The following is a 40991-nucleotide window of genomic DNA, read 5'->3' as shown; positions in this document are numbered from 1 at the left end:
GAGCACTGGAGGAAGCGTTGTCCGGGTCCGAAGGTGGCGTAGTCCTGGGCGAGTACCGTCCCGGTCAGTGCCCGGTGGGGGGTGAGGATGGCTTTCGGCCGGCCCGTGGATCCGGAGGTGTACATGATCGACGCCCCGTCCTCCGCAACCCCGCCCGAGACGGGATTCGTGACCGGACGGTTGTCCACGGACAGGGAGTCCAGATCGACCGTGTCCGCGAGCCGGCCGCGCGTCGGCCCATGGGCCAGCACGGTGACCGGTTCCGCGTCCCCGGCGATGAGGGCGAGGCGTTCGTCGGGGAAGTCGGGGTCGAGGACCGCGTAGGTCGCGCCGGTCTTGGTGACCGCGAGCAGTGCGGTGGCGAAGGTGATTCCCCGCTCGACCAGCACACCCACCGTCCGCCCCCGGCGTGCTCCGTGACGGTCCATCAGATAGTGCGCCAGTCGGTTGGCCCGTTCGTTCAGCTCCCCGTAGGACAGCCGCTCGTCCTCGAAGACCAGGGCCGTCGCGTCCGGGTCCCGTTCCACCTGCCCCTCGAAACGACCCCCGAGCGTGACCCCGTCCACCGGCCGCACCGTGTCGTTCCACCCGTGGAGCACCAACTCCCGCTCACACGCCGACATCACCTCCACCTCACCGACCAGCACCCCGGGGCCCGAGGTCATCGAGGAGACGATCTGATGGAAGGTCCGCTCGTACGCCGAGAGATCGACGCTCTCCCGGTACGCCTCGTCGATCGTGAAGTCGACCCGCAGCCCCCCGTCGGGACCGCGGCTGACCGTGAGCGAGAGATCCTCGGCGGTTCCCCCGGTCGAGAGCAGATGTCCCACGGCCGGTATCCCGGCGAACGACGACTGCTCCCCGGCGACCACGATGTTGACCACCGGACCGAACCGTCGCCGCCCGTTCCCCGGCCACCCCAGGTCACGCATCAGATCGGCCGAGTCGTACCGCTGGTGCCACTGCGCGCGCAGGGTCCCCGCCGCCACCCGTGCGGCGAACTCCTCGCACGTCTGCGCGTCGTCGACCCGGCAGCGCAGCGGAATGACGTTGGCCATCATGCCCGGCACGCTCATGCCGTCCTTGCCCAGCCGCCCCGACACCGGCAGGCTCAGCAGGACGTCCGGGTCGCCGGTCCACAGCCTGCGGTGCAGGACCGCCGCCGCCAGCACCGCCTGCTGCCAGGAGATCCCCGCGCGTGCGCCGAACGCGACGAGCCGCCCGAAGCCCTCCTCGTCCACCGACGACGTCTGCCGGCTGATCCGGTGCGTGAGCGCCCCGGACGCTCCCGGGCCCGCCGGATACTCGGCGCCGGCCATGACGTTCTTCCAGTACACGGCGTCCCTGGCGCGCGCCTTCGAGGTCGCGTACGCGTCCTGTTCCGCCAGCAGCCGTTCGAACGAGCCGTACGGGGTTCCCGGTCCGCCGGCCCCGGCCAGGGACGCGTACAGCTCGGCGGCCCTGCGTCGCATCAGGGTCGCGCTGTAGCCGTCGTTGACCAGATGGTGCGCACGGTTGTACCAGAAGTAGCGGTCGGGGCCCACCGCGAAGAGCATGTGGTGGAAGAGCGGGCCCCGTTCGAGGTCGGGCACGGTACCCAGGTCGTCGAGCATCCGCCGTCGCGCGGCTGCCACGGGATCCGGTTCCGAGCCGACGTCGATCAGCTCCACGGCGAAGTCCGGCGCGTCGCCGAAGTGCTGCCGGGGCACACCGTCCACTTCGCTGAAGGTGATGCGCGCGGTCTCGTCCTCGGCCACCAGGGCCGTCACCGCCGCCTTGAGGAGTTCCGGGTCGGCCGGTCCGTTGATCTCCAGATAACCCCCCATGTTGAAGACGGGGTTGAGCGGATCCATCCGCTGCGCGTACCACACCCCCGACTGCGCCTCGTTGAGCGGACGTCCGCCGTTCACCGGATCAGACATGGCTTCCCCTTGTACGTTGTTCCGTTGGCGGACGCGTGATGGGTACGTCTTCGCGTGGCCGGGCGCGTGACCGCGTCGGCGCGGTCCTGATACCGCGCCGGGCATCCCGGACGAGCCCGGGCCCGGGTCCTCAGACGCCGGCCACTGCCTCGCGGCGCTGGATGATGTCCAGAATGTCCTGGACGCTCTCGACGTCGATCATCTCGCTGTCGTCGAGCGTGAGGAAGAAGCGCTTCTCCACCTGGACGAGGATCTCCACGAGCGAGAGGGAGTCGATTCCCAGGTCCTCCTCCAGCCGGTCCCCGGCGGCGATGTCCGCCCGGACCTCCGGCAGGACGTAGACGACGATCTCCCGCACTCTCTCCAGTGCCGTTTCCATGTTTCTCCCTCGGTGATGGCGGGCCGATGCCGCGCCGGGTGGGTGGGTGGTGACGGTTCTTCGGTACGTCAGGAGCCCGTGGGCCGGGATCCCGTGGGGGTCTCAGATGCTGTCGGCGGGGGCGACAGGGGGCAGGTCCGGCCAGATCAGCGTGGCCGCGGCCCAGGTGACGCCGCCGCCGAACGCGGCGAGCAGGACCTTGTCGCCGGCCTTCAGCTCCCCGGAGCCCATGGCGTCCATGAGCGCGAGCGGAATCGAGGCGGCGGAGGTGTTGGCCACCCGGTCGACGTTGATCACGGCCCGGTCCTCGGGCAGACCGATCTCCTTCGCGGTCGCCGCGAGGATCCGGCGGTTGGCCTGGTGCGCGACGAGCCGGTCGACGTCCTCGACCGACCAGCCGGTCTTCGCGAGCACGTCGAGAGACGCCTCGGCCATCCGGGCGATCGCGTGCCGGTAGACGAGCCGCCCCTGCATCCCCAGATAGCTCTGCTCCGGGCCGACCGGCGAGAGCGGCGAACGCTGACGCGAACCACCCGCCGGTGTCAGCAGGATGTCCAGCAGATCGCCGTCACTCCCGAGCGTCTGGGCCAGCAGGCTGCCCGGCTCGTCGGCGGTCCCGGCGCGTACCACCACGGCTCCCGCGCCGTCGCCGAAGATCGGCGCGGTGATCCGGTCGTCGTGGTCCACGATGGTGGAGATGGCGTCCGCGCCGATGATCAGGCCGGTGCCGTAGACACCGGAGGCCAGCATGCCCGCCCCGGCCGACAGCCCGTAGACGAAGCCGGAACAGGCGGCGTTCAGGTCGAAGGCGGCGATCCCGCCCAGTCCCAGCCGGGAGGCGACGGCGGGCGCGGTGGAGGGGAAGGTGTGGTCGGGCGTGCAGGTCGCGAGGATGAGGAAGTCGACCGCGGGGTTCCCGGCCGCGTCGAGCGCGCGCCGTCCCGCCTCCACGGCCAGGTCCGAGGTGGCGCCCTCCGGGTCGACGAGGTGGCGCTGCTCGATCCCCGTCCGTTCCCTGATCCAGTCCGGTGTGACACCCAGTCTCTCCGCCACCTCCTCGTTCTTCACGACGCGGGCGGGCAGGGACGCGCCGATTCCCGTGATGACGGCGGTCCTGGTGCCTGGGGCACTGTGCGTTTCCGGGGACATGGGTCCTCCTTGAGTGCGCGTGTGGTCGGCCCGGCGGGATTCCGTCACTCTCCGAGGCCCGTTGCTTTCCTCATCGAACACCTGGCACGAAACGGCCTGCGGCAGTTGTTCCGGCATTCGCGGAGCAGAACGGCCCGCCGGGACAACCGCCTCCGGGCCCCGGTTCACCGGTAGCCCGCGACCGTCGCCACCCGCGCGGCGGCCGGCTGGAAGGCGCGCACCAGGTGGAACACCTGGAAGCGGGAGCGGCCCAGCTGATAGCTGGGGCGGGCCGTGCCGCTCAGCAGCAGGTCGCGCACCATGCGGCCGCACTCCGGCAGGGTCCGCCCGGTCAGCACCGCGACATCGGCCAGCTCGAACTCGCCGTCCGCGCCGTCCCGTTCCCCGTCGCACAGCCGGGCGAGCAGCGCCCTGCCGTCCGCAGGCAACCGGGACACCCGGCGCCGCAGCGCCTCCTGGAACCTGGCCCCCTCGTCGTCCCCCGACAGATGGACCAGCAGGCTCGCCAGGTCGTCCGCCAGGCACTGCCGCAGGGTCGCCAGGTCGTAGACGACCAGCCAGGAAGCCGCCGCCCGCAGCGCGGATGGCAGACCGTCGAGCCTGCGGCACACATCGGCGACCGCGGGGACGTCGTCCTGCGTCAGCGCGTACTCCGGCCTGGTGCGCCGCAGCTGGTCGAGGAAGAGACGTACGGCCGGTATCCGCCCCAGCGAGTCGGGCGTGTACTCCTGCGCGCGGTCCGGAGCCTCCAACGGGCCCAGCAGGAAGGTGCGTTCACCCGCGAGCCCGTACGGCCCCTCCGAGGTCACCAGAATCCGCAGCTCCGGGCAGTCGCGCAGCAGCCGGTCGATCCCGTCGGTGTCCGGACGGTCCGCGAGCGCGCCGTCCACCACCAGGAGCGCGGGCCGGTCCGCGACGAGTTCGGCGAGCGCCGTGACATCGGCGTACGGGTCGGTCCCCTCCGTCGTGCCCGCCACCGGGGGCCGCGCTCCGGGCGGACCGAACAGCGTCCCGGCGCACGCCGCGACCAGCGCGGCCAGACCCTCGGGTCCGCTCTGCTGCCGGTACGCGACGGGCGGGCCCGCGAAGGCCGCCCACAGCACGGGGAACCCGCTGCCGCTGTGCAGCCGGGCGGCCACCTCCAGCGCGAGCCGGGTCTTGCCCACCCCGCTCAGGCCCATCACATTGACCAGGCGCTCGGTTCCGGAGGCGAGTTCGGCGGTGAGGGCTGCGGCCTCGGACTCCCGGCCCATCAGGGTGTCCAGCGCGGCCGGCGGCACCATGGGAGTGGCGTCGTAACCCGCCTTCAGCGCCCAGCCGTTCTGCCCCTGGCGGGCGGCTGCCTCCAGATCGGCACGGGCCCGCGGGCCCAGCCGCAGCCCGTCGGCGATCAGCCGGACGGTGGCGTGCCGCGGCCGGGTGGCCCTGCCCTGCTCCAGATCGCGGATGGCCCGCACACTGATGGTCGAGAGATCCGCCAGCTCGCGCTGCGTCAGACCGACCCGGTCGCGGTGCCCGCGCACCAGCCTGCCGAACAGCCCGGTGTCATCGGCCGCTTCACCGTCTCTGTCCGCCCTGGCGCTCACCGTCTTGGCGCTCGTCGTCACGTTCCACACTCCTCGCGTCGGGACCTGGGTCCGGGCGACGGGTGTTCCCTCGTTGTCTCCGCCCCCGGACCGGAACTCCCCACCCATCGTCCGAATCCGGCTATCGGCGCGGCATCGCCGGAACAACGGTCGGAGGCTCTCCCACGACGCGTGGGGCGCAAATGAAACCGAGGGTGAAAGGATGACGGTCACAGGTGATAGCGGCGGGTTAAAGACCGCGATAGTCCCGAGTTTCCACCTCTCCCTAAGTTCGGTGTCATCGAAGAGCGGAACCGAGGGAAGGAACCCCCGAGATGAGCGTCAACACAGTCCTCAAGAGCCTCGTCATCACCGCCGTCATCGGCGGCACGGTCCTGATCGGCGGCACCGCCGCCCACGCCGCCGAGAGCGGCGCGCCCCTCGCGACCGTCACCCTGTCCCCGGCCTCCGTGTCCGTCCCCACGGACGGCAACGACCCCTGGGACGTCCCCGGGCCGGGCAACGACCCGTGGGACAGAGCCCCCAAGACGAACAACCCCTGGGACAGCGCCCCGATGTCGAACAACCCCTGGGACAGCACGCCGAAGACGAACAACCCCTGGGACTGACCCCACAGGGACCCCGGACAGCCCGGACAGCCCGGCCGGTCGACGGACGCACCGGTCGGAAGGCGGCAGCGCCGCCCGGAGACGGGCAGCGGCCCCGAGTGCCCCACTCGCAGGAAATAGCCGCCGGTCACCCGCGACGGACCCGTCGCGGAAGCGCCGCCCCGCTCGTCCCTACGGCAGCCGCGCGATGTCGCGCCGTACGATCTCCGCACCACCGTGATCCATGATCTGTTCCCGCACCGCGAGTGCGCGGACGAAGAAGCCCCGGGCCTCCTCGAAACGCCCCTGGCCGGCCTTCAACTCACCGAGATTACGCAGCAGATGGCCTTCGCCGATCAGATCCCCACTGCCGCGCACCATCTCCAGCACACCGGTCAGCGTCCGCTCCGCCTCGTCGTGCTCACCCCGCTGGAACAGCACTTGACCAACCCGCCGCAGCGCACGCGCCTCACCGCCGGTGTACCCCACCGACCGGTAGATCCCGAGCGCCTCCTCCAACTGGGCGTGCGCGGCGGCCGTATGACCGCGCCTCATCCAGATGTGCGCGCTCTGCGTCAGGACGCTCGCCCTGCCGACGATGTCACCGACCAGCCCGAAGTCGTGGATCGAGCGGTCGTACAGCGCCAGCGCCCGCTCGTCGTCACCCGCTTGCCGTTCCAGAAGGGCCAGGTCCCGCCGGCACAGTGCCAGTCCGCCCCGGTCGCCCAGTTCGTCGAAGATCGCCAGCGCCTGCTCCAGCGAGTCCCGGGACTCCTCCGGCCGGCCACTACTGAGATAGAGAGTGCCCAGCGAGCTGAGCAGAGCCGCGGTGCCGCGTCTGTTGCCGGATCTTCGAACCGCCGCGAGCGCCGCCCGGTGCGTCGTCTCCCAGTGGTCCAGATACCCACGGGCCTCGAAGAGCGTCACCAAGGTGGTCGCGAGATCCCAGCACAGCTCGTCCAGCCCTTCCCTCGCCGCGTGTTCCACCGCGTTGCACAGATTCTCCTGTTCCCGGTCCAGCCAGTCGAGCGGGTCGGCGAGCAGCTCCTCCACATAGTCGGCCGGCGGCACCCACCGCGCGGCCGAACCGTGCAGCACGGTGTAGTCGCCGCCGTAGATCTTGCGGTGGGCGCGCTCCGCCAGCGCGAGCCAGCCGCCCAGCATCCGTTCCGTCGCGCTCTGCCGCACGGACTGGCTGTCGGTGACGGCGAGCTGTTCACGCGCGTAGACCTTGATGATTTCGTGGAACCGGTAACGGAACTCACCGGTGCTCTCGACCGAGACGACGTCGAGCATCTGCACGTCGACCAGGGACTCCATCAGGTCCGACGGCTGCGCGCGGTGGTCGTCCAGCAGCGCCCCCGCGAGCCAGCCCGGCAGCGTCGGCCCCTGCGCCAGACTGAGCAGGCGCAGCAGATGCCGGTCGGTGGGGTCGAGTCCGTCGAACGTCAGCGACAGACTGGTCCGGATGGTCATCTCGCCGTAGGCCAGCTCGTCGAGCCGGTGGCGTTCGTTCGCCAGGCGGTTGACCATCGACGCGAGCGACCAGTGCGGACGGGCCGCCAGCCGCGCGGCGACGATCCGCAGCGCCAGCGGCAGACCGCCCACCGTACGGATCAGCGCCCGCGCCGCCTCCTGCTCGTCGGACACCCGGTCGGGGCCGAGGATCAGACCCATCAGCTCCAGGGCCCGGCCCTCGTCCAGGATCTTCAGTTCGATACGGCGCGCGCCGGGCAGGGCCGTCATCCGGGACCTGCTGGTCACCAGCACGGCGCAGTTGTCGCTGCCGGGCAGCAGCGGGCGGACCTGGCTCTCGTCGTAGGCGTCGTCCAGCACGACCAGCACCCGGCGGGTGGCCATCAGCGTGCGGTACATCTCGGCGCGTTCGTCGAGGGAGGCGGGGATCACCGGGCCGGGAATGCCCAGCGCCCGCAGGAAACGGCCGAGCGCGTCGGCGGGCGCGACCGGTTCGGCCCCCGCGCCCCGCAGGTCGCAGTAGAGCTGCCCGTCGGAGAAGACCTCCCCGCTCAGCCGGTGCGCGATGTGGGTGGCCGTGGTGCTCTTGCCGATACCGGGCTTGCCGATCATGACGACCACCCCGACCGCGCGCCGGCCGGCGCTCCCGGTCAGTACGGCCTCGACCGTCTCGATCAGCGCCTGGTCACCGACGAAGTCCGCTGTGTCCGTGGGGAGTTGGTGCGGAAGTTCGTCACGGTGCCCCGGCTCGGCGGTGTTCGGTACGGGAGCGACCGGTTCGAGGGCGTGCTGCGCCGGGGCGGGCGGTCCGGCGTGCAGCGCGCTGTCCCCGGCGAGGATCGCCGTCTCCAGCAGGCGCAGTTCCTCGCCGGGCAGCAGCCCCAGCTCCTCGATCAGCAGATCGCGGCCCGCGCGGTAGATGTCCAGCGCCTCGGCCTGCCGGCCGGACCGGTGCAGTGCGAGCATCAGCTGGCCGCGGAGCCGTTCCCGCAGCGGGTTCTCGTGCAGCAACCGCCCTAATTCGCCGACCAGTTGGTGATGGCGGCCGAGGTCGAGCTCCAGCTGGATGTAGGTCTCGACGGCGTTGAGCCGGTCCTCGTCGAGCTGGAGCGCCTTCGCGCGCAACGCGTCGCTGGTGACACCGCCGAGGCACTGGCCGCGCCAGAGTGCCACCGCCGAGCGCAGCAGTTCTGCGGCCTCCCCGATCCTGCCCTCCTTGACCAGCACCCTGGCCTCCGCCGCACGGCGGTTGAACAGCCGCAGATCCAGCATCTCGTCGGCGGCGCGCAGCAGATAGCCCGGCGGCCTCGTGGTGATCGGGGCGTCGATACCCGCCTCCGCGAGCCCCTTGCGCAGCCGGGACACGCAGATCTGCACCTGGGTGCGCGCGGTGTCGGGCGGCTCCTCGTCCCAGATCAGGTCGACGAGGTAGTCGGTGCTCACCACCCGGTTGGCCTCCAGGAGCAGCGCCGCGAGGATCACCTCCTGGCGGCCAGGAGGTATCCGTACGGGACCCACGGGGCCCCGCACCTCCAGCGGGCCGAGGATCAGGAAGGCAAGCTGTGCCGAGCTGGTCCGTTCCACTGCCGACGACTCGATCATGCGTCTCCAAGCTCGGACACATCTGCGACGTTTGGGCACAGTGTCAACGACCGTAAAACCGGTTGTCCATGGGGTGTGGATGGCTATCTTGGATATCCGTGTGTCTGGAAAGTAAATTCCGCGAACCGGGGAGTGCCGGCCGCGCCCCGCCACTCGGCGTATGAGCTGTGTGTTCGTCAAGTCCTGCCGATGTGCGGCGTGTTGCCCGACCGTCGGACGACTGACGGCAGATCAGATCAGGACGGCTGTCCGCCTGGTGTGTTTCCTGGGGCGGGTGTTGTCTGTGACTGTTTGCCCGATCCTGCGCGTGGCCGATGTCTTACGCCCGCGGGTGGCCATCTGAATCGCACTCCGTTCCGATTCCGTTCACAGTAATAGCGCGGTGATAGTCCCCAGTAGTGACACTCGAAGAAGGTGTCGGAGCGAACCACGCATCGGGGCACGGATGCCTCGGCGCGAGTGAGAGGAGTAGCCGTATGAGCGGCCTGTTTCCGAGGCGGTCGCCACAGAGTGCCGCCTCCATGGCGGCCGGAATCGATCATGTGCGGCTGTCCTATCACTACCGCGACACCGGGGACATCGATGCGTTCGGATCACTGCTGCATGAGGACGTACAGGTCAAGCGGCCGGACGCACCCTTCGGGCACGGCCGCGACGAGGTCATACGGCTGCACACCCGCATGGCCGGGGGCAGGGAGCACCACCACATCTACAAGATCGTGGCCGACGGCGACTGCGTGGTGGTGACGGGGAGTTACACGGGGGCCGCCGACGGCGAGGGGGCGAACGGGGCCCACGCGGGCCCGCTGGAGTTCGCCGACGTCTTCACCCTCACCGACGACGGCATGCTGCTCGGCTACCGGCGGTTCTACTTCGTCGCGCCGGGCTGAGGGGAAGTCACCGCGCCCGCCGGTCCGTCGGGGTTGCTGTCGATCCACTCCTGGAGCTGGTCCGGCGTGACCGCCGGGTCGGCGATGAGCGCGTTCAGCTTGTCCGAGGCGTGGACGGTGGTGCTCACGGCGGGGCAGCGTCCGCACGCCGCCCGGCCGGTCTGCTGCCACCACTGGCAGCGCGCGCGCAAGTGGCAGCGGGGGAGGGGCTGTTCGTCGGCGGCGGGCAGCGTACGGACCTTGTCGATGAGCGTGCAGTCGTTGTTGAGGCGGTGGGCGCAACTGCTGACGCAGTGCGAGGCGAAGCGCAGGACGCGGCTCGGCTCGATCCCGTCCGGGATCATCGGCAGGACGTCCCTGGCCGGAGCCGGTGTCGCGAGGTAGGCCAGGGTGCCGTCCGACTGGGAGCGGACGCCGAGAACGACGGCCTCGGGCGCGAGCGCCTGTCCGCTGGGGCACCACGTGGTGGGTGCGGGTTCGGCAGCAGTTGCGACGTCGGGCGTGTTCTCGGTGTCCATGACTCTCCTCGGGGCGACGGTGTCAGCAGGCGGCGGTCGTGGCCGTGCCGGGCTTCGACTGGAGGGCCGGGCGGCCCACCGGGTCGCCGTTGAGGGCGACGGCCCCCTGGGCGGCCTCCAGGGCGACCGCCTGGGCCAGGTGCTCATGGAGTTCGGCGGTGCTCGTGATCCGCTCGGCGGCGGCCGGCGCCGGGGCGGCGACCGCGGCGGTGGTGCCGACGGTCAGCAGCCCTGCGGTCAGGAGCGCGGCGGCGGCTGCCCGGTGTGTCTGGGGCAAAGGAGACATGAAGGGATCCCTTCGGGTGGACTGATGGAGCGCGTAGTGCGTTCCCGAAAGGACGCTAGGGGCGTGGAGAGCGTGCGACCGGCAGTCGCGGTGCCGGGTGGGGCGGCGGTTTCCGGTCAATGTCGCGAGCGCCGCCGTACGCGCCCGACCAGCCGTTCGGCGGGCGTCGATGAGGGTGTTCGCGCCACGGGCCGAGGATCGGCGGCGGTGGGCCGGGGCCGCCCGCGTACGGGCACCGTCGCCGGCGCGACGCCCGGGCGGGTCCGGGTCCGGGTCCGGGTCCGGGGCCGGGTCGGCGTCCGGCTCCCGCGTGCCGGCCGGGGGGCCGTCGCCGCACCGCCGTTCGCGCGGCGGACCGTTTCCGGCGCCGCGCCGGGAACGACCGCTCAACCCCGGTGGGCCGGCCGGGGCAGACGGAGCGCCGAGACCAGGAAGAAGATCCCTCCGAGGGCGGCGTAGCCCGCGAGGGCGGTCAGTGAGGGGTTGTCCCGGGTCGCGCCGCGGACGAAGCTCGCGCCGGCCAGCACCGAGATGCCGCCGCTGGCGATCATGGCCCACTGCCCGCGCATCGGCCGGCGCCTGACGCCCACGAGGAGCTGGACCAGCCCGGAGAGGACCGCCCACACGCCCCAGACGCGCAGCACGTCGGCGACGCCCGAGGTGCCGGCGACCGCGATCCCGGCGGCGGCGAGAGAGCTGACGGCGATATTGGCGTACAGGCCCCCGACCGGCCCCCCGGTCCGCGCCGACCTCGCGTCGACGACGGCCGCGGCCACGTCGAAGGCCGGATAGGCGAACAGCAACAGCCGTGCCCCGAGGGTGAGTTCCGGGCCGGACACCAGCAGGAGCGCCGCCCACGCGGCTGCGAAGACGAAGCGCGCGACATACAGACGGCGCAGCGCGGTCGTGGCGCCGATGTGCTCGGCGGAGGCGATGGATGCCATGGGGTTCTCCAGTGGGTGCTTAAGGAGAGAGAACGATCTCTCTTTTTTCGGCTGCTCCGGAGCCTGGCACACCCGCGCCGGGAAAACAAGAGTGAACGTTCTACCCGCTACCATGGGCGGTATGACACGGACGGAAACCGGCGCGGGCCCCGGCAGGCGAGTCTCCGCAGCGCGTGAGCGGCTCCTGAAGACCGCCGGGCAGCTGTTCTACGCGGAGGGCATCCACACGGTGGGCGTCGACCGGCTGGTCGCCGAGGCCAAGGTCACCAACGCCACCTTCTACCGCCACTTCCGCGGCAAGGACGACCTCGTCGCCGCCTACATCGCCGGCGTCGACCAGGCGATCCGCGCCCAGATCGGTTCCCTGACGGCCGCGGGCGTACCGGCCGACGGCATCCTGCTCGGCATCGGTGCCTCGCTGGCCGAGCAGATCGGCTCGCCCGGCCACCGCGGCTGCGCCTTCCTCAACGCGGCGGCGGAGTTCCCCGACTCCGGTCACCCGGTCCACCGCGCCGTCGTGGAGCACCGCGAATGGTTCCTGCGCACGATCACCGGGCTGTTCGCCGACATCGCGGACTCGTCCGCCGAGCACGCCGGGCGGCACTTCGTCATGCTCCGCGACGGCGCGATGAGCGCCGGCTACCTCGACGACCCCGTCCTGGCCGGCGAGACCCTGCTGCGCGGCATCGAGGGGCTGCTGCGGATCCACACCGCCCGCGGCACCGACGAGCGCGCCGCCGCCACGGCCGGCCCGGCGCCCTCGGCGGCCACGACGGTGCCCGGCATCGAGTGCTCCCCTTCCGGGGCGTGACCGAGCCGGGTTCCCGGACCGACTTCAGTACCCGCCGACCGGGCGGTCCCCCGTGCGGATCCGCCATCGATCGAGGAGTGGACACCACCCCATGACAACAGTCCCGCAGCTGGCCGCCGTCCCGTTCGGACTTCTCCCCTCGGAGGGTTCGGTCTGGGAGGCCGGCGCGGATGGCGCGACGGTACGCACCACCGCCCACCCCCACAGCGACATCTTCGCCGACCCCGCGCAGGGCGTCACCGCCGACGCCGAGACGCTGCTCAACGCCGCCACACTGCTGGGCCGCCCGCCCGCCGGGGACTTCCAGCTCAGCGCCCGGGTGAGCGTCGGCTTCGCCTCGACCTTCGACGCCGGAGTCCTGCTGCTCTGGATCGACGAGCGTCACTGGGCCAAGCTCTGCTTCGAATACTCGCCGCAGGGGCGGCCGATGGTCGTCTCCGTCGTCAACCGCGGTGTCGCCGACGACGCCAACGCCTTCACCGTCGACGGCGACTGGGTCCGGCTGCGCGTTTCCCGTGTCGGTCACGCCGTCGCCTACCACGCCTCCACCGACGGCACCACGTGGCACATGATCCGCTACTTCGCCCTCGACGACCCCGGCGGCCGGGCCCTGATCGGGTTCGAGGCGCAGTCGCCGACCGGGGAGGGGTGCGCCGTCACGTTCGACGAGGTGCGCTTCACCCGGGACCGTCTCGCCGATCTCAGGGACGGCTCCTGATCCGCCTCCTCGGCTGAGGGCCACCGCCCGGCCGCGCGGCCCGACCCGTGCGACGAGCTCCGCGAGCACGGGACGGGGGAGTGGCACGCAGGCAAGTGTACGTTCGTACGCTCCCCCTGTAGGGTCACACGCATGACAGTCGACACCATGGTCGGGCCCTCCGCGGCCGAGCGGCGGGCCCGTACCGCCGTCGCCCTGCTGTTCCTCACCAACGGGGCCCTGTTCGCCAACCTGCTGCCGCGCTACCCGGAGATCAAGGCCGGCCTCGGGATGAGCAACACCGTCTACGGCCTGGCCGTCGCGGCGTTCCCGGCCGGTGCCATCGTGGCCGGACCGGCCGCCGGGGCGCTCGTCCGCCGGTACGGCTCGGCGCGTGTGGCGGTCGCCGGCACCCTGCTGACCGGCGCCGGCACCCTCGCGGCCGGTGTCGCCGGATCGGTGCCCCTGCTCGCGACCGCACTCTTCCTGGCCGGGGCGACTGACGCCATCACGGACGTCGCGCAGAACGCGCACGGCCTGCGCGTGCAGCGGCGCTACGGGCGGTCCATCATCAACTCCCTCCACGCCACCTGGTCCGTCGGCGCGGTCACCGGCGGCGCGATGGCCGCCGGAGCGATCGCGCTGGGCCTCTCGCGCGGGCAGCATCTGGCGATATCGGGGATCGTCTTCGCCGCCGCTGCCTGCCTCGCCCTGCGGTACTGCCTGCCCGGCCCCGACACCGAGCCGGCGGCCGAGGACCACCGGCCCGAGGACGCGCACCGCACCGGCATCGCCCGCCGTACGGTGTACGTCCTGGTCGCCCTCGTCCTCATCGGCACCGCGGGCACACTCGTGGAGGACGCCGGGAACAGCTGGGCCGCCCTCTACCTCTCCGACTCCCTGGGCGCCTCCGCGACTCTCGCGGCGACCGGCTACATCGCCCTGGTGGGCGCCCAGTTCGTCGGAAGGCTCATCGGTGACCGTCTCGTCGACCGCTTCGGCCGGCGCGCCGTGGCCCGTACCGGCGGCCTGATCGCCGCGGCCGGCATGGGCCTCGCCCTGGCCGTGCCCACCCTCCCCGGCACCGTCCTCGGCTTCGCCGCCGCCGGCTTCGGCGTGGCGACCCTGGTGCCCGCCGCGATGCACGAGGCCGACGTACTGCCCGGCCTCAAACCCGGCTCGGGCCTGACGATCGTCTCCTGGCTCATGCGCCTGGGATTCCTGCTCTCCCCGCCCGTGGTCGGCCTCGTCGCCGACAGCACCAGCCTCCGGCTGGGCCTGCTGGTGGTTCCGCTGGCCGGCGTGCTCGTCGTACTCCTCGCCGGAGTCCTTCAGCCCCGTCGCCCCTGAGCGGCGCACCCTTCCTCCGCTCCCCAGGGCGCCGATCCGGACATAAGGTACGCTCGTACGTCCTCGCGTGTAGGCTCGCACGCATGCCGACGACGGACCACCTGCCCAAGGCCCCCGAGCCCGCCCGCCGCCGCCGGGCAGCCCCCGCCCGCCCGGCCCGCACCCTCTGACGCCGCCCGCCCATGGCCACGGGACACACCGACCCCGAGCGCCGCGAGCGCATCCTCGCCGCGGCCCTCGACCTCATCGCCGACGAGGGAGTCGCCGGCGTCTCCCACCGGAAGATCGCCGCCCGCGCCGGAGTACCCCTCGGCTCGATGACCTACCACTTCAGCGGCATCGACCAACTGCTGCGGGAGGCCTTCCGCCGCTTCACGGACCACATCGTCGAGCTGTTCGACACCCACCTCAGCGCCCCGGCCGACGGCGACCAGGCCAGAGCCGCGGTGGCGGACCTCATCCACACCCTGTCCGACGGCAGTCAGCGCGACCTCGTCCTCACCCAGGAGCTGTACACCCTCGCGGCCCGGCAACCCGCCTACCGCGAACTCACCCACGAGTGGATGGCCCGCAGCCGCACCCACCTGGAGAAGCACTTCGACGCGGACACCGCCCGCCAGCTCGACGCCCTCATCGAGGGCCTGACCCTCCACCGCGCCCTCGCCCGCGAGCCCCACGACCGCGCCCTGACCCTGGAGGCGGTCACCCGCGTCACCACGACCACCGGGCGGACCGCCACCTAGGTCTGCGCGGCCGGTGCCGGATGGCGACCAATCCGGTTGGCGGCGGGCACCGGTCCCGGGGACAGTCCGGGGGCGACTCCCGTAGCCCGCGCTCCCGCGCCGGGGCAGGTTCCGCTGGCCCCCGGGCCGGGGCGGGCGCACGCTGGAAGCGGGGCGTCAAGGAGGTGGTCAATCATGTCCACGCTCGTCGGATGGCACGTGGAACTGCAGTTCACCGAGGAGGGCAACCGCACCTCCGCTGCGGCTCTGGTGAGACTCGCCGACGGCTCGGAGCTGAGAGGCCGGGGATACGCGTTGCGTCACCCGACCGATCCGGAGCAACTGCGGGTGGGCGAGGAGATCGCGGGCTCGCGGGCCCTGGCGGACCTCGCGTCGCAGCTCCTGGAGAAGGCGCACACCGAGATCGACGAGACGACGGGCCGTCACTCGCACCCGATCACCCACTGAGGGCCTGATCGGCGACCGCCGGCATCGTCACCCCGTCCGTCGCGTCCGTCGCGGCTGCCACGGACGCGGTGCGGCCGGCGGGCCGGGTCGGCCCGCCGGGCGCTGCGGTCGGTCAGTGCGTCGTGCTCAGCACCACGGGGGCACGCCGTTGATGTTCTCGACCCAGCGAGCGGATACCCAGCCGCCCTTCTTGAGCAGGTACCAGCGGGAATTGCCGTCCACGACCTGGCCGTTGACCTTGCACTTGATGTCGATGACGGCGCCGTGAGGGATCGAACCGATCGGCTGGTACTTGGTGTTCGGGGTCTTGCGTACGTTGAGCGCCGGGTGGGCGATGACCCGGCCCCGGAAGGCGACGGCCGCGGAAGCCTGGTGGCTCTGCGCGGAGGCGGAGGCCGGTCCGTTGCCCGGGTGGTGGTCGGTGGCGACGGCGGGGGCGGCGAAGGCGGTGCCGGCCAGCAGGACCCCGGCGAGCAGGGAGACGACTCCGTGCCCGGTGTGCGGTGCGCTCATGGCGATGTCCTCGTGTTGTCGGTGAGCAACCGGGGACTCCCCGGTTGCGACACCTTCATGGCACAGACCGGACGCGCCGGGCCCTCGTTCCTCCGGAGGGCACGCCGACTCCCACCCGAATGGGCGCGCGGGGCGCGGGGCTTGTCCCACAGGTGCCGATGAAAAGAATTCTCCGGACGGTGTCGAGAAGCGGTCATCGGCTCCGACGTTCCCTGTGAAAGAGAGTCCAGACCCCGTTCGTACGGGGGCGAGCCGAAGGAGACGGACATGAGCACCGCCGGTTTCGACTATGTCATCACCCGCACCCTGGAGGCGCCGGTCGAGGAGGTGTGGGCCGCGTGGACGCGTGCCGACCGGTACGGGCAGTGGGCGAGCGCCGAGGACGTCGTGCTGGACGTCCGGCCGGGCGGCGCCTGGAGTTCGGTCATGGTCATCCCCGGGGGCACCCGCGTCCCGCTGTCCGGCCGCTACACCGAGGTCGTGGAGAACAAGCGACTGGTGATCGGTATGAGCGTTCCCGGCGGCGGGCAACTCGCCCTGATGACCCTCGACCTGGCCGCCGAGGGCGACCGCACCCGGATCACCGTGTCCCAGTCCCTCGGAAGCGCCGAGGAGCGCGACCAGTCCGAGATGGGCAGCAACATGCTCCTGGACGGCCTCACCGCTTTCCTGGCGGCGGCCTGACGTCCCCGACTCCCCACCCCCACCCGGAACTCCGTGTCGAAGCGGGTACAACCATCCGTGGCGTTCGAGGGTCTTCCAAGTGTGAGCAAACCGCTCTCGGAGTAACAAGGGGGAAATAATGGGAATCGCGCGTAATGCCGCGTCCGCAGGAGCGTTGACCGCACTCGTGATCGGAGCCACCGCCACCTTCGGCGCCACCGCCCACGCCGCGCCCAACGTCACGCCGCAGGGGGTCTGCGGCAGCGCCTACAAGACCGTGAACTCGGCCCCCATCGGTTCGCACGGCACGGTCTACCTCACCTACAACTCCGCGAACGGCAAGAACTGCGTCGCGACCATCCGCACCAACCCGGGCACCGCCAAGTCCATGTCGGCGTACATCTACGTACCCGACACCGACGAGTGGGCCGACGACTCCGGGAACTTCACGTCGTACGCGGGTCCGAGCCGTGTCTACGGCAAGGGCTACTGCGTGAGCTGGGGCGGCCACATCTCCAACGTGTACGTCTCGGTGGAGAACTCCAACTGCGCGTCCCTGAAGGAGCACCGGGTCACCACCGTCCGCTGACCCCAGGTCAGCTCCGCGGCGACGGGGGAGGTTCGCGCGCGTCGCGGGGGAGTCGCGGTCACGCCAGATGTGCGGCGCACGGCCCGGACCCGTAGGAGGTCCGGGCCGTGACGGCTGCTCAGATGTCTCACGAGGCCGGAAGGCGAGGGGAGTTGACGATCCCGGAGCCGTTCGCGCCGCGTGTCGGCTAGGAGCCCGCCGGCGCCGCTTGCTGCGCGACCTCGAACGACCACAGAGTCGCCCCGACGGCCGCCGGTTTGGGCCGTTCGCCGCTCTCCGCGCCACCGCCCTGGTGGGCTGCCCGCACGGGGCCCTCCGACCAGGCCCGGAAGGACTCCTCGTCGCGCCACCGCGTGTAGACGAGGTAGTTGTCGGTGCCGTCGACGGGGCGGAGCAGTTCGAACCACTCGAACCCGTCGGAGTTCTCCACGGCCTGGGCACGGGAGGCGAAGCGCTTCTCCAGCGTCTCCCGCTGCTCGGCGGGGACCGTCAGTACGTTGATCTTGACTACGCTCATGGCCTCATCCTGCCCCACGGTGACCGGCGGGGTGAGGAGCGGGCCCGGAGTGGGACCGGGGCGCGTCCGGGTGCGCTACGAGGCGGCCGGCAGGGCGGAGGCGCGCAGTGCCGCGGCCAGCCATTCGTACGGGAATCGCTCGGGCGGCACGTTGTTCACCGCGGTGACCAGCGCCATGTAGCGGTCGAGCGGCCCCTCCGGCTCCGGCGGTGTGCGGTCCCACTCCGCGCCCGCCAGCATGTGGTCGGCCGTCTGGATACGGAACTCGGGCGTGTCCGGTATCCCGGGGCTGTCGGGTGTCGCGAAGATGCCGGTCAGCCACTCCATCCAACGGTCGGCGTTCTCCCGCCCCCGCGGCGAGTCCGGTGGCACCTGTTCACGCGCCGCGTCCACCACCGCCTGGCCGATCGGCAGGGCCGCCTCCAGACTGTCCAGCATCGGCGACGAGGTCATCAGCGGTCCCGCCCCGGTGGTGCACACCTCGTGCAGCTCACGGCGTACGGCCTGCCGGACCTCGGTGTCCCCGATGAACTCCGCCAGTTCGATCCACGCCTCGAGCTGGGCCGCGGTGGGATGTTCGGGCAGCTCCGGCCGGGCCGCGCGCCACCAGCCGACCATCCGCTCCGGCGGCTCCCAGCCGGTGGAGACCTCCGTCCAGAACTCGTCGATCAGCCGGTCGCGCTCCTCGTCCGCCATGCCTGCCAGCTTGTGCATGAGCGTGACCTGCTCGGCAGTGGAGTCCTGCCGCAGGATGGCCGACAACACCGCGCGACGGCTGCGCAGCCGCGCCTCCTGCCGTGCCAGCAGGGCCAGATGGGTGGCGGCCAGCTCGCGCAGCGTCGCCTCGCCGGCCAGCACCCGCCGGATCTCGTCGAGACCGGCGTCGAGTTCCCGCAGCGTCCGGACCAGCTCCAGCCGGGCGATGGCCGACACGTCGTACAGACGGTGGCCGGCCGGGGTGCTGGCGGCCGGCGTGACGACACCGGCGTCGGCGTAGTACCGGACGGCGCTGACGCTCAGACCGGTCCGCCGGGCCACGTCCCCGATGGCGTACAGCTCGTTCATGTCCATGACGGACACTATGCGATCTCAAGCCACTTGAGATGCAAGCCCCCGGCACCCCGGCAGACCGCGCCGGATGACCGCGTTGCCGGGACGCCATTGACGGCCGTACCGCACACCTTTACGTTGCCCTCACCTGTATGCCGGACATGTGCCGGTCAGGACGGAATCCCGAGGACATGGGGGCAGGGTGATGAAGGCAGTGCTCCAGGAGCGGTTCGGGCCGCCCGACATCCTGCGGCTGGGGGAGGCCGACCGGCCCGAGGCGGGGGCGGGCGAGGTGCTGGTACGTGTGCACGCCGCCGCGCTGAACCCCTACGACTGGCACATGATGCGCGGCGACCCCTACGCGGCGCGGCTGATGGGCGGCATGGGGCTGACCCGTCCGAAGCACCGCGTGGCCGGCATCGACGCGGCCGGAGTGGTGGAGGCTGTCGGCGCCGGCGTGGCAGGGCTCCGGCCCGGCACCCCGGTACTGGGTTTCTGCGCGGGGGCGTTCGCCGAATACGCGTGCACAGCGGCGAAGCTGGTGGTGCCCAAGCCCGGGAGTCTCTCCTTCGAGGAGGCGGCGGCCGTGCCGATGGCAGCGGTGACCGCCCTGCGCGGCATCCGGACGGTGGGCCGGGTCCGTGCCGGGCAACGGGTACTGGTCAACGGGGCGGGCGGTGGCGTGGGCACCTTCGCCGTGCAGATCGCGGCCGGTCTGGGCGCGGAGGTCACCGGGGTGTGCGGTGCGGGCAGCACCGGGACGGTGCGCTCGCTGGGCGCCACACACGTCATCGACCACCACCGCGAGGACTTCACCGGGAGGGACGAGCGCTACGACGTGATCCTGGACAACGTGGGCAGCCTGCCGCTCGGCCGGCTGCGCCGGGCGCTGACCCCGACCGGAGTCCTGGTGGCCAACGGCGGCGGCTCACCGGGCCGGGTGTTCGGGGCGATCGGTTCCACGCTGGGAGTGGCCGCGGTCAACACGGTCACCCGGCACAGCCTGCGCCCGATCATCCCGGCAACCCCGAGCGGTCCGGCCCAGGAGGACCTTCTCGCGGTGACCGCGCTGATCGACGCCGGGCAGATCACCCCCGTGGTGGGCCGGACCTACCCCCTGACCGACACGGCCGAGGCCATGCGGTACTTGGAGGAGGGCCACTCCCGCGGCAAGACCGTGATCACCGTGCGCTGACGGACGGACGGACGGACGGACAGACGGCCACGGTCCCGCCCGCCGGGCCGGGGGCGACCGCGGGCACCGGTCCCGGCGGTCGCGGGGGCAGCCCTCAGCCGGTCGGTACGGGGCGGAGCCGGAGGTACTTGATGGTGCGTCGGTGGTGGGTGCACGCGATGTGCAGCGTTCCGTACGGAGGTCAGCGCGACAGTGGGGTAGGAGAGTTCGCGGTTGAGCCCGTCCCGTGAGTTGTTCGTGAGGCAGTAGCCGTCGCCCGTCTCCAGGTCATGGTGTTCCGGCCAGGTACGGCCGCCGTCCGACGACAGGGAGAGGGTGAGGGGCGCGCGGGGAGTGCCCAGAACGCCGACTCCGTCAGCGGCTCGGGCGGTGTGCCGTCGTCGCTGAGGCCGTCACGAGACGGGCCCGTCAGCGGTACGGCCGGGTCAGCCGAGGGGAGCGGGACCGGTGGGGCCGCCGGCGATCGAGTCCTGACAGCGGAGGCAGTCCCGGTTCCCGCAACGGGTCACCGTCTGGTCGGCGGACATCGCCTTGCTCGCGACGGCGAGGACATCCTTCGCCGAGTAGAGCGCCCACCCGGATCGCCCGACCCGCGCGGTGCGGGCGAGGGGCCGGAGGGAAGGCCCCAGCCGGGGAAACCCCTCGGAGCAGGACCCCGTCTCGACCATGAGGACCCGCCCGTCGGCGTCCCGCGCCCAGCGGACGAGCAGCCTGCGGCCCGAGAGCTGCTCCGCATGGTGGAGCGCTGTCATCCGGTTCAGCCCGACCCCCATGAGCAGGACCGCGCCGTCGTGCTCCGCCAGCAGCCGTACCGGGCCGTAGACATCGGCCGGGCTCTGCGCCCCGGCGAGTTCACGGGCCCGTGGCCCGAGCGCCGCGAACGAGTTGAGCGGGTGGAACCCGCGCTCGGCGTCCGGGCGGGCGAGCAGTCGTGCCGGCAGGACGCCGTTCCCGGCGTTGAGGACGGTGGAGTCGACCGTGAACTCGGGGACCCGCTGAACGGGCGGCGCGTCGGCGGGCAGGTCCGCGTAGTCGATGGCGTTGCGGCCGGGCCGCATCGTGGCCGGGGGCACAGCGCCGAACTGCGATTCGCTGAAGGCCGGTACCAGGACGGTGCACCCGCGGTGGAGGAAGAGATCCAGGATCGCGTCCGCACCGCCTTCGACGGGCTCGCCGAACGACCGGAGCGACGAGTGGACCATGACCGGCCGTCCGGTGAGTTCGAGTTCGTCCATCGCCGTCAAGAGCTGCTGAGTGGATATCGGCACAGTGCGACGCCCCCTGAAGTCGTGCTCGTCGAAGTTCGACTCGTTCCACGGAAAGAACCGTGACGACCAGGACAGCAGGTCGGCGGCCCGCGCACACCCGGTTCAGACGAGGTGACGCGCGTCAATCTCATGGCCCCGGCTCAGCCGGTCAAGCGCGAGGACCGTCGCCCTCGTATCGGGGTGGTCCTCCCCGAGACGTCGCCGACGGACGGCCAGGACCCGGGTGAAGAGGGCCGCCGCGTCCTTGGCACGGCCCCCTCGGGCCAGAACCCAGGCCAGCTCGTGATGGACCGTCAGCGTGGACAGGTGCTCGTCGCCGAGCCCCCGCCGACGGTCGTCCAGCACCTGCCGGTAGAGCCGCTCCGCCTCGACCAGGCGTCCCTGCTTGGCCGCGATCCAGGCCAGTTCGTGGCGCGTGCCCACGGTCCGGTGGTGCGCCTCTCCGAGCACCCTGGCACGATCCCGCAGGACCAGCTCCAGCTCCGCCCTCGCCTCGTCGAACCGACCCTGGTTCGCGATCGACCAACTCCGTTCGAACCTCGTGAGGAGCGTGTCGGGGTGCTGCTCGCCCAGCACCCGCCGGCGTTCGTCCAGCACCAGGTCGTAGCGTGCCTCCGCTTCGGTCCACCGCTCCTGGCAGCCCACCACCCACGCCAGTTCGTGCCGGGTGGCCAGCGTCTGAGGATGGTCGGCCCCCAGTAACCGCGCCCGCCGCTCCGCCACGTCGGAGAACATCGGCTCGGCGTCCGTGAACTCGCCCCGGGTGGCCAGCTCCCAGGCGAGCTGATGGCGCAGGCAGAGGCCGGCCTCGTGGTCCGGGCCGGGGACATGGGCCAGCGCGGCACGGTTCAGCGTCTCCGCGACGTCGCGCGCCCCGCTCGCGTCCAGGGCCCGGACCGTCGCCCACGTCGATCGCAGGAGAGCGGTCAGAGTGTCCGGGGCGATGTCGTCCGCGGCGGTGGCGAGCAGGGCGTGCAGATGGACGCCGAACATCCGGTGGCGCGGCCAGTCCGCCGGTTCGTCGACGCGCAGCCCTGACAGGGCGCCGACCACGAGTTCGACGGCGACCCGCCGTACGAGGGCCCCGTCCGGTTCGGCGGATCGCGCGGGCGCCTCCCGCAAGTGCAGCCGGTTCGTCTCCACCACCAGCGGATGGAGCGTGAGCGCCCGCTCCCGCCCCGGCGACCCGGTGTCGATCAGACCGACCCTCTCCAGCCCGCGCAGCCCCTGCTCCAGCAGCAGGTCCGGATGACCGGGGGCACGGCCCGCCGGCTCGGACGGGAAGAGCGGGGCGAGACGACGGGCGTCGAGGAGGTCCAGCGGGATCGAGGCGTCGGCGGCGTAGCAGGACAGGAGGCGCACCAGGGTCCGCGCGTGGGGTACGCCGCCCCGCGCCAGGTGGTCGAGGGAGATCTCCCAGGTCCGCGTCACGACGAATCGGTCGGACGCCGCCGAACTGTCGAGCAGTGACAGCCCTCCCTCGCTGTCGAGCGCCTCGGCGTAGGCGGCGAAGGTGGGGCAGTGGACGACGGCGGACCTCAAGTACCGCCCCGCCAGGTGCAGTGCGAGCGGTAGTCCGCCCAGCCGCCGGGCGAGCACTCGCGCCTGGGCCTCGTCCCCGGCACCGGGCGCCAGATCCCGCAGTGCCCGAGCGGCGTCGCGCTCACCGAGGCGCCCCAGCGGTACCACCCGGGCGCGCGGGCCCCATGTCTCCTGGTCGGCGTCACGGCTGGTCACGATCGTCAGCCCACGGCGGGACGGCCGCACCCAGCCCGTGCCGTCGCTCCCGGCCGCTCCCGTCACTCCGGCGGCTCCGGTCGGCCGGGGGCCGTTCCGTACGGCTTCGGTGCGCGAGCCGCCGAGGATCTCGGGGGAGTCGGCGTTGTCGAAGATCAGCAACCAGCCGGACGGGGCGCCGCTCAGCAGCTCCCAGAACCGGTCCGGGCCGTCGGCCGCCCCGGTGGCTATCGCCTCCAGATCCGCGGGCCCGGCGTCCAGTTGCCTCGCCACGGAGGCCAGCCCCGCCGCGAGGCTGAGGGGGTCGGCGGCCCAGACCCACCACACCCGGCGCGGCCGGCGTCCGAGCTGTCGCGACCGCGCGGCGTGACGGGCCAGGGCCGCGGCCGCGGTCGACTTCCCCGCACCGCCCATTCCGGCGAGTACGACCACGGCACCCGGCGGCTTACGGAGCCACCGCCTCAGCCGGCGCATCACCTGGTCCCGTCCGCGTATGAGTTCCGGCACCGCGTCAACCGGCGGCGCCACCAACACCCCGGGCGGGCCCCCCGGTTCGGCGCGACGGCGCCTGCTCGCCTCCCTGCCCTGAACACGCACCTGCCACGCGGCGACCCCCACCGCGGCGACCCCCGACAGCGTGCCCACCACCGCGAGCACATCCATCAGAGGGCACCGCGGGCCGGCGGACGGGCGGCTGAGAACTCGTATCCGGGCAACGGCATCTCCAGGCTCCACACGCCGTCTCTCGACAGCGCTCCGACGTCGGAAGTCTGTTCGGCCGACCGACACGTCATGCTCTCAAGACCCCACCACCCCGCAGGCGGGAACCCGGAATGCCCGGGCCCCCACTTGGCCGTCCCGATACGTCACCCGGCGTGTGTCCGGTCAGTGCGTGATCACCGGAAGACCCGTTCGACGAACGCGTCGAGGTTGCCGCGCAGGCGCTCGATCTGCTGGTCGACCGTGAGGGACTCCTCCATGCGCCCGCCCGGTGCCGCCTTCTTGCTGCCCCGTACGTACAACGAGCAGTCCAGGTCCGTGCACATGTAGAGGCCCACCGAGTTGCCCTCGCGGCCGGCCGCGCCCGCCTTGGGGGCGGTCATGAGGGAGACGCCGCTGCCGGGATGCGTGGTCAGGCACAGCGAGCACATGCTGCGGCGCAGGAAACCGCGGTTCCCGGAAGCGGAGCGCAGGGTCAGGCCGACCGGTGCACCGGCGCGTTCGACGACGAGATACCTCCGTTCGGGCGCGGACAGATCGAACCAGCCCAGGAAGTCCAGATCGTCCCAGTGGCCGAGGTCAGCCAGGTCCTTCGGCAGGGGGAGGCGTTTGGCCTGGCCCTTCGAACAGTTGACGAACGAGTTGCGGATGTCGAGCTCGGTCAGGGGTTTCATGCGGGGTCCTTCGAGGGGTGAGGTGAACGGTGGGCGGGGAACGACCCCGGCTCGCTGGGTCGTGTCTTCACAGTCCCGCCTGGCCCGCGGCGGCCGGGGCCACTGTGAAGACACGACCTAGGCCGGTGCGTCGTTTCCGGTGTGCTTCGGCGCCTTGTTCCGTACGGTGAGGCCCGCCACCAGGGCGGCGAGCAGCAGGACGCCCGCCGAGCACCAGTAGGCGACGGAGAAGCCGTGCACCATGCCCTTGTCGAGGGTCGCGCCGCCGTGGGCCGGACCGTGCGAGGAGGACTGGACGTAACGGCTGGTGGCGCCGGTGGCGATGGTGTTGAGCAGTACGGTGCCCAGCGAAGCTCCCATCTGCTGAACGGAGTTGAGGACAGCCGAGGCCACCCCGGCGTCCTGCGCGGGCACGCCGGCGGTGGCCGTCGCGTAGACCGGCATGAAGGTCAGGCCCATGCCCAGACCGAGGAGCACCAGGGCGGGCAGCACGTGGGGGACGTACTGCGCGTGCACGGTCAGGCTGCTGAGCAGCACCATGCCGGCGGCGGCCAGCACCATGCCGGACGACATCAGGATGCGCGGCGCCGTGCGGGGCAGCAGCCGGGCGGCGATCTGGGTCGCGCCGATGAAGATGCCGACCGAAATCGGCAGGAAGGCAAGCCCCGTCCGCACCGGGGGGTAGCCGAGGACGACCTGGAGGTAGTACGTCAGGAACAGGAAGACACCGAACATACCGATGGTGGCCAGGCCCATCGTCACGAGCGATCCGGCCCGGACCCGGTCCTTGACGATGTGCGGCGGCAGCAGCGGGTTCGCCGCGCGGCTCTGCCACCACACGAAGGCGGCGAGCAGGATCACGCCGGTCACGAGCAGCGTGAGCACCGAAGGGCTGGTCCAGCCGCGGGGTTCGGCCTCGCTGAAGCCGTACACCAGGGCGACGAGCCCGCCGCAGCCCAGCAGCGCGCCCGGCATGTCCAGGTGCCCGCCCCGGCGCCCGGAGCGGTCGCGCAGGAAGACGGGTGCGCCGATCAGGGCGGCCAGCGCGATGGGCACGTTGACGTACAGGGACCAGCGCCAGTTCAGGTACTCGGTCAGCAGACCGCCCACGATCAGCCCGACCGCGCTGCCGCCGCCGGCCAGCGCACCGTAGACCCCGAACGCCTTCGCCCGCTCCTTGGGGTCGGTGAACGTCGTCGTCAGCAGCGACAGGGCCGAGGGCGCCAGGACCGCCGCGAACGCACCTTGCAGGGCCCGCGCCGCGAACAGCGTCCCGGGACCGGCCGCCGCGCCGCCCACGGCGGAGGCCGCGGCGAATCCGGCCAGACCGATGACGAAGGTGCGCTTACGGCCCACCAGGTCGGCGATCCGGCCGCCGAGCAGCAGCAGTCCGCCGAAGGCCAGCGTGTAGGCGGTGATGACCCACTGCCGGCCGGCGTCCGACATGCCGAGAGCGCGCTGGGCGGAGGGCAGCGCGATGTTCACGACGGTGCCGTCGAGGATCACCATCAGCTGGGCGAGGGCGATGACCGCCAGCGCCCACCAGCGCTTCGGATCCGGCGCCGGTACCTCTGCTTCTGCCGGTAGTTGAGCCGGCACCGGCACCGGCACTGGATCCGGTGCCCGAGTCGCGGGGGGAACCTCGCGGTGCGGGGAACGGCCGGTGGCGGGGGAAGGGTCGGACGGGAGGGATTCCCCTCCGGGACGTTTCTTGCTCATGGCGATCACGCGTGTTTCGTGTCGAAGTGCTGTCGGGACAGCCGGCCGGGACGGTCACAGGGGTGACGACGGGCCGGTGCACGCGGCACGGGGACACGGCATGGCGGTGGGGCAGCGGGAACCGCGGACAGTACCCGGGGCCTGCCTCACCGGCCGCGTGTCACTCACGCCGGCGCTCTTGCTGTCGTGAGGCGGGGAGCGCCGGGACCACGGTGATCAGCAAGAGAAGGGCCCGTCTTCGGGCACGCGCCCCCGTGGCCCGTGCGGCGACGAACCGCGCAGGCCAGGACGTCTCGTGACGCGGCATCTCAGGAAGACGCCGAAGCCAGGAAAGGAGAAAGGGGGAAGAGTTACCGCGCGCCGCAGAGGAGGGAGGGCACACGGCCGGAGGCAACTATGGCCGCAACGCATTCGGCACGGTCCATGTCTCTCGCCTCCTTCCGGGCAGGGCACGCGGTGCGTGTCGACGCCGAGCGCGCCGAACGGGGCGGCAGAGAACCTGCCGCGCGAAATCGTGGTCAGGCTATCCCATCGACGCGACCACGCGAACGGAAATATCCGACCGCCCGTACCCCCCTGACCCCGGACAGGACCGGAGTTGGACCCGAGATGGGCCGGAACCGCTGGTCAGGAGCGGTACAGGCGTCGGAGGAGCCGGGGGACGCGGCATCACCGCGCCCAGTGAGGTGATGCTCCCCCGACCGCACCCGTACGACGGGCCTACGGATAGACCTCCGCGCGGTCGACGCTGATCACGGGGCCGCTGGAGGCGGGATTGCGTTCGCCGGTGACGCGGATGGTCAGCGTGTGCGAGCCGGGGGCCAAGGCCGGGCTGACGTACTGGAGTTGTTCGCCGACCCGGGGTGTGCCGTAGAAGTCCACCCGCCGCTCCGGACCCCCGTCGACCGAGATCGCGGCGATGCCGTTGCCCGTGTCCTTCACCGACAGGAGCGCGACGCGCGTGCCGGTGAAGCGGAAGGTGGCGGTGGCGTTCGCCGCGCCGCTCCAGTGGTCGTTGCCCCAGAAGCACTGGACGGCGCAGCCGGAGCCTGACGGCCAGGCGCCGCCGTACGACACCTGGAAGTCGCCGGTCCCCAGATCCGTGTCGTTGATCGCGCGGGTACCCGGGCCGGGATCGCCCGATGGCAGGTCGATGGTGTACCCCAGCGACACGGGTGAGCCGAGCGCCGGCGTGCCGGCCGAGGTCCAGCCGATCTTCTGCACCCGGGTGGTGCGCCAGTTGTAGGTCACCGTGGAGGTGCTTTTCGCGTGGTAGGCGATCCAGTCCTCGGTGCCGTCGGGGGACTTGAAGAAGAAGTGGTGTCCGGGGCCGTACACGCCGTCGGCGTCGTCGCGGGACAGGAGCGGGCCCGGCTCCTGCCGCCAGCTGCCGGGATCGAGGGGGTTGGCGCCCGGGGCGAGGGACTTCGCCCAGACCGCGTAGTCGGGCTTGCCGGTGTCGCAGGCGGAGTACGTGAGGAAGAGCCGGCCCGCGCCGTTGGTGAGCGGCGTCGGACCCTCGCGCACCTCGGGGCAGTTGCCGGCGGCGGACAGGTGCACGCGGGCGCCGGACAGGGTCCAGGGGTTGCTCATCGGGGCGAGGAAGAGCTGGTTGCGCACGCCGTCGTCCCGCTCGCCGGACCAGGCGAAGTAGAGCCGGCCGCCGAACTGGAAGGGTTCGCCGTCGATGGCCCAGCGGTCGCTGCCGGGAGCGGCGAGCTTGGCCTTGAAGTGGTACGGGCCCATGGGGTCGGTGCCGGCCGACTCCAGCACGTACATCCGGTGTGCGGAGTCCTGGCCGTCGCTGGCGGTGTAGTAGAGGTACCACCGGTCGCCGGAGCGGAACAGCGTGGGGGCCCAGACCTGCTGGTTACGGCTGGGGTCGCTGTCGCGCCAGACCTCCTTCGCGTCGGCGGTCAGGAGCGTGGCGATGCTCGGCGACCTCCAGATGCGCAGGGCGTCGCCCTGGGTGGTGGCGACGTAGTAATTGCCCTGGTGGTGCACGAGGGTCGGGTCGGCGCCGGTGTTCACGGGATTGCGGAACCGGCCGGCGGCGACCGGGCCGGCGGGGGCTTCGGTGGGGGACTGGTCGCTGACGGCCGTGGTGGCGGGGGCTGTGGTGGCGGGTGCCGTGTGGGCGGATGCGGTGTGGGCGGGGGCCGCCCCGGCGCTGATGCCCGCGGCGAGGACGAGAGCCAGGAGCGCGGTGAGCGAACGCGCCAGGTGGCCTGTGCGGCGGTCGAGCCGTACGAGTCTCATGAGGTGCCCTTCCATGCGATGCCATTGACGGTGTGGCGCAGGAGGTGCACGGGAGTTGTACCGCCGATTCCAACGTTGTACAAGCATCGAGGTTCCGCCCGTGCCGCAGGCCGGGATCACTGATGCCGCGCGCCGTCCGACGCGCTGAGCGGGTCCGGGGCCCGCCGCTCGTGGCCGCGACGCGCCGCCCGTACCCTGGATGAAGCCGAAAGGCCGGAGGTGGCCTTGATGCCTCGTGACGTGGCCGAGGTCAGGGCGAGGCGGTGGGGTGCGGGGAGCGGAGTACGAGCAGGGTGATCTCGCTGGGGGCGAAGACGCGGAAGGGCGGGCCCCAGAAGCCGGTGCCGCGGCTGGTGTAGAGAAGCGTGCGGGCGCCGTGGCGGCTGAGACCGGCGAGGGCGGGCTGGTCGAGGTGGACGAGGTAGTGGAAGGGCCAGATCTGGCCGCCGTGGGTGTGTCCGGAGAGCTGGAGGTCGACACCGCCCGCCGCGGCCCGGTCGACGAACGCGGGCTGATGGGCCAGGAGCAGGACGGGCAGATCGGGTTCGGCGCCCTCCAGGGCTCCGGCGAGGTGGGCTCGGTGTCCGGGCAGGCCGGAGGACGCGGCGGTGACGTCGTCCACGCCGGCCACCACGAGGGTGTCGCCGCCGCGTTCGAGCAGGAGATGGCGGTTGCGCAGCGGCTCCCAGCCCAGCTCCTCCATCAGGTCGACCCAGCCCTGGGCCTCGCTGTAGTACTCGTGGTTCCCGGTGACGTACACACGGGCCCGCGTTGCCCGCACGGTACCGAGTGGCACGGCCTGGGCCCGGCGGCGCTCGGCGGTGCCGTCCGCGATGTCTCCGGTGTGGCAGACCAGGTCGGCCTCCAGGGTGTTCACAGTCTCGCACACCCGCGCCGACCAGCGAGCGCGGTCGAGCGGGCCGTAGTGGGTGTCGGTGATGAGGACGACCCGGAGACCGTCCAGCCCGGCACCCAGCCGAGGCAGCCGCACGTCGAGCCGGCGCACGCGCGGCACGCGGCGGGCCTCGGCGTATCCCCAGCCGAGTAGTACGGCGCTGACGGCGAGGACGGCCCAGGTGACGGCTCGGGCCCGGTCCTCACCTTCGCCGACCCCGGCCACGGCCAGGACAGGCCGCAAGAGGCCGCCGATCAGGACGGACCAGGTGAACAGAACCCAGCTGATGCCCAGCAGGGTGTCACCTACGATCGCCGCCCGATCCTGCTGGCGCCGGCCGTGGCCGCGCGCCATCGCCAGCGGCATACTGACGAGACCGAGGGCGAACAGAGCGGTCACGCCGAGCGCGACCGGCACCGGCCAGTGCTGTCCGGAGTGCAGGAGCACCCAGCAGGGCACGGCCCAGAGCAGGACGGGGGCGACCAGGGGGATGTAGCGCATCAGCCGGCGCAGTGGGCTCCGCCGCGGCGCTCGCGCTTCGCCCTCGGTGGGCCGGGTGTCGCTGGTGTCGGTCACGCTCCGCCTCCTGACCAGGCTGCCGTCCCGCGCACTGTATCCGGTCGCCCTGGGCCGACCGACCGGTGTTCACAGGCGCGGGCTCAAGGGCGAAGGGCCTTCCGCCGCGCGCCGGGCCGCCAGGTCGACCGGGCCGTCGGTGCTGTGCTCGTACGGACTCCGGCTCGCCGCACCCGCCCCGCTCGCTCGCCCCTCGGCCTCAGTGCGGCTGCCTCTCGGCGGGCGCCCTGTCTCCCCGGACCGGCCGCCGGACCGGGCTCACCGACCGGCCGGGTCGCGGTCGCCGGGCCTCGGGCCCTCGTCCCCGGCCGACGTGCTTCCGTTGCCGGCGCCACGGTACGACTGGGCGAGGTGCCGTTGCAGCCGGATGTGCCGGAACTGGTAGACGGCGCCGGTCTGGCGCAGCACGCCCCTGCGATAGGCGTCTTCCAGGAACGCCACGGTGTCCCACGGCAACCTGCGCGTCAGCGGCAGCCAGATCCGGGCCACCGTCAGCCACTGCCCCCAGGCCGTGAAGGCGAGCACATAGGACGCCGCGCCTCCCAGGCCACCGACCGCGCCGACGAGCAGAGCCCATTCCAGCGGCCAGATCACAGCCCAGGACAGCACCTGCCGGAGCAGGCGGACCACGACGTACCCGCCGATGGCGCAGCTGAGTGTGATCACCGGGACGAGCACGAGGAACTGCCGTACCGCCGTGGCACGGTTGACCGACAGCAGCCGCATGGGTGTGGCGGCGGCGGTGATGTCCATGGGTGCCTCGAACAGCGCGAGGACCCCGAAGGCCAGACCCGCCGTCAGACCGAAGGCCGGACCGAGGACCAGCATGTTGCTGGTCACGATTCTGCTCGACTCCGTGTCCGGGAACTGGTCGTCCAGCATGCGCACCAGGAGGTCCGCCCAGGAGTAGCCGATCCCCAGCACCGAGCCGGCCAGCAGTCCGGCTCCGAAGCGGGTGAGGGCGTGACGGACCGGCCTGCGCCCGGCCCGGCGGTCCGTCGCGGAGAATCCGAGTCTGACCCGGGACGGGAGGGCGGCGGGCCGGCCGAACAGGGCCAACGCGCAGTGCACCAGGCCGAAGGCGAGTCCGGAGAGGAGCGCGGCCAGCGCCCCTTGCAGCAGTAGCGTCGCCGGCTCCAGCTCTCTGGTGTAGAGGAAGGCGTGTCCGAGGAGTTCCACGAGCCAGGTGGCCGCGGACATGCACAGCCCGGAGAGCAGCACGGTGTGCAGGACGCGCGTCGGCAACCGTACGGATTCACCGAGCCGCCACCAGGCGAGGTCCTGTCGGCCGTGCGTGTCCCGGGCCAGGCTGTGCGCGAGGTAGCCGAGCCAGCGCTCGGCCCGGTCCGCGTCGCGGTTGGGGTACCCGTGGGGGTCGCCCCGCTCGGGGGCACGATGCCGGTAGAGGGCGGGCACGAAGCCCGCCAACAGGTGCTCCTCCAGGTGGCGTTCGGTGGGAAAGCGTGCGGTGTCGAGCAGTTCCAGCGGGTCCTTTCCGGGGGCCTCGCCGTACATCGTCCGCGTCAGAGTGACCATCAGCGGCGTGCCGAGGACCTGCCCGAGCCGGGCGCTCGCCGGGGTGCCCCCGTCCCGCAGGCGCTCCAGAACGGCGTCCCACACGCCCGCGTCGTGCCCGCCGCCGGACGAGGCGGAGAGACGGTCGGTCCGGGGGAGGTAGGCGGCGAGATCCTCGACGGTCAGGTCGGTGAGTTCGACGCAGGCGGCCCACACCAGTGGGACGTGAACCTGGCGGACCGCTCGGGCGTACTCGTCCCGCCGGCTGGTCAGGACCAGCGGGAGGGAGGTGGCGTTGAGCGCTTCCAGCGCCGGGCCGCGCAGGGCTTCAGCCAGTTCGTCGAATCCGTCGAGGACCGGAAGTATCAGGTCGGCGTCCACGAGCGCGCCGGCCAGCGTCGCCCCGTCAGCCGTCCGGTGGGCCAGATGGGGGTGGTCCCGGAGGAGACGGTCGACCAGCATGTCACGCAGGGTGGTGGTGAGCGGGTCCCAGGATCCGATGCTGAAGATCACCGGCACCCGGACCGAAGGGACGGGTGCCGCGAGGAGATCGAGGACGAACTTGATGGCCAGGACGGACTTCCCGGAGCCGGCCCGGCCGAGTATGACCAGCCGCCGCGACTGAACGCTCCGGTAGGTGTCGACCACACTCCGCAGCTCGCCGCTCAGTTCCAGGTCCCGAGGCACGGCGCCCGGCCCCAGTCGCTGGATGTTCTCCGGACGGTCCATCAGGTCGGTGGGAGCCGGCTGGTACCGCACCGGCAGCGGGAACGGGTCATGGACGCGGCGGTGCCTCTCCTCACGCTGCCAGCGGCGCCCGACCTCGCGGGCCAGTGAAGCGGCGGCCTCGGAGAGCGCACCGGCCGGCGGCTCGGCCGGAGCACCTGGGAGCGGTACGGCCGGTGCCGGTTCCTCCCGCGTGCCTTCCGGTCCCGACCGGGCTCCGTCGAAGATCGCGGTGAGCCGTTGCCGCTCCTGCGCGTCGGCCTCCAGGGCCTCGGCCAGCTGGTGCAGTGTCCTCAGCCGGTGATCGGTGGACCTGCCCGTCTCCAGTCGGCGGATGGTGCTCACGCTCACCCGGGACCGCTCCGCCAGCTGCTCCTGTGTGAGGCGGGCCCGTCTGCGTAACTGGCGCAAGAACGTGCCTGCTTCATTGGTCACTCTGGGCTCCCACTTCCTACGGATACCGCGGGACGCCCGAGCGTAGCGTGACGACCGGTCACATATGGACGGTTCCCAACCTGTCCCCGCACTGTTCTCCGAGCTGGGCGAACCCCATGGTGGTGCAGCCGGCAACCCGCCGGCCACCTCGTACGGGGGAGACACCTCACCGTCACCGCACCGCGGGGGTCCGGGGCGCGCAGGATCCATGTCTTCCTGCCCCGGCACCCGCACGGCGACCCACTCACCGCCCGCACTGTCAGGACGGCCTGAGCCGGCTCGGTATGTCGCCTTGTCGATTACGGAAGCCGGGATCCCGTATCCGCGGACCGCGCTTCCGCGGACGCGTTCGAGGCTGCTGCGACGACCTTCTCGGAGAGATCAACAACATGATGAACACATGGAAGAGTAAGAAGTCCGCCTCCCTCGTCGGCGCCGTGACCGCGTCGGCGCTGGCGCTGTCGGCCCCGGCCGTGCACGCCGGCACGGCCCGGGCCGACCACCCGGCCACGGGTGCGGCGCTCCGGGCGTTCCAGGCGGTGGCGGGTCCGGGAGCCGCGGTCCACGCCGGCGCCGGCGGCGAATCCTGGACGCTGTCCGCGGGTACGGGCACCGTCAACGCCAACCGGCCCGTCAAGTCGGACGAACACTTCCGCATCGGCAGCCAGACCAAGACCTTCACCGCTGTGGTGGTGCTTCAACTGGCCGACGAGGGCAGGGTCTCGCTGGACGCGCCCATCGCGGACCACCTGCCCGGCATCGTCACGGGCAACGGTTACGACGGCACCCGCGTCACCGTGCGCCAACTTCTCCAGCACACCAGCGGTATCGGCGCGTACGACCCCTACCCCGGACTGAGCACGCCTCAGCCGAACCCGGACGGCACCTTCGGCCTCGCGGCGCTGGTGCGGCACGGGCTGAACTCCTCGCCGCCGGCCGCCGAGCCCGGTGCCGGCTTCACCTACTCCAACACGAACTACTACGTCCTCGGCATGCTGGTCGAGGAGCTGACGGGGCGGCCGGTCCACCAGGCCGTGACCGAGCGCGTCATCGAGCCCCTCGGTCTGACCCGCACCGTCTTCCCCGCGCCCGGCGAACGCGCCCTGCCCACGCCGGCCGTCAACGGCTACCACGGCGCCCGGGTGGGCCCCGTGTACGTGTGGACCCCCGTGATCTCCTACGACCCCTCGCTCTACGGCAGCGCAGGCGCGATGGTCTCCACGATGGAGGACCTGAGCGCCTTCTACCGGGCCCTGGCGGCAGGAGAGGTTCTCTCCTCCGCGAGCCTCGCCGAGATGCGCACCGTGCGGACCGTGAACACCGGGACGGCCTACGGCCTGGGAATCCACAGGCGGGCCCTGTCGTGCGGCGGAACGGCCTGGGGCCACTCCGGCAAGGTGCCGGGCTACGAGAGCTACACCCTGACCACCGACGACGGACGCCACGCCTCGGTGGTCACGAACGTGGCGATCCTGATCGGCCGGCTCCCTTCCCCGCAACTGCTCCAACTGATGGACACCGCCCTGTGCGAGGACGTGCCGCGGCGCTCCTGACCGCCGGGGGCCGCGAGGTGCCCGCGCACACACGGCCCGACAGCGGCACGCATTCGGCACCACCACCCTCTTCGCGACATCAAGGAGTCAGACATGGCACACCGTTACCGGTGTGGCGAATGCCGCTTCTCCACTCGGTGGACCACCGAATCCGAGGCCGAGGACCTCGCGGCCGCCCACTACGTCCACCGCCACCCCGGACTGGTGTTCGGCGGCAGCATGGAGGTCAACCGGAGGAACCCCCACTTCCTCGGCTGCCTGCCGATGCTCGGGATCACGCTCCTCCTCCTTCTGGTAGTCGTCGCCTCATGCCGGCGGTAGGGGCCGCCGGGCGCTTCCCGGAGGGAGTGTCACCCGCCTCTTCCTTCTCCGACGCCGACGGGGCACGGATGGCGATACAGGCGACCCGGCCGAACTTCGAGACGTTCAAGGAGTCCGCCGCGGCCGACGGCAGTCTCGGCCATGGCGAGAGGGGTGTGACCGTCGAGAACGTGCTGGCATTTCTCGTGGACGTGATCGTGTCCTACGCGACGACGTTCTGGTGGCTGTGGGCGATTTTCGGGCTGATCTGGTTGCTGACCGACGGACGCGACAAGTTCTCGTCGGGCGGTTCCGGCGGTTCCGGCGGTTCCGGCGGCTCCAGTGGCTCCGGGAGTTCCGGTGGGCGCCACGACGGGGCGGGGGGCGCCTTCGGCAGGGACGACGGTGGCTTCGGAGGAGACGGCGGCGGAGGGGACGGCGGCGACTGACCGGCACACGCGTCACCCAACGCTCGGGCTGCTGCTCCTCCGTCCGGCATCGTGTGCGCCGCCTCCCGCGCGGGGTGCCGACGCCTCCACTCGCCCCGACCGGGTGGGGCGACGGGGTGGTCTGAGTACACGTACTCATGAGGGCGGTCGCGGGCGGGCCCGATAGTGAGGGCCCGCCCCGAACACGAGGAGCAGTTCGTGACCGCCACCCACTCCACCCCCGCCCCGACACTGGACGCGAGGCTGTCGCCCCGGCGCCGTCTGCCGGCCGCGCTCGCCGTCGCGGTGACCGCGGCGCTCGTCGTGTCGAGGTTCGGCGCGGCCGATCCGACGACCTGGCTGCTGGAGACCGTGTGGGTGATGGTGGGCCTGCCCCTGGCGATCCTGCTGCGCCACCGCTTCCCGCTGAGTGGTCTGCTGTGCGCTCTGCTGGCGGCGCACGCCCTGGTCCTCATCCTGGGCGGCCACTACACCTACGCGGAGGTGCCCGCGGGGGACTGGGTGCGCGACTGGCTCGGATGGGACCGCAACCCCTACGACCGCTTCGGCCACCTCGTGCAGGGCTTCGTCCCGGCCATCCTGGTACGCGAACTCCTCGTCCGCACCTCCCCGTTGCGCGGCAGCCGCTGGCTCGCCCCCCTCACCGTCTGCGCCTGCCTCGCCTTCAGCGCCGTCTTCGAGATGCTGGAATGGTTCGCGGCGGTCACCGGAGGCGAGGCCGCGGACGCTTTCCTGGGCACGCAGGGAGACGTCTGGGACACCCAGTGGGACATGTTCTGCGCCCTGATCGGCGCCACCTGCGCCCTGCTGCTCCTGAGCCGCGTCCACGACCGCGCCCTCGCCCGTCTCGGCCCGACAGACTGACCGCCGCGTGATCGGGCCGACGTGACGACCGCGGCGAAGCCCCCCGTCGATCCGGCGGGGGGCTTCGCCGCAGTCAGGCACGTGCGGGGCAGGGGTCAGCGGCAGGTCCGGGAGTTGTAGGAGGCCCACCGGATGCTGCCGTCGGGCTCCCCGAACCCCCAGTTGCCGGCGGTGTTGCTGCGCACCATGAAGCTCGTCTTCTTGCCGGCGTAGCCGCCGTACCAGAACCCGTCGGGGCTGCGCTCGGGGTTGCTGTTGTTGAGCCTCTGGCCCGCCTTGGTCCAGGTGTTCCTGCCGGCCGAGCCGTCGGCGGACAGCCCGCGGTCCTGCTGCCACCGGACCGTGGCGGCATGGGTCCGATCGCCGAAGATGCCGTCGACGTCGGAGGCGGACAGGTAGCCGTCCGCCCAGAGCACGGTCTGCCACAGGCAGGCGACGTTGGAGTTCCGGTGGGTGCTGGTGTTGACGACGCCCTCGTTGTTCCAGTCGCCGTCCGTCATGCTGCCCTTGCCGTTGACGTAGGCGCCGCCGTGGTAGGTGCCGCTGGCCCCGGCGGGGGTGGTGAGGGTCGCGCTGATGCCGAGAGCGAGGGCCGCGGCGGTGAGGGGAGCGGCGGCTCGGCGCAGGCCGCGGAGGCGGGTGCGGGACGATGACATGGTTCTCCTGAGTGCTGTGCTTCGACATGCGGTTGGATTGGGTTGGTGCGCGCGTGGGTCGGCGTCCCGCGAGGGCCACTGACGGAGATGACACAAGGTGCCGGTACGCGGCACGCACCGTGGCGCCCGGGGCAGGAACGGAAACGTGGAAGTGGGGTCATACGCACCCGCCACGGCCGGTGTCAGCCCCGTACGACAGGGACAGTAGCCCGGATCGGCCACCGGGCGTGACGGTCGTTCGACCCACAAGGAGCCTTCGCCGTCTTCGCCGTCTTCGCCGTCCTCGCCGTCCTCGACCGCCGGACGGCGCGGGCCGGAGCGGTCACCGGTTCCTCCGCGCCCCGGTTCCTCCGCGCCCCGAGGCGAGCCCCGGTGGTGGGGAACCGGTCGCTCGGGGCCGCGCGTCTCCCCGTACATGCTGATCGTCCTGGGGGTACTCTTCGCCGTCGCGCCCGCCGTCGTCTGGATGACGATCGCCCGCACCCGCCCCGTCGGCTTCGCGATCGGCGGCACGCTGCTCGCCGGAGCCGGGCTGCTGATCAGTGTCCAGCAGGGCCGGATCGACGCCCCCGGGCCCGACGCCCATCTGCTGTTCACGGCTCTCGCGCCCCTGCTCATCGCCTGCGGCGCGGGACTGGAGGGACGCCACGAGAACTCTCCGCCCCCGGAATGGACTTCCCGCCGCAACACAGCGATCGGCTTCCTGGGGGCGCAGTTCGCCCTCACCCTCGTGGTCGGCCTCATGTACGCGCTGATGATCAGCGAAGGCTCGGACGCGCCGCCGTCCAAGGCCCTCCCCTCCTTGCCGCCGGGCATCAGCGTGGTCGACGAAGGCACCAGCTGCGGTTCCGGCGGCTGCTGGCGCGCCGCGACGGTCACCAGCGAGGACGGCCTGTCCCGCCCGGAGATCATCCGCGAACTGGGCCTCCGGCAGGAGAGCTGCCGCTCCAGTGGCTGGCTGCTCGACTGGCGTGACGTGTGCGTCGGGGCCAGGGACAACGGCCAGAACGTCACCGTCTACGCCAGTTGGGGCCACTGAGAGGTCGTTGTCCCAGTCGGCCACGGTGGTCCTGAACGAGAGTCTGTGACAAGCCGCGTGTCCCACTGGTGACGCCACGGGCCGGCCCCGTCGAAACCGGGCCGGGACCGGGCACGCCGGCGTCCCGACGCGCCCGGCCGGCCTCCGTCCCCGGCCCTACCGGCCGAACACGTCATGCATCGCCGCGAGTTCGCGCGGCAGGTCGTACTCCGCGCCTCCCTCGTGGCCGTTGTACGCGAACACCTCGATCTCCGCCGGACCGGCGTAGGCGTGGTAGGCCGCGTACACCGTCGAGGACGGGCAGATCCGGTCCAGCAGACCCACCGAGAACCACGCGGGCGCGGTCGCCCGCGCCGCGAAGTTGACCCCGTCGAAGTACGACAGGGTGTTCATCGCCTCCTCGACCCGGAAGTGGCACAGGAACGGCACGTCGGCGACCGCCGCCCCACGGCCTCGCGCAGCCCCGACACGGCCGGGGCGAGACCACCGCCCTGGCTGCCCCCGAGGACCGCGACCCGGGAGGAGTCCACGGCCTCGTGGGACCTCACCGCGTCGACCGCCCGCACCGCGTCGTTGATCAGCCGCCGGTAGTAGTGCCGGGCGGGGGCGCCACCGGAGCCGAGCCCGCCGCCGGAACCGGCTCAGTCCTGGCTCAGTCCCGGCTCCGTGACGGCTCCGTGACGGTAGGTCAGAGCCCGGACGGTGGCAGAAGACGGCTGTGCAGTGAGCGCGCGATTCCCTCCATCACATCCGATGCCGGCCGCTCCTCCTCCGGCCGCCTGAGCAGTTGGAACACGCCCGGCCCACGCGACTCCCGCGGCAGATCGGCCATGCGCGGAATCACATGGAAGTGCACATGGGCGAAGCCCTCGAACTCGGCGAACTGCGCCACATAGGTCTTGACGCAGCCCGTCACCTCGTGGAGCGCGCGGGACAACCGCACCTGCCAGGCCCCCAGCGTCGCCGCCTCCGCGTCGGTGAGCCCGTGCACCGCTGTCACATGGCGCCGGGGCAGCAGGACGAGCCAGCCGGGAAGCGCGGTCTCGAAGGCGTGAGCGACCCGCCAATGCCGGTCCAAGGCGATGCGCTCGCTGAGCGGTAACGCGTCCAGGCGGGCTTCCTGGCCGCACGAGAAGCACTCGGGTGTCGTCATGACCGGATCGTAGGCCGGGTGACCGCCGGAGGGGGCGTGGTTCCCGTCGCCCTTGTGGACGAGTCGGGGGAGCCGCGGGCAAGGAGGCAGTCCGCGCCGACGAGTTCGGCGAGGATCCGGTAGCGGCCGACGGATCGGCGGCCAGGGGCGGTTCCAGCCCGGGGCGACCGCCGCCCGCTGCTCCCCGCGCTTCGGTCCCTTGCCGAGGCCGCCCGTCCGGCGCGGGACGGCCATGTGCTGCCTGATGGGTACCGTCGTCTCGCCCTCGCCCTCGCCCCGCACCGCGTCCTGGTGCGGCGCGAGGCGCCCGGTGGCCGGTCGGTACGGGCGCGGCGCAGAAGCCCTGGGCTGCCGGGCTTCGTCGCTCGGCTCGCGGAGCATCCCGGCTCTCGGCGCCCGAGCAGGGTCCGAACGCCGGTCCTCCCGTTCTCAGTTCCGCGGGAGGCTCTACGGGCGTATCGGCGCGATCATCGTCCGCCACGCCTCGCGGAGGGAGCGCTCCGGTGAGCCAGGTGGCCGGGACGGCCGCAGCGGATCAGAACACGTCGCGCAGGGTCTCCAGGAGGCGGGCGATGTTCGCCTCGTCGCGGCGGTAGTAGGTCCACTTGCCGCGCCGGGTGGCGACCACCAGCCCCGCCTGCCGCAGTATCGCGAGGTACTGGGAGGTGGTCGACTGCCCCAGACCTGTTCGCTGCTGGATGTCGGTCACGCAGACGCCGATCTCGACGTCGTCGGGCTCCTGTCCGGGGAAGCTCATCGGGTCCTTGAGCCATACCAGCATCTGACGGCGGGCCGGGTTGGACAGGGCCCGGAACACAGCCAGCAACTCCGCTTCCGAGAACATGCGGCGATCGTAACGCAGTGACATATTTACGATTCGCGATATGACGATGTAAGGTCGCTGCATGCCGACTTCGATGCGCGTGGTGGAACTCGTCCGCTTCGGTGACGCGGACACCGCGTTCGCCACCCGAGAGCTGCCAAGACCTACTCCCGGACCCGGCCAGGTGCTGGTGCGCGTGGAGGCCACGTCCGTGAACCCCCTCGACCTGCAGACCAGGCGCGGCGACTACCGCGACCAGGTGGCGCTGCCCGCGGTGATCGGCAACGACGTGTCCGGCGTCGTGACCGAGACCGGCCCCGGGGCGGGCGACTTCCAGCCGGGCGACGAGGTCTGGTACCTGGCGCCGATCTTCGCCGGGCAGGGAACGTACGCGGAGTTCCACGTGGTCGACGAGGCCCTGGTCGCCCCCAAACCCGCTCGGCTGACGCACGTCGAGGCCGCCGGTCTCGCGCTCGTGGGCGTGACGGTGTGGGAGGCGCTGGTCGAACGCGCAAAGGTGCGGGCCGGGGAACGGGTCCTGGTGCACGGCGGAGCCGGCGGGGTCGGCTCGGCCGCCGTCCAGCTCGCCGGCGCGCTGGGGGCCGAGGTGGTAACCACCGCACGGGCCAGGGATCACGAGTTCGTCACCGGACTGGGAGCCGACCACGCGATCGATTTCTCGGCCGGTGACTACGTGCCGCGGGTCCGCGCGCTGGGTGGGGTGGACGTCGTGCTGGACACCGTGGGTGGGGACACCCTCGCCCGCAGCCCGGAGGTCCTCGCCGACCGGGGCCGCGTGGTGTCCGTCGTGGACATCCCCGAACCTCAGAACCTGCTCGCCGCGTGGGGCGTGAACGCGACCTACCACTTCCTCTTCGCCAGCCCCGGCCGGGCGAAGCTCACGGCCCTCGGCCGACTGGTCGACCAGGGCAGACTCCGGCCGGTGATCGGCACCGTGCTACCACTGGCCGACATCGCGCAGGCGCACGCCCTGTTGGAAGGCGGCTCTGCCGCCGGGGCCCGCCGACGTCCACGCGGCAAGATCGCCATCGCTGTGAACTCCCTGCACGAACCACCACGCGCAACGTCCTCGCCACGGAACTCCTGTTGATGGGGCTTCGGCGTCGTCAACAGACGGGTGAGCATCCGCGAGGACTCCTCACCCTCTGCGCCGGCTCGGGGTATGGGCGGCGTGCTGCCGCCGGAGGAGCCGGCCCGTGGCTCTGTCCACGAGTGTTGTCCGGACAGCCGGTTGTCCCCCGCCCCGCGAGGCGGTTGGATCGGGATGGGGTCGATCTTCACGTGAACGGAAGGCATCCGATCCGGGAACGAGTTCCGGCTGCCGGTCGGTGACCGTCGAGGGGATTGCCGTGGAGTGGTCGACGGGATTGGCCGGTTTCGCCGCCGGGCTCCTGATATCGGTCACCACCGCGCCGGTGGGAGTCTCCGGAGCGGTTTTCCTGCTGCCCGTTCAGGTCAGCGTCCTGGGCGTGCCGAGCCCGGCCGTGACACCCACGAACCTGCTCTACAACGTCGTGGCCGGCCCCGGCGCCCTCCTCTCCCACTGGCGAGCCGGGCGACTGGGCGGGCCTCTGACCCGCCTGCTCGTCGCGGGCACCGCCCCCGGCGTCGTCGTCGGCGCCTTGATCCGCGTCTTCGCCGTTCCCGGCCCACGCGTCTTCCGTCTCCTGGTCGCCGCGCTGCTGCTGCCGCTCG

General features: G+C 71.9%; 38 protein-coding genes and 1 pseudogene. 17 read left to right on the top strand and 22 right to left on the bottom strand.

Annotated elements, in window-relative coordinates:
• The 4 genes from ACZ61E_RS30045 to ACZ61E_RS30030 form a co-directional block, all read right to left on the bottom strand.
• Positions 1-1922 (bottom strand): condensation domain-containing protein (locus ACZ61E_RS30045; protein WP_469703277.1); only part of this gene is annotated, 1922 nt, incomplete at its 3' end.
• A gap of 130 nt (positions 1923-2052) precedes the next feature.
• Entirely contained in the window at positions 2053-2301 is a 249-nt protein-coding gene (locus ACZ61E_RS30040) for an acyl carrier protein (protein ID WP_469703275.1), read from the bottom strand.
• 102 nt (positions 2302-2403) lie between these two features.
• A complete protein-coding gene (locus ACZ61E_RS30035; protein WP_469703273.1) occupies positions 2404-3450 on the bottom strand; it encodes a beta-ketoacyl-ACP synthase III in 1047 nt (348 codons plus the stop codon).
• A 164-nt stretch (positions 3451-3614) separates the two neighbouring features.
• Positions 3615-5057, bottom strand: a complete 1443-nt coding sequence (locus ACZ61E_RS30030; RefSeq protein ID WP_469703271.1) for a helix-turn-helix domain-containing protein — start codon at positions 5055-5057, stop codon at positions 3615-3617.
• Positions 5058-5350: 293 nt separating this feature from the next.
• Between ACZ61E_RS30030 and ACZ61E_RS30025 the strand changes: the two genes are divergently transcribed.
• A complete protein-coding gene (locus ACZ61E_RS30025) occupies positions 5351-5644 on the top strand; it encodes a hypothetical protein (protein WP_469703269.1) in 294 nt (97 codons plus the stop codon).
• A 171-nt stretch (positions 5645-5815) separates the two neighbouring features.
• Here ACZ61E_RS30025 and ACZ61E_RS30020 read toward each other — a convergent pair whose 3' ends face one another.
• A complete protein-coding gene (locus ACZ61E_RS30020; RefSeq protein ID WP_469703268.1) occupies positions 5816-8701 on the bottom strand; it encodes an AfsR/SARP family transcriptional regulator in 2886 nt (961 codons plus the stop codon).
• 476 nt (positions 8702-9177) lie between these two features.
• Between ACZ61E_RS30020 and ACZ61E_RS30015 the strand changes: the two genes are divergently transcribed.
• Positions 9178-9591: a nuclear transport factor 2 family protein gene (locus ACZ61E_RS30015; RefSeq protein ID WP_242573200.1), complete on the top strand. Its 414-nt coding sequence runs from the start codon at positions 9178-9180 to the stop codon at positions 9589-9591.
• Here the strand turns inward: ACZ61E_RS30015 and ACZ61E_RS30010 are convergent.
• From ACZ61E_RS30010 to ACZ61E_RS30000, 3 genes are all read right to left on the bottom strand, one after another.
• The gene (locus tag ACZ61E_RS30010) at positions 9570-10109 is read right to left on the bottom strand and encodes a hypothetical protein (protein ID WP_469703266.1); all 540 of its coding nucleotides are present in this window, start codon (positions 10107-10109) and stop codon (positions 9570-9572) included. The two genes, ACZ61E_RS30015 and ACZ61E_RS30010, sit on opposite strands and share 22 nt — an antisense overlap.
• Positions 10110-10131: 22 nt before the next feature.
• Positions 10132-10395 carry a hypothetical protein gene (locus ACZ61E_RS30005; protein ID WP_078073543.1) on the bottom strand — a complete coding sequence of 88 codons (264 nt, stop codon included), beginning with the start codon at positions 10393-10395 and terminating at the stop codon, positions 10132-10134.
• 386 nt (positions 10396-10781) lie between these two features.
• Positions 10782-11339, bottom strand: a complete 558-nt coding sequence (locus tag ACZ61E_RS30000) for a hypothetical protein (RefSeq protein ID WP_469703265.1) — start codon at positions 11337-11339, stop codon at positions 10782-10784.
• Positions 11340-11451: 112 nt separating this feature from the next.
• Between ACZ61E_RS30000 and ACZ61E_RS29995 the strand changes: the two genes are divergently transcribed.
• From ACZ61E_RS29995 to ACZ61E_RS29975, 5 genes are all read left to right on the top strand, one after another.
• Positions 11452-12150, top strand: a complete 699-nt coding sequence (locus ACZ61E_RS29995; RefSeq protein ID WP_469703263.1) for a TetR/AcrR family transcriptional regulator — start codon at positions 11452-11454, stop codon at positions 12148-12150.
• A gap of 91 nt (positions 12151-12241) precedes the next feature.
• Complete coding sequence (locus tag ACZ61E_RS29990; protein ID WP_469703261.1) at positions 12242-12868, top strand: DUF1349 domain-containing protein; 627 nt, start codon at positions 12242-12244, stop codon at positions 12866-12868.
• A 132-nt stretch (positions 12869-13000) separates the two neighbouring features.
• Positions 13001-14197 (top strand): MFS transporter, encoded by a 1197-nt coding sequence (locus tag ACZ61E_RS29985; protein WP_469703259.1) that lies wholly within the window; start codon positions 13001-13003, stop codon positions 14195-14197.
• A gap of 182 nt (positions 14198-14379) precedes the next feature.
• Positions 14380-14940, top strand: a complete 561-nt coding sequence (locus ACZ61E_RS29980) for a TetR/AcrR family transcriptional regulator (RefSeq protein WP_469703257.1) — start codon at positions 14380-14382, stop codon at positions 14938-14940.
• Between the two features lie 174 nt (positions 14941-15114).
• On the top strand, positions 15115-15387 hold the full coding sequence (locus tag ACZ61E_RS29975) for a DUF1876 domain-containing protein (protein WP_469703255.1): 273 nt from the start codon (positions 15115-15117) through the stop codon (positions 15385-15387).
• A 126-nt stretch (positions 15388-15513) separates the two neighbouring features.
• Here ACZ61E_RS29975 and ACZ61E_RS29970 read toward each other — a convergent pair whose 3' ends face one another.
• A complete protein-coding gene (locus ACZ61E_RS29970; RefSeq protein ID WP_469703253.1) occupies positions 15514-15900 on the bottom strand; it encodes an SH3 domain-containing protein in 387 nt (128 codons plus the stop codon).
• 267 nt (positions 15901-16167) lie between these two features.
• Here ACZ61E_RS29970 and ACZ61E_RS29965 point away from each other — a divergent pair, with 267 nt between their 5' ends.
• A complete protein-coding gene (locus ACZ61E_RS29965) occupies positions 16168-16584 on the top strand; it encodes an SRPBCC family protein (protein ID WP_469703251.1) in 417 nt (138 codons plus the stop codon).
• A 118-nt stretch (positions 16585-16702) separates the two neighbouring features.
• Complete coding sequence (locus tag ACZ61E_RS29960) at positions 16703-17152, top strand: spore-associated protein (protein ID WP_469703250.1); 450 nt, start codon at positions 16703-16705, stop codon at positions 17150-17152.
• Positions 17153-17339: 187 nt separating this feature from the next.
• Here ACZ61E_RS29960 and ACZ61E_RS29955 read toward each other — a convergent pair whose 3' ends face one another.
• Together ACZ61E_RS29955 and ACZ61E_RS29950 are read right to left on the bottom strand one after the other, a co-directional pair.
• Positions 17340-17669: an antibiotic biosynthesis monooxygenase family protein gene (locus tag ACZ61E_RS29955; RefSeq protein ID WP_469703248.1), complete on the bottom strand. Its 330-nt coding sequence runs from the start codon at positions 17667-17669 to the stop codon at positions 17340-17342.
• Positions 17670-17744: 75 nt separating this feature from the next.
• Positions 17745-18740, bottom strand: a complete 996-nt coding sequence (locus ACZ61E_RS29950; protein ID WP_469703247.1) for a MerR family transcriptional regulator — start codon at positions 18738-18740, stop codon at positions 17745-17747.
• Between the two features lie 184 nt (positions 18741-18924).
• Between ACZ61E_RS29950 and ACZ61E_RS29945 the strand changes: the two genes are divergently transcribed.
• The gene (locus ACZ61E_RS29945; RefSeq protein WP_469703245.1) at positions 18925-19914 is read left to right on the top strand and encodes an NAD(P)-dependent alcohol dehydrogenase; all 990 of its coding nucleotides are present in this window, start codon (positions 18925-18927) and stop codon (positions 19912-19914) included.
• A gap of 425 nt (positions 19915-20339) precedes the next feature.
• On the opposite strand, the gene ACZ61E_RS29940 is transcribed toward ACZ61E_RS29945, so the two are convergent.
• The 7 genes from ACZ61E_RS29940 to ACZ61E_RS29910 form a co-directional block, all read right to left on the bottom strand.
• Complete coding sequence (locus tag ACZ61E_RS29940; protein WP_469703244.1) at positions 20340-21182, bottom strand: AAC(3) family N-acetyltransferase; 843 nt, start codon at positions 21180-21182, stop codon at positions 20340-20342.
• A gap of 102 nt (positions 21183-21284) precedes the next feature.
• The gene (locus tag ACZ61E_RS29935) at positions 21285-23582 is read right to left on the bottom strand and encodes a tetratricopeptide repeat protein (protein WP_469703242.1); all 2298 of its coding nucleotides are present in this window, start codon (positions 23580-23582) and stop codon (positions 21285-21287) included.
• A gap of 233 nt (positions 23583-23815) precedes the next feature.
• Positions 23816-24313 carry an FBP domain-containing protein gene (locus ACZ61E_RS29930; protein WP_469703240.1) on the bottom strand — a complete coding sequence of 166 codons (498 nt, stop codon included), beginning with the start codon at positions 24311-24313 and terminating at the stop codon, positions 23816-23818.
• Positions 24314-24430: 117 nt separating this feature from the next.
• Positions 24431-26032 carry an MFS transporter gene (locus tag ACZ61E_RS29925; protein WP_469703238.1) on the bottom strand — a complete coding sequence of 534 codons (1602 nt, stop codon included), beginning with the start codon at positions 26030-26032 and terminating at the stop codon, positions 24431-24433.
• A 720-nt stretch (positions 26033-26752) separates the two neighbouring features.
• Positions 26753-28291 carry a family 43 glycosylhydrolase gene (locus tag ACZ61E_RS29920; protein WP_469703237.1) on the bottom strand — a complete coding sequence of 513 codons (1539 nt, stop codon included), beginning with the start codon at positions 28289-28291 and terminating at the stop codon, positions 26753-26755.
• A 250-nt stretch (positions 28292-28541) separates the two neighbouring features.
• Positions 28542-29762, bottom strand: a complete 1221-nt coding sequence (locus ACZ61E_RS29915; RefSeq protein ID WP_469703235.1) for a metallophosphoesterase — start codon at positions 29760-29762, stop codon at positions 28542-28544.
• 258 nt (positions 29763-30020) lie between these two features.
• The gene (locus ACZ61E_RS29910) at positions 30021-32438 is read right to left on the bottom strand and encodes a helix-turn-helix domain-containing protein (protein ID WP_469703234.1); all 2418 of its coding nucleotides are present in this window, start codon (positions 32436-32438) and stop codon (positions 30021-30023) included.
• Between the two features lie 392 nt (positions 32439-32830).
• On the opposite strand from ACZ61E_RS29910, the gene ACZ61E_RS29905 reads away from it, so the two are divergent.
• The 4 genes from ACZ61E_RS29905 to ACZ61E_RS29890 all read left to right on the top strand — a co-directional run bounded on the left by ACZ61E_RS29905 (position 32831) and on the right by ACZ61E_RS29890 (position 35604).
• Positions 32831-33991: a serine hydrolase domain-containing protein gene (locus ACZ61E_RS29905; RefSeq protein ID WP_469703232.1), complete on the top strand. Its 1161-nt coding sequence runs from the start codon at positions 32831-32833 to the stop codon at positions 33989-33991.
• A gap of 93 nt (positions 33992-34084) precedes the next feature.
• Positions 34085-34312 (top strand): hypothetical protein, encoded by a 228-nt coding sequence (locus ACZ61E_RS29900; protein ID WP_469703231.1) that lies wholly within the window; start codon positions 34085-34087, stop codon positions 34310-34312.
• A 68-nt stretch (positions 34313-34380) separates the two neighbouring features.
• Complete coding sequence (locus ACZ61E_RS29895) at positions 34381-34740, top strand: hypothetical protein (RefSeq protein ID WP_469703230.1); 360 nt, start codon at positions 34381-34383, stop codon at positions 34738-34740.
• Positions 34741-34938: 198 nt separating this feature from the next.
• A complete protein-coding gene (locus ACZ61E_RS29890) occupies positions 34939-35604 on the top strand; it encodes a DUF2238 domain-containing protein (RefSeq protein WP_469703228.1) in 666 nt (221 codons plus the stop codon).
• Between the two features lie 95 nt (positions 35605-35699).
• On the opposite strand, the gene ACZ61E_RS29885 is transcribed toward ACZ61E_RS29890, so the two are convergent.
• The gene (locus tag ACZ61E_RS29885; protein ID WP_469703226.1) at positions 35700-36260 is read right to left on the bottom strand and encodes a peptidoglycan-binding domain-containing protein; all 561 of its coding nucleotides are present in this window, start codon (positions 36258-36260) and stop codon (positions 35700-35702) included.
• A 415-nt stretch (positions 36261-36675) separates the two neighbouring features.
• On the opposite strand from ACZ61E_RS29885, the gene ACZ61E_RS29880 reads away from it, so the two are divergent.
• On the top strand, positions 36676-37299 hold the full coding sequence (locus ACZ61E_RS29880; RefSeq protein WP_469703224.1) for a hypothetical protein: 624 nt from the start codon (positions 36676-36678) through the stop codon (positions 37297-37299).
• 156 nt (positions 37300-37455) lie between these two features.
• Here the strand turns inward: ACZ61E_RS29880 and ACZ61E_RS29875 are convergent.
• The 3 genes and pseudogenes from ACZ61E_RS29875 to ACZ61E_RS29865 all read right to left on the bottom strand — a co-directional run.
• Positions 37456-37904 (bottom strand): annotated as a pseudogene (locus ACZ61E_RS29875) (acetylxylan esterase); the annotation flags it as partial.
• An 83-nt stretch (positions 37905-37987) separates the two neighbouring features.
• Entirely contained in the window at positions 37988-38452 is a 465-nt protein-coding gene (locus ACZ61E_RS29870) for an HIT family protein (RefSeq protein WP_469703223.1), read from the bottom strand.
• A 535-nt stretch (positions 38453-38987) separates the two neighbouring features.
• Positions 38988-39296 carry an ArsR/SmtB family transcription factor gene (locus ACZ61E_RS29865; RefSeq protein ID WP_469703221.1) on the bottom strand — a complete coding sequence of 103 codons (309 nt, stop codon included), beginning with the start codon at positions 39294-39296 and terminating at the stop codon, positions 38988-38990.
• 61 nt (positions 39297-39357) lie between these two features.
• Between ACZ61E_RS29865 and ACZ61E_RS29860 the strand changes: the two genes are divergently transcribed.
• Both ACZ61E_RS29860 and ACZ61E_RS29855 read left to right on the top strand, forming a co-directional pair.
• Positions 39358-40386, top strand: coding sequence for a zinc-binding dehydrogenase (locus tag ACZ61E_RS29860; protein WP_469703220.1), 1029 nt, complete (start codon positions 39358-39360; stop codon positions 40384-40386).
• Positions 40387-40645: 259 nt separating this feature from the next.
• The coding region (locus ACZ61E_RS29855) for a TSUP family transporter (RefSeq protein WP_469703218.1) at positions 40646-40991 on the top strand (346 nt) is incomplete at its 3' end.

The organism is Streptomyces sp. NPDC104581, assembly GCF_055583685.1.
Note: the sequence above shows the minus strand (reverse complement) of the source record. Positions and strands in the feature narration are given on the sequence as shown.

Bases quoted from the DNA above. Each gene is read 5' to 3' on its own strand.
- ACZ61E_RS29925 (WP_469703238.1), bottom strand. From the start codon at position 26,032: ATGAGCAAGAAACGTCCCGGAGGGGAATCCCTCCCGTCCGACCCTTCC.
- ACZ61E_RS29955 (WP_469703248.1), bottom strand. From the start codon at position 17,669: ATGAGCGTAGTCAAGATCAACGTACTGACGGTCCCCGCCGAGCAGCGG.
- ACZ61E_RS29990 (WP_469703261.1), top strand. From the start codon at position 12,242: ATGACAACAGTCCCGCAGCTGGCCGCCGTCCCGTTCGGACTTCTCCCC.
- ACZ61E_RS29950 (WP_469703247.1), bottom strand. From the start codon at position 18,740: ATGGACATGAACGAGCTGTACGCCATCGGGGACGTGGCCCGGCGGACC.
- ACZ61E_RS29930 (WP_469703240.1), bottom strand. From the start codon at position 24,313: ATGAAACCCCTGACCGAGCTCGACATCCGCAACTCGTTCGTCAACTGT.
- ACZ61E_RS29880 (WP_469703224.1), top strand. From the start codon at position 36,676: ATGCTGATCGTCCTGGGGGTACTCTTCGCCGTCGCGCCCGCCGTCGTC.
- ACZ61E_RS30040 (WP_469703275.1), bottom strand. From the start codon at position 2,301: ATGGAAACGGCACTGGAGAGAGTGCGGGAGATCGTCGTCTACGTCCTG.
- ACZ61E_RS29870 (WP_469703223.1), bottom strand. From the start codon at position 38,452: ATGACGACACCCGAGTGCTTCTCGTGCGGCCAGGAAGCCCGCCTGGAC.
- ACZ61E_RS29965 (WP_469703251.1), top strand. From the start codon at position 16,168: ATGAGCACCGCCGGTTTCGACTATGTCATCACCCGCACCCTGGAGGCG.
- ACZ61E_RS29935 (WP_469703242.1), bottom strand. From the start codon at position 23,582: ATGGATGTGCTCGCGGTGGTGGGCACGCTGTCGGGGGTCGCCGCGGTG.
- ACZ61E_RS30025 (WP_469703269.1), top strand. From the start codon at position 5,351: ATGAGCGTCAACACAGTCCTCAAGAGCCTCGTCATCACCGCCGTCATC.
- ACZ61E_RS29920 (WP_469703237.1), bottom strand. From the start codon at position 28,291: ATGAGACTCGTACGGCTCGACCGCCGCACAGGCCACCTGGCGCGTTCG.
- ACZ61E_RS29900 (WP_469703231.1), top strand. From the start codon at position 34,085: ATGGCACACCGTTACCGGTGTGGCGAATGCCGCTTCTCCACTCGGTGG.
- ACZ61E_RS29905 (WP_469703232.1), top strand. From the start codon at position 32,831: ATGAACACATGGAAGAGTAAGAAGTCCGCCTCCCTCGTCGGCGCCGTG.
- ACZ61E_RS29895 (WP_469703230.1), top strand. From the start codon at position 34,381: ATGGCGATACAGGCGACCCGGCCGAACTTCGAGACGTTCAAGGAGTCC.
- ACZ61E_RS29960 (WP_469703250.1), top strand. From the start codon at position 16,703: ATGGGAATCGCGCGTAATGCCGCGTCCGCAGGAGCGTTGACCGCACTC.
- ACZ61E_RS29860 (WP_469703220.1), top strand. From the start codon at position 39,358: ATGCCGACTTCGATGCGCGTGGTGGAACTCGTCCGCTTCGGTGACGCG.
- ACZ61E_RS29865 (WP_469703221.1), bottom strand. From the start codon at position 39,296: ATGTTCTCGGAAGCGGAGTTGCTGGCTGTGTTCCGGGCCCTGTCCAAC.
- ACZ61E_RS29985 (WP_469703259.1), top strand. From the start codon at position 13,001: ATGACAGTCGACACCATGGTCGGGCCCTCCGCGGCCGAGCGGCGGGCC.
- ACZ61E_RS30010 (WP_469703266.1), bottom strand. From the start codon at position 10,109: ATGGACACCGAGAACACGCCCGACGTCGCAACTGCTGCCGAACCCGCA.
- ACZ61E_RS30035 (WP_469703273.1), bottom strand. From the start codon at position 3,450: ATGTCCCCGGAAACGCACAGTGCCCCAGGCACCAGGACCGCCGTCATC.
- ACZ61E_RS30005 (WP_078073543.1), bottom strand. From the start codon at position 10,395: ATGTCTCCTTTGCCCCAGACACACCGGGCAGCCGCCGCCGCGCTCCTG.
- ACZ61E_RS29995 (WP_469703263.1), top strand. From the start codon at position 11,452: ATGGGCGGTATGACACGGACGGAAACCGGCGCGGGCCCCGGCAGGCGA.
- ACZ61E_RS29980 (WP_469703257.1), top strand. From the start codon at position 14,380: ATGGCCACGGGACACACCGACCCCGAGCGCCGCGAGCGCATCCTCGCC.
- ACZ61E_RS30020 (WP_469703268.1), bottom strand. From the start codon at position 8,701: ATGATCGAGTCGTCGGCAGTGGAACGGACCAGCTCGGCACAGCTTGCC.
- ACZ61E_RS29975 (WP_469703255.1), top strand. From the start codon at position 15,115: ATGTCCACGCTCGTCGGATGGCACGTGGAACTGCAGTTCACCGAGGAG.
- ACZ61E_RS30015 (WP_242573200.1), top strand. From the start codon at position 9,178: ATGAGCGGCCTGTTTCCGAGGCGGTCGCCACAGAGTGCCGCCTCCATG.
- ACZ61E_RS29945 (WP_469703245.1), top strand. From the start codon at position 18,925: ATGAAGGCAGTGCTCCAGGAGCGGTTCGGGCCGCCCGACATCCTGCGG.
- ACZ61E_RS29970 (WP_469703253.1), bottom strand. From the start codon at position 15,900: ATGAGCGCACCGCACACCGGGCACGGAGTCGTCTCCCTGCTCGCCGGG.
- ACZ61E_RS29885 (WP_469703226.1), bottom strand. From the start codon at position 36,260: ATGTCATCGTCCCGCACCCGCCTCCGCGGCCTGCGCCGAGCCGCCGCT.
- ACZ61E_RS30000 (WP_469703265.1), bottom strand. From the start codon at position 11,339: ATGGCATCCATCGCCTCCGCCGAGCACATCGGCGCCACGACCGCGCTG.